The organism is Labrenzia sp. 5N (assembly GCF_012395805.1).
GTDB lineage: Bacteria > Pseudomonadota > Alphaproteobacteria > Rhizobiales > Stappiaceae > Roseibium > Roseibium algicola.
The window spans coordinates 1-56,402 of the sequence record NZ_JAAZTM010000003.1; the positions used below are offsets into that span (position 1 = coordinate 1).

The window sequence follows — 56,402 nt, forward strand, 5'->3', positions numbered from 1 at the left end:
CCGGAAAAGCCGCCGGAGGAACCCGACGATCCGGAGCTGGAGGATTTCGGAGCTGGCAGAGACGACTGGAAGGAGCCAGCCATGGAACTTGCCGTCCGGCCGAGGCTGTCGGACACGTGCCGGGCATCGAAGTGATTGCCGGAGTACCAGCCCGGATGGTAGCTGGCGGCCGCAGCCGCCCCGGCAGCGGTTGTCAGCCAGGCCTCGAAGGCCTTTGCCCAGGGCTTTTCGACGCCAAGCGCAACGGCGTAGGGCAAAAGCTCCTCGAAATGATCCGTGCTCATATCCGGAAGCTTTTCCATATTGAGCCGCTCCTTTTCCGCCACGCTCAGATACATCCGAAGACCCTCGATTTCATCGAGAGCCTGGCGGCCGATTGCCGTCGGTGCGCCGATCAGGAAAAAGAACAGGATGTTGAGGGCAACCAGCGCCACCGCGATGAACGGCAGAACAGGCAAGGAATCCACACCGCCATTCACATGGAAGGCACCGAAAGCTGCCCCTGATATTGCGAGACCAAAGACTATGAAGATCAGCGCCATACGCAGTTTCATGCTGGCGAAGCGGAAGATGGCCCTCCCCAGATTGACTGAAATGACGGTCGCAAAAACGGAAAAGACCAGAAAGACGATGACGAACCCTTCCTGACCCGGCTGCAGTCCACCGAAAGCCAGCAGCGCGACAATGGTAACCAGGCTTAGTATGAACCCGGGAATGAGATAGCCCCTGTTCGCCCTGAAAAAGACGTTTCGGCTCTCCCGCTCGATAGCCGCCCGGAATTTTTTCCCCAGCGCCTGGATAGAGGTGCCGTTGTCCTTGTTGAGGGTCAACGGACTCCCCCGTCCGCTTAGCCAGTCCTCAAGCGCAGCTTCGCCCCTGGGCAGCCCGAAGCCCGGGATCTGACCTTCCCGTCCTTTCCGGTTCAGAACCAGAGTTGTATCGCCATCCGTCTCTTCAAGTCGCAAGCGTTTCTTGACCGCGAGGTTGAGGCAGGCTGCAGACAGGGCCACCCAGCCACCATCCCCGAATCCTCGGTTGACAATGTATTTGGCAAGAGCCGGCGAGATGCCGGAAGGCGGTGAAAACCTCGGGAAAACAACACCTTCAGAAGGATCCCGGCCAACCATCCACCAGGCTGCGAAATAATAAAGCAGCACCAGCAGCACCCCGGCTCCTCCGATCAGCTCCGATCTGTAGTCCTCGACGAAATACTCCAGCTGTTCGGCTTCCGTAGGCGCTGCAATTGCGCCTTTCGGAAGGCTGACGTTGATCGACAAGCCTTCGTAGGCCCCCAGAACCTCGGTTGTCCGGAAGATAATCTCAGAACCACCCTGGGCGCTCTGTGCCTCAAAGGCATTTCCGGTTTCGCCATAGCCGCCCGTATAGGCCGTCCATGCGCTGGCTTTCACCCCTTCCGGCAAAACGACCCGCGCGATGGCCTCATCAACGGGGAAGATCCATTCGTTGCCGGTCGCGTTCCAATAGACCTCGTCATGGTCTTCAAAGAAACGGATTTGCCGATTGGTTTCATAGGTGAAGGTGTAGGTGTAGTTGCCCGGTGACAGGAAGGTGTTCTCGTCCCCCACATAGATCCGCGCACCCTGGCTGTTCTCGTTGGTGTGGTAGGAGGCCGGAGCGCCGTCCTGCAGCACCGAGAGCAACTTGAAGCCGGCCTTGTAGATGCGCCCGTTTGCACCTTCCACCGCAAGCGGGATATCGCGGAAAATGCCCCGCTTGATCTGATCGCCTTCCGCACTGACGGTAATCGTTTCGGTAACCGTCAGCGTGCCATTGCTCGCAACGTCAATATCGGAAACGAACTTCAAGATGCGTTCGTCTGCTTGCGCGCAAAGTCCGGCAGTCAGCAGGACGAAGACGGCCAGGATGCCGGCGGAGATCCGGTTCAGCATTGCGCGCACCTCAGAACTGAACCTTGGGAACCGCGCGGTCAGCCTCGTCTTCGATTTCGAAGTACTCGGCCTTTTCGAACTTGAACTGGTTGGCAATCAGATTGGATGGGAAGCTCTCGACCGCAACATTCAGGTTCCGGACCGCGCCATTGTAATAACGGCGCGCCATCTGGATGGCGTTTTCGATCTCGTCCAGCGAATTGTGAAGGTCGGAAAAGTTCTGACTTGCCTTCAGGTCTGGATAGGCTTCCGCAACTGCAAACAGGCGACCGAGAGCATGACTGAGTTCTCCTTCTGCCTTTGCACGGCCTGCAACGTCGTCCTTCGGCACTGCCGAAACTTGCGCGCGCATGCTGGTCACGGCCTCGAGCGCTTCCTTTTCGTGCGAGGCGTAGCCTTTCACGGTCTCGACAAGGTTGGGAATGAGATTTGCCCGCCGCTTGAGCTGGACATCGATGCCGCTCCAGCCCTCCTCGACCATCTGCCGTTTCTTGACAAGTCCGTTGTAAAGAACGATCGCAAAAACAGATAGCGCAACCAGCGCTGCAAGAAAGAACCAGGACAAGACAATCACCTCCAGAAAATGTGTTCTGGAAGCTAACCGGGAGGTGCTGACTTGTCATCTTCTTCAAGCGACCGACGCCTGAATTGAGTCATTCTGTAATCTTCGACACAGGATTGCAGATAAGCTTGGGCAAGCTTGCCTGAAACGCCTGAACGAAAGGTCGGCCACCAATGTGCGTCTTGCAACTTTGCAGAATGATCCCGGTACTTGCGGTGCTGCTGTTGGTGCTGGCAACGCAAGAGGCCCATGCCTCGCTTGCTGACCAATATCGCTGTTCGAATGGCGATCTGGTCTTTCACGTCATCTTCAACCCGCAGGAACCGGGGCCCGCGACGCTTTCCGGACCTGTTGGCGGAAAGGCACATACGCAAGTCCTGCTTGACCCGGTTCCGGGCGCTTCGGGAGAAAGTTTCGAGCGGGGAAACACCCGGTTTTCCGGCAATCGACAGGCAAGCCACCTGGACATCGGCGACATGCGCTTCGCCTGTGAACTGGAGCCCGAGCCGGGCTCGGAACCCGAGTGAGCCTTCACAGGTTGCTGGTAGCGGTAAAATGAACAACCTGGATATTGCCTGACGAAAACGGGGCCAACCTGGCCCCGCATTCGATTGATCAAAAAGATCCGCCTCAAGCCGGAATGCGTTATTCCGCAGCCTGGTTGTGATAGCCGACACCGCCGGCTTCCGTTTCAAGGAAGGCAGCGCCGCAGGCCTTGGCCAGTTCGCGGACACGCAGGATATAGCTCTGGCGCTCGGTCACGGAGATGACGCCGCGCGCGTCGAGCAGGTTGAAGGCATGGCTGGCTTTGATGCACTGGTCATAGGCTGGCAGCACCACCTGATGGACATTGGCACCGGCAGCTTCACGAGCTTTCGCACCGGCTTCCAGCAGTGAACGGCATTCGGCTTCGGCATCCTTGAAATGGCGGAACAGCATTTCGGTGTCCGCGTGCTCGAAATTGTGCCGCGAGTATTCCTGCTCGGCCTGCAGGAAAACATCGCCATAGGTGACCTTGGCATCGCCTTCCATGCCGTTGTAGTTGAGGTCATAGACGTTATCGACGCCCTGAATATACATCGCCAGGCGCTCAAGGCCGTAGGTCAGCTCGCCGGAGACGGGCGAGCATTCAAAGCCTGCCACCTGCTGGAAATAGGTGAACTGGGAGACTTCCATGCCATCGCACCAGCATTCCCAGCCGAGGCCCCAGGCCCCCAGGGTCGGGCTTTCCCAGTCGTCTTCCACAAAGCGGATATCGTGCAGCTTCGGGTCAAGGCCGATCGCGTAGAGCGAATTCAGATAGAGCTCCTGAAGGTTTGCCGGTGACGGCTTCAGGATCACCTGGAACTGGTAGTAGTGCTGCAGACGGTTCGGGTTCTCACCATAACGGCCGTCGGTCGGGCGGCGCGACGGCTGCACATAGGCAGCCCGCCACGGACGCGGGCCGAGTGAACGCAGCGTGGTCGCCGGGTGGAACGTACCGGCGCCGACTTCCATGTCGTAAGGCTGAAGCACAACACAGCCCTGGTCGGCCCAGTAGCGCTGCAGGGTCAGGATCAGGCCTTGAAAGGAGTTTTCCGGCCGCATGTGCGCCGGCAGGGTTTCAGTCGACATGAAGATGTTCCGCGAATATGGCTGTGCCCGGCGTGCACGTATCGCCGGTTTGGGCGACAGGTGCCACGATGTCGGGGCAAGGTCAAGGCGAAGCGGGCGTGGCGGTTTCAGATTGACGGAGCGCCGGCACCAAGGTATCCCTCGCACCGGCTTCAGAATGCCTGCCGCTCGCGGACGACAGTCACGGTGAAATTCTGGTCTTCAAGACTTTCTGTTCCCCACGCATTTCGCGCTGGTGGCAATGCGAGCCCCTCCTTCCCGATCGAAATGCCCATTGATGGAGAACGGAATGTCTTCCGACATATCCCGGCCCAACGCCTATACGCATGGGCCAATCCTTCCGACCCTGGCCAGAACCGCCTTGCCCATCATCCTGGTGATGAGCATGAACGGGTTGCTGACCGTGGTCGATGCCATATTCCTCGGCCTTTTCGTCGGGCCGGATGCCCTCAGCGCCGTCACGCTGATGTTTCCTGCCTATATGCTGCTTGCGGCGTTGGCGACACTTGTTGCCAGCGGCATGTCCAGCGTGCTCGCCCGCAAACTCGGAGCCGGCCTTCGTGCCGAAGCCGAAGCGGTTTTTGCCGGTGCCCACGGCCTGGCACTTGCCATCGCTGGCATCGTGATCGCCCTCTTCCTGGGTGTAGGTGACGGCCTCACCCGGGCCGCCGCTGACGGTTCAGTGGAGATTGCCGGTATGAGCCATACCTACATGGCCATCACGGTTGCCTTCACACCACTGATGTTCGTGCTGTCGGTAAATGCTGACGCGCTGCGCAACGAAGGCCTCGCGGTTGTAATGGCAGGCTTCAGCCTGCTTGTTTCGCTGGCCAACATCGCCTTCGATTATCTGCTGATCGCGGTCTACGATTACGGTGTTGCCGGTAGTGCGGCCGGAACCGTGCTGGCACAGGCGATGGCGCTTGCAATCATGCTGGGTCTAAGACTGAGCGGGAAAACGGAATTGTCACCGTCCGCGCTCCTGCGATATCCGCTGACATCTTTCTGGCGCGATATCCTGATGCTTGGTGCACCTCAGAGCCTCAGCTTCATCGGCATCGCGCTGGGCTCCGCCGCAACCATCGCCGCACTGCAGACGGCCGGTGCCAGCGGTTACGAGGCAACGGTCGCCGCTTTCGGGATCGTTACCCGGGTCATGACCTTCTGCTATCTGCCTCTCCTGGGACTTGCCCAGGCGCTACAGTCCATGATCGGAAACAATATCGGGGCAGGTCTGTGGCATCGCTCGGACAGCACCTTGCGGGCTGGCCTGGTTGTGGCCCTTGTCTACTGCGGCCTTGCGGAACTCGTGCTCACGCTGTTCTCACACCAGGTCGGTTTCGCATTTGTCGACGATCCAGGCGTGGCGGCGGAAGTCGGCCGGATCCTTCCGGTGATAATGGCGCTCTACTTTGTCGCGGGGCCGCTGTTCATGGTTGCGACCTACTTTCAGGCGCTCGGAGATGCGGCTCGGGCAGCTCTGCTGAGCCTCGCCAAACCCTATGCTTTCTTTCTGCCGCTGGTGTTCCTGATGCCGGTCTATTTCGGAGAGGGCGGCATCTGGCTGTCCAGTCCGCTGGCGGAACTGATGCTGCTGGTGGTGACGCTGGTCCTGCTCGGTATTACCGCGCGCACCGGGACAGCGCGCTGGGGACTTTTCCGGGCGGTACCGGCAAATTGAAACCGCTGAAACAAAGCACCTGACGGCGGGCGGGCAAACTGCCCGCCGTTGCGTCAGGCTTGCGGACGGTACTTGCCGCTGACCGGGTCAAGCACAAGCTTGGCACCGCGGCCATTGGGATCGGCTTTTGCAGCTGCCCTGGAAATCTGGTTTTCAACCTCGGCCATCTTGCGCTTCACGCGCTGCACGATCCAGTAACCTCCCACGGCCAATGCGGCGACGCCTATCAATTCGGTCATGTTTTTTCCCCTTGCTCACCCGATTTTCACACAGGCATTGTGCCTTTTTAAAGGCCGTAGCGCATCCACATTGCCCGTTCCTCGACAGAGGAGATCAACTCCTCGCCGACCCCGTCCAGCAGTCGGCCCTTTGCAAGGCCGACACCAAGCCCGGCCTTGCGGCCAAAAAGGCCACGCGGTGCAGAAATCAATTTTGGCTCGGCCTTGTCACCGTACCGGTCCTTGATCACTTCGCGCAGGTCGCCGATCGCGTCGACCAACCCAAGCTGAACACCGGTGCGCCCGGTCCAGAACTTGCCCGTGAAAAGATCCGGATCATCTGCGAGCACGTCACCGCGACGCGATTTCACCATGTCGATGAAGGTCTCGTGGATCTCGAGCTGCAGGCTCTTGATGTATTCGATGTCTTCCGGCACTTCCGGCTGGAAGGGATCGAGGGTCACCTTCTTTTCACCTGCGGTATAAACGCGCCGATCAACGCCGATTTTCTTGATCATCTCCGTGAAGCCGAACCCGGCTGCAACCACACCGATCGAGCCGACGATGGACGACGGATCGACAAAGATCTCGTCCCCTGCGAGCGCAATCATGTAACCGCCGCTGGCAGCCACATCCTCAACGAAAACCAGAACGTCCTTCTCGTTTTCCTTGGCCAGGTCCCGGATCCGCTTGAAGATGAGCCTCGATTGAACGGGCGAGCCACCCGGCGAATTGACCATCAGGGCCACCGCCGGTGCTTTCTTCATCGAGAAGGCTTTTTCCAGGGGGATGGACGCGGTCGCCAGGGACAATCCGGACTTCAGCGGCCCACCGCCACCGATTGCCCCATGCAGGCGCACGACCGGAATGACAGGCTTATCGTTTCGAAAGGGTTTGGGAAGAAACCGGCGAAGGGATGAAATCACGCGCAATAGGCCCTGAAAGAGTTCACAAACTCCATCCGATATATGTACGCAAAGCCCGCTTGCAAAGACTCCAGGCCGTCAAAACCTTGTCGCACGGTTTAACGCGCCCAAGCGCTGTTCAACCACCGAAAGCGCTGATCTTCTTTTTGCGCTTGCGTTTCGGCTTTTCGTCTTCTTCTTTCATGCGCTCCAGAACGTCTTCCGGTTTGGGCTTGGGCGACGCTTCGAACGGCCAGGTGAGCCTGACACCGGCCTGGTTGTTCTTGCGCCAGACAATTTCTGCACTGATTGGCAGATCGAGACCGGGAATGGAGACCTCGATGTCATCGGGAAGTCGATCCAGCTTGTCGCCTTCCAGCCGGCATCCGGACCTGCTGGCATCAACGATCCGACATCTCATTGTTGCCGAATTGGTCTTGCCGCAAACGATTGCCGTGATCCAGACTTGCCGCCGGATCTCGCGGCGTTTTTCGCCTGACGCCTCTCGTTTGGTCCTAAAAGAAATTTGCGCTTGCTGATCGCCAAAGGCAATCACGGTCCCGCGGACCAGTTTGTCGAACCCGGCAAGGCGCAAGCCCACCTCCTCCTTCAGGAGGTCAACCCTGTCGGACGCAATCCAACAGCCGTTCTCTGTCAGATCATAGGCCGTTGCTTCGAAACACGACATGTCCGCCAAGTCGACGACGAGCGCCGAAATGCATTTGTCTGCATCCATCGTCATGACCGGTTGTTAAAATCACCCAGAGCGTTACACACTCAATGTTACAACCTGTAGTCTGAAATCCAAGTTAACGCAAGGTCACTTTTGATCTGAAAAAGAAGAAACGTTTGGATGATTGCAGGAAACCATGCAGTCCGAAGGCTATTGCGCTGCTTTTTCTGCCAGCTTCTGCTTGATCGCCAGAAAGTCACGCCAGGACAATCGCTTCTCAAGTGGACTGCGTAAAAGATACGCTGGATGGTAAGTGGCGATAGCCGAGATTTCCCTGCCCTTGCAGGGATAGGTCATCCAGCGCCCGCGCATCTTGCGGATGCCGTCCTGTACCCCGAGCAGGGTCTTGGCGGATGCCGCACCGAGAAAGACGAGCACGTCCGGATTGACCAGTTCGATCTGGCGCAGAATGAACGGCTTGCAGATCTCGGTTTCCTGCGGTGTCGGTGTCCGGTTGCCAGGTGGCCGCCAGGGAACCACGTTGGCGATATAGGCCGACGAGCGATCCAGACCGATCGCACCCAGCATTCTGTCCAGCAATTGGCCGGACCGGCCAACAAAAGGCAAGCCTTGAAGATCCTCGTCGCGGCCCGGCGCCTCGCCGACAAACATCAGCTTCGCCTGTGGATTGCCGTCGGCAAACACAAGCTTCTTGGCGGTCAGCTTGAGGTTGCAGCCGTCGAAACCGCCCAGGCAATTGCGCAGTTCCTCGAGAGTCGGGGCAGATGCCGCCAGATCCCGGGCTGCGGCGATTATCTCCCTGTCGGGCAAGACCGGCGCTTGCCCCGCAACTGCGGGCGGCACGGAAATCGTCTGGGGAGCAACGGGAGCTGCCGGAACCGGAGAGCCTGTCTGCCCCTGGAAATTGCCTGCCGGGGCCTGTTGCCGGGGCTGCTGAGCATGCGTGGGGGCTGTTGCCTGCTGACCGGCCAGCGCACGCTGCGCTGCCTGCGCACGCGTCAGCGCTACCCAATCGACGGGTTCGTCCTGAAGAAAACAATCGACACCCGCACCGGCATAAAAATCCAGCAGGGCTTCAAGGTGTCTCGGGTCGTTCGGGATCTGTTGCAAGAGGCTGCCTCCGGCGCGGAGTTTAACCGCCCCGATCATTTCTACAAGCATGCAGCGCCAGACCACTATCAATCCGGCCGGTTTTCCAAAGCCTGTGCACATTTTCGAAACTGCCGGGAATACCCATTAGTTACGTTTACGTAAACGTTAACTAAGCACTTGACGCCCTGCGCCTGCTTTGGTCTATCTGATGCCCAACTGAAGGAATAGCGGCGAAATTTCGCAATTGCCGATGAAAAATGTCGTGTTTTGCGCTGCAAAATGGGGCAAATAGGCGGTAAGGGCTAATAGGCGCTGCTTCCGAACGGACGCAGGTAAGTTGCTCTAACAATTGGGCATCAGCCGTTATCCATACGCTGGTTCACTTGATTTGAGCACCTGGCGGCGCAGAAGTTGCCCTTTGGGCGGAGGGAGAAAAAGATGAGCGAACAAGAAGCGCTTGGCGAACGCGAAAGCATGGATGTGGATGTTGTGATCGTAGGCGCAGGGCCCGCCGGTCTTGCAGCTGCGATCCGGCTGAAACAGATCGCCAACGACAAGGGCGAAGAGCTGAGCGTTGTCGTACTGGAAAAGGGATCCGAGGTCGGCGCGCATATTCTCTCCGGCGCCGTGATTGATCCGATCGCTCTCGACAAGCTGCTTCCGGAATGGCGCGAAGAAGACACGCCGATCAAGACGGCAGTAACCGACGACCACTTCCTCGTGCTGGGGCCGGCAGGTTCCATGCGTTTGCCGAACATGTTCATGCCGAAACTCATGAACAACCACGGCAATTACATCGTCTCGCTTGGCAATGTCTGCCGCTGGCTGGCCGAAAAGGCTGAAGCGCTCGGCGTTGAAATCTACCCGGGCTTTGCAGCTGCCGAGATCCTCTATGACGATAATGGCAACGTGGTTGGTGTTGCGACGGGCGACATGGGCATTGGCCGGGATGGCAAACCCAATGCCATGTTTACACGCGGCATGGAGCTGCGCGGCAAATACACCCTGATCGGTGAAGGCGCACGTGGCTCTCTGGCCAAGCAGCTGATCGAGAAATTCGACCTCGACAAGGACAGCGACGTGCCGAAATTCGGCATCGGCATCAAGGAGCTGTGGCAGATCGACCCGGAGAAGCACCGGCTTGGCCTGGTGCAGCATTCCTTCGGCTGGCCGCTTGACGGCAAGACCGGTGGCGGCTCGTTCCTCTATCACCTGGAAGACAACCAGGTCGCTGTCGGCTTCGTGGTTCACCTCAACTACGAAAACCCCTGGCTGTCGCCCTTTGACGAGTTCCAGCGTTTCAAGACGCACCCGGCGATCCGTGACACCTTCGAAGGCGGCAAGCGTATTTCCTATGGTGCCCGTGCCATTACCGAAGGCGGTTTCCAGTCCGTGCCGAAACTCTCATTCCCCGGCGGTCTGCTGATGGGTTGTTCCGCAGGCTTCGTCAACGTGCCGCGGATCAAGGGCTCCCACAATGCCATGCTGTCCGGCATGCTGGCGGCAGAAGAAGTCATGGCCGCAATCGGCCGCGGCGAAGCACACAACGAGCTGGCCAATTACGACACAGCCTGGCGCGAAAGCCCGATCGGCAAGGATCTCTGGCGTGTGCGCAACGCAAAGCCGCTGTGGTCCAAATTCGGCACCGCTATCGGTGTTGCCCTCGGCGGTCTCGACATGTGGACCAACGAGCTGTTCGGCTTCTCCTTCTTCGGCACAATGAAACACGGCAAGAAGGACGCCGACACCCTGAAGCCGGCCAAGGACTGCAAGAAGATCGACTATCCGAAGCCGGATGGTGTCGTTTCCTTCGACAAGCTGTCTTCGGTGTTCCTCTCCAACACCAACCATGAAGAAGATCAGCCGATCCATCTGAAGGTGAAGGACGAGGCACTGCAGAAGCGCTCGGAACACGATGTCTTTGCCGGTCCGTCCAACCGCTATTGCCCGGCTGGCGTATACGAATGGATCGAGGAAGGCGAAGATGCGCCGCGGTTCCAGATCAATGCGCAGAACTGCGTCCACTGCAAGACCTGCGATATCAAGGACCCGAACGGCAACATCAACTGGACCGTTCCGGAAGGCTCCGGTGGACCGAACTATCCGAACATGTAAGGTTCGCTGCCAAACTGGAAAACATTGAAAGCCACGGGGAAACCCGTGGTTTTTTTGTGCCTTGAAAAACGAACAGCACCGGAAAGGAAGCCTTCCCGGTGCTGCAGTCTTGCGGCCGATGGGTCGTAATCAGGCTGGCGTATGTGGGGGTCCAGCCTGTTGCGGTTGTCAAACACACGGACAAGGCCGAGTGGACATGCCACTCCGCTTGCTGCCGCGTGGTTGCCCGCGCCACAAGTTCGTACCCGTATTAACAACGGGCAATTCTTATGAGGTCGTTGGTCCCGATGGAGCCAGCGTGCACATTTATCCCAGAGATGATCTGGATTTTTTTCGGGTTTCGATTTGTTTAATTCTGTTAACCAAAACCGTGATGGCGCCGGAATAAACTCCCCCTACGGCAAGGTCAAATAAATAATGAGACGAATAAAAACTTGTTATGACTCCAAAAGACAAAATTATACCAACTGGTCAAAAAATGTCTGGAATACGCCTTAACTGAAAACACGGAGCCTGGAAAATAAGAGTTGTTCGAAAATACCGATCAATACATCGCGATATTTGACAGTATAACTATTGCCGGGTTTTTCCGTTTATAAACAATGTGATAAGGAACTTATCGACCTTCAGAGGGTATATAAATTTTTTCTATATAACAATAAATTAAGAAAATGAATTAGCCAATTCTTTGAAATCTAAGCGTTTATTTCAACCACTCAACCATCAACTCCATCTGAGGTTGTTCGTCAAATCCATCGCTATTTCACCAAAAACAAACTAACTAGCTGAAATTACTGATAAATCTATTTATCCACATACCAAATAGCGACCAGCTGGTTGTGATTGCAGTCTCGCGTTGGTTAATTTACTTTTACTTTCACGGGGCAAATTTGTAGCAAATCACCAAGATCTTGGTGACTTTCTACAAGTTCTTCGCGGAGTTCCCGCGGTTTTCCCGAAAGCTTAACGAGATCGAGCCGCGCAAGCGGTTGGATACCTTGTGGACAGGAAGACAGCAGGGTCATAACCAGCCGGCGGCGGTTCTGGTTCGGATCAGGCGGTTCATCCTCCAAATTCATTCAGCACTGTTTCAACAGTTCTGAAACCCATCGACCACAAGGTTCGGCACCGGGAAGGCCACTTCCCGGTGCAATTTTTTTCACATCACAATGAACTGCGACGTAACCCGTCAGTCGTCAGGCTGCATCTCTGCGTGTGTTCTGACGACGGCGACGCGGAGGACGACGGTTTTCGGACGCGTTGTCGTTGGCGCCGGAGGACGACTGCTTGCGGAACGGCTTCTTGCCGCCCGGCTTGCTGTTGCCATTCCGGTTTCCGCCGCGCTTTGCGCGCCCGGCAGCCGCGGACATCGGCGGAATTTCACCACCGGCAACCGTGATATCGATACCGATCAGCTTCTCGATCTGGCGGAAGAGACCGATTTCCTCCGGAGCACACAGGGCAATCGCCTCACCTTCCGCACCGGCGCGGGCCGTACGGCCAATTCGGTGAACGTAGGCTTCCGCAACTTCCGGCAGCTCGAAGTTATAAACGTGGCTGACACCCGGGATATCAATGCCGCGAGCGGCAACATCGGTTGCCACGAGCACGTTGATGGTGCCTTCCCGCAGATCCTTGATCGCGCGGTCACGCTGGTTCTGGCTCTTGTTACCATGGATCGAGCCAGCGGAAATTCCGGAATGCGCCAGCTTGCGCATCAGCCGTTCCGCACCGTGCTTTGTGCGGCAGAACACCAGCGACAGCCCGTCCGGCTTGTCACGAAGCTGATCAACCAGGAAGTCGCCCTTGTCGTTCTTGTCCATGAAATGAACTGACTGGGTAACCTTGTCAGCGGTCTTGCCGGCCGGAGCAACTTCGACCCTCTCCGGGTTGCGCAGATAGGACTGTGCCAGCTCGTTGATCTGCTTCGGCATGGTTGCGGAGAACAGCAAGGTCTGGCGCTTGTCGGCCACCAGGCCCGCGATCCGGCGCAGGGCATGAATGAAGCCCAGATCGAGCATCTGGTCGGCTTCGTCGAGCACCAGGTAGGAAGCGGTGCGCAGGTCGATCGCTTCACGATCTACCAGGTCCAGCAGCCGGCCCGGTGTTGCCACCAGAATGTCGGTGCCCTTTGAGAGCCGCTTGATCTGGCCATTGATGGACACACCACCGACAACGGAGGAAACCCGCAGCGGCGTATGCTTCAGGAAGGAAATCAGGTTCTTTGCGATCTGGTTCACCAGTTCGCGGGTCGGAGCCAGAATCAGCGCCCGTGTGCCCTTGGGAACCGCTCTTTTCTTCTCCAGGAGAAGCCGGTCGATCAACGGCAGGCCGAAAGCAGCCGTCTTGCCCGTACCCGTCTGTGCCAGACCCATGAGGTCCCGGCCTTCCAGGATCAACGGGATGGCTTTTTGCTGGATCGGTGTCGGAGCGTCATAGCCGTTTTCGGTAACGGCAGTCACAAGGCCATTGGAGAGTCCCAGGCTTTGAAAGTCGGTCAATATAAAATCCTTGGTTCAAGCGAAACAAACGCTTGTTAAGCCGCACGTCATTGACGGTGCGACTTGAAGTTGGAATGCGGCACAGCCGGCAGCCATCGCTACCCGGTCTCTCTGCCGCCAGACCCTCGCGTGAAATGGGAACTGGTTGAACCCCTCATTGGGTTCTTGAAGTGGCAACCCTCTTGCGACTGCCCGCCAAGAAACTTCTCTTGTCCGGGGCGCACTCTCTGCTCACGCGGCAGCGGTTGCAGTGCGGTATATCGTCGGGAACGGCCCTAATGTCAAGCAGAGAAGCCGCAAAAGCGCTTACAGCTCAAAAAGTTCGGCCTGCCTCAAGGTTGCAGCCGCAGCAACCGGCCATCGTCGCTGTCTGTCAGAACATAGACGTAGCCATCGGGGCCCTGCCGGACATCGCGTATCCGCTCGCCCAGATCCGTCAGCAGCTTTTCCTCGCCGACAACCGCTCCGCCGTCGAGGTCAACACGGGCAAGGTGCTGTCCGGCCAGCGCACCAACCAGCATGTCGCCCTTCCAGTCGGGATATCGGTCGCTGGTTACAAAGGCCATGCCGGACGGCGCGATGGAGGGATCCCAATAGTGAACCGGCTGTTCCATGCCTTCCTTCGACGTGCCTTGACCGATGGTTGCCCCGGAGTAATGGCGTCCGTAGGAAATCACCGGCCAGCCATAGTTCTTTCCGGCTTCGGGAATATTGATTTCGTCGCCGCCACGTGCCCCGTGTTCAACTGTCCACAAAACGCCGGTTTCAGGATGGATCGCAGCCGACTGCGGATTGCGATGACCATAGGACCAGATTTCCGGCTTGTAGCCTTCCTGCCCGATAAAGGGATTGTCCGGAGCAGGTTGACCGTCCCTCGCCAGACGCAACACCGATCCGGCGTGGTCCGAGGTATCCTGAGCACGCTCGCCGTCTCCCCGCTCACCGACGGTCATGAACAAGGTGCCATCGGGCGCAAAAACGAGGCGTGATCCGAAGTGGCGGCCTCCGTAGGCCTTGTTGTTGCCGGAAAAGATCGTCTCGCCATCTTCCAGCGCGAAGCCTCCCTCAAAGGCACCGGTAAGCTTCGCCCGGAACAGGGATGTACCGGCGCCCTCTGCCGATCCTTGGGAATAGGACAGAAAGACCGTCCGGTCGGTGGCAAAGTCCGGGCTGAGCGCCACGTCCAGCAGACCACCCTGTCCTTGTGCAAAGACTTCCGGAACACCGGTAACTTCGCTCTGCCTGCCGGATGCATCAATGTGCTTCACGGTCCCGTCGCGTTCCGTCACCAGGTAGCCCTCCTCCGGAAGGAAAGCGACGCTCCATGGGTAGGACAATCCCGTGGCAACGGTTTCCAGCTGAACCGCGGACTGGGCCATAGCGGCAGGGACAATCGGCAGGACGAGCGCTGCGGCCATTGCGGCCACGCCTGGAAGAAGATGCGAATTCAGGGTCATTGGGGCTCCACGGACGATCCATACTCCCTGATAGGTAGGAGACCGAACGGTCTGGAAAACCCGGCACGGTGCTAAAAATCGGAGCCCGGTTTCGTCGGCTCGTCCTGCAGCGCCTCGAGTCGTGCGGCGATTGTTCGCTTCTCGAAGGCCACGTTCCAGTCGATCAGCGTTCGCCAGACCGCTTCCGCCTGGGCGCCTTCCAGCCCCAATTCTTCCGCCCGGTCTTTCAGAGCAGCCACCATTGTTTCAATCCTCTGATGATCAAAGGCCTCATCAGGGTGCTGTTTCAGGTCCGCCATCCGCCGGACATAGCCCTGGCGACGGGCAAAGAGCTGCAGGAGTTCTTCGTCAAGCGCATCAATTGCGGTGCGGATATCCGTTTTGCTGACGCAGTCGGCTGGCTGTTTCACAAGGGTCATGGCAGGCCGTTTGAAAAATGGAAAAGCGGACCGGTTGTACCGGTCCGCCTTGTTCAACAGAAGGCGCGATTTGAAGCAGGACTAGCCGGCGGACCGGGTCTGTGCCTCGACGCTGGCAAGCGCCGACATGTTCACCACGCCGCGCGAGGTGACAGACGGTGTCAGGATATGCGCGGGCTTGGCCGTGCCCAGAAGGATCGGTCCGACATGAAGCGCCTGGGTCGAAACCTTCAGAAGGTTATGAGCAATGTTGGCCGCATCCAGGTTCGGGAACAGAAGCAGGTTGGCCTCGCCCTTCAACTTGCTGCCCGGCATCACCCGCTCACGCAGCTCCACGCTGAGCGCGCTGTCGCCGTGCATTTCGCCATCGACTTCCAGTTCCGGATAGCGCTTCCAGATCATCTCCAGCGCTTCGCGCATCTTGCGCGAGGACGCCGTGTCGCGAGAACCGAAGTTGGAAAGCGACAGCAGGGCGATCTTCGGCTCGATACCGAAGCGCCGGATTTCCTCAGCCGCGAGGTTGGCCATTTCGGAGATCTCTTCGGCGGTCGGGTCTTCCGTCACGAAGGTATCCGACAGGAATATGGCCCCTTGCGAGTTGATCAGCAGCGACATGGCCGAAAGGTCCCTGGCCGTCTCGCAAACGCCGATCACCTGCTTGATGTCCCGCAGATGGCGGATAAACCGGCCTTCCAGACCGCAAATGACCGCATCGGCATCGCCGCGGCGCACCGCAAGGGCGGAAATTACCGTGGTGTTGGTGCGCACGACCGTCCGCGCTGCATTGGGCGGCATGCCCTTGCGGCCGACACACTCGAAATATTCGTCGACATACTCACGGTAGCGCGGATCGTCCTGCGGGTTGACGAACTCGAAATCGACATCGGGACGAATGCGCAGGCCAAAGCGTTCGCAGCGTTGCTGCAGAACGTCCGGACGGCCAACCAGGATCGGCTTGGCGATATTGTCTTCGATCAGCACCTGAGCGGCACGAAGAACACGTTCGTCCTCGCCCTCGGCATAAATGATCCGCTGCGGGTCCTTGCTGGCGTTCTGGATGATCGGCTTCATGATGAGGCCGGACCGGAAGACAAAACGGTTCAGCCGGTCCAGATAGGCCGTGAAATCCTCGATCGGGCGCGTGGCGACACCTGTTGCCATGGCCGCCTTGGCAACAGCCGGTGCAATGCGCAGGATCAGGCGCTGATCGAACGGCGAAGGGATCAGGTAGTTCGGCCCGAAGGTTTCGGTCTTGCCGCCGTAGGCACGGGCGGCAACGTCGGACGGTTCCTCGCGCGCAAGGCCAGCAATTGCCTCGACGGCGGCCCGCTTCATTTCCTCGTTGATGGTGGTCGCCCCGACGTCGAGCGCACCCCGGAAGATGTAGGGGAAGCACAGGACGTTGTTGACCTGGTTCGGGTAGTCGGACCGTCCGGTACACATGACCACGTCGTCACGGACAGCCTTGGCGTCCTCCGGCATGATTTCCGGATTGGGGTTGGCGAGCGCCAGGATCAGCGGGCCCTTGCCCATCTTTTCCACCATGCCCGGCTTCAGCACGCCGGCAGCGGACAGCCCCAGGAAGACATCGGCGCCGTCGATTACCTGATCGAGCGACCTCAAATCCGTCTTCTGGGCAAAGACCGCCTTCCATTCGTCCATCAGCGCCTCGCGGCCTTCATAGACGACGCCTTCAATGTCGGTAACCCAGATGTTCTCCCGCTTCGCCCCCAGCGAGACGAGCATGTTGAGGCAGGCAAGCGCAGCCGCGCCCGCACCGGACGCCACAATCTTGGCTTCCTCGATCTTCTTGCCGGCAAGGTCCAGACCGTTGCGAACCGCGGCACCGACGATGATCGCCGTGCCATGCTGATCGTCGTGAAAGACCGGGATCTTCATACGTTCCCGGAGCTTCGATTCAATCATGAAGCATTCGGGCGCCTTGATGTCTTCCAGGTTGATACCGCCAAAGGTCGGCTCCAGAACCGAAACCGCATCGACGAATTTTTCAACGTCGGTCTGGGCCACCTCGATATCGAAGACGTCGATGCCGGCGAACTTCTTGAAGAGAACCGCCTTGCCTTCCATCACCGGCTTGGATGCCAGCGGACCGATGTTGCCGAGGCCGAGCACTGCCGTGCCGTTTGAGATGACGGCGACCAGATTGCCGCGCGAGGTGTAATTGGCTGCCAGTGCCGGATTGTCGGCAATCGCAAGGCACGGCGCGGCCACGCCGGGTGAATAGGCCAGCGCCAGGTCGCGCTGGTTGCCCAGCGGCTTGATTGCCTGGATCTCCAGTTTTCCCGGGCGCGGATGCTCGTGATAGAACAGGGCCGCTTCGGTCAGATCACTTCCGGTCTTGCTGCTGTCGCTCATGACGGTCCCTGTCTCCTGCCTCTTCCCTAAGGTCATATTGTTGTTCTGCAAAGCTCTGCGGCCTGTCCGCAAGGATGATCTGCAATTTCGTGAATACTCTGTGTGATTTAACCGGCGCGCTGCCTGATGAGAACCCGTAATAGCAAAAACAGCACGACCCCGTTCAGGATATGCCACAGGAAATGCGTGCCAATGGCAAGTTGATCGCAAACCGGGCCGTCCAGCGTCCGGAATGTCAGTGAAACGGCAAAGACGACACCTGTCAGCAACACCTCACGCCCGAACCGCACATTCTTGCGAAGAAACAGTGCCCCCACCACGAAGATCGCCAACAGCGCAGGCACATAGCCTGCAGATGAGCCGACCAGTGGGGCAACCGCGCGCCCGGCAAAGGGCGTGACTGCGAAAAACACGATAACGATGCCTAGCGCCGCCCACCAGGACAGACCCAGAAACCGGTTCAGCGCCGCAAAGAGATAGACATGGATAAACAGCGCGATCGGGATGACATCGGCAAGGCTCGCCCAACGTGTCGCGAAGGTGTGAAACAGGAACGACCCCAGGCCGGTCACGAAGACGATGCCGATCAGGACAAGGGCAAAGAGATCGTCCGGTGTCTTGCGGCGCCAGAGCATGTATCCGGCAATGGCCGCAATCAGGAAAGCCGCATTGGTGAGCGCATTGAGCGGCTCGGACCAGAACTCCGGCCCGATCCGCTCACAATAATTGTCCAGCTTGTCGGTCAGCGCCATCGGCTCCAACACCCGCCCCTGCTTCTTCCCTCGAAGGACTTACAACTTGGACGTGACAGTTTCGGTAATCAAGCGGCCAAGCCTTGAAATACCTTCTTCGATTTTCTGATAGTCGTTGCAGGAGAAGCTGAGCCGGAGGGTGTTCGCCCCGGTGCCATCCGGATGGAACGCACGGCCGGGAACGAAGGCGACACGCGCCGTTTCGATGGAGGTTTCCAGCAGAGTTGCCGCGTCCATACCTTCGGGCAGGGTCATCCAAATGAACATGCCCCCTTCCGGGCGGGTCCAGCTGACGCCAGCCGGCATGTGTCGCTCAAGCGCGGCCAGCATTGCATCGCGTCGGGACTTGTAGACCGCATTCGTCTTTGCCGTATGCGCTTCAAAGACATTTTCGGCAACCCGGGCCATGGCTTCCTGGTTGAGCACCGGCGAGTTCAGGTCACTCGCCTGCTTGATCAGAACCAGCCTGGAGATGACTTCAGCCGACGCACAGATCCAGCCGAGGCGCAATCCCGGTGAGAGCGACTTGGAAAAGCTGCCGCAGTAAAGTGTGCGGGCGTTGTTGATGCCTCCCGAGGCTTCGCAATCAAGCGCCAGCATCGGTGGCAACGGTTCGCCGTCATAGCGCAGCGCCTCGTAGGGCGAATCCTCAATGACTGCACAGGAGAGTTCCCCGGCCAGTGCCAGCAGGCGTTGTCGCTCGGCCAGATCCACCGTCAGGCCCGTGGGGTTGGCGAAATCGGGAGAAAGGTAAGCGAACTTGATCCGTCCCCCCTTTTCGCGCGCGGTTGCCGCATAATCTTCCGCAGGGCGGTTGGCTCCAGGGTCAAGCCGGTCGTAACCGGGCTCATAGGCATTGAAAGCCTGCAATGCGCCCAGGTAGGTCGGCCACTGCACCAATGCGGTATCGCCTTCCGTCAGGAACAGTTTGCCGATGTAATCGAGCCCCTGCTGAGACCCGGAGGTGACAAGAATATTTTCTGGTCCGCACTCGACGCCAAGGCGGCGCATGTGGCTGACGATCCAGTTGCGCAGACGGGCGCTGCCTTCGCTCATGCCGTATTGCAGTGCGCGGCCCGCGTCCGGACCTGCCAGAATTTCCTGATAGGCTGCCTTGAACGCTTCGGCGGGGAACAGAGCCTGGTCGGGAATGCCGCCGGCGAAGTTGATCACATCCGGCTGGTCCAGCAGTTTCAGGAGTTCACGGATTTCCGAGGCGCGCATGCGGCTGGCGCGTCGGGCGTATAGGCTTTCCCAGGTTGTCATTGTTGGCTCGTTGCATTTTTGGATTGGTTATTTAAGTCAATAATACTGACCTAACTTTTTTGCAAGTGTCTCAATCTTGTTATTTTTTGTAATTTTATTTCAATATCAAAATGCCGCGACAGTTTGCTTGCTGCCTCTGGAAGCCATTGCGGCTATTGCCTATGTCTGGAGAGCAAAGGAGTTCGCCATGTCCCGTCTCGATGAAACCCGTCCGTTCATTCCGCTCAACATTGCTGTGCTGACGGTATCGGATACGCGCAAGCTGGAAGAAGACCGCTCCGGCAACACGCTGGTGGACCGGATCGAAAAGGCAGGACATACGCTTGCGGACAGGCAGATCGTCACCGACGACGTTCCGGCCATTCAGGCGGTCGTCAAAAGCTGGATCAATGACAAGGGCGTGGATGTGATCGTCTCGACCGGCGGCACCGGCTTTACCGGCCGTGACGTGACACCGGAGGCTATGGAGCCTCTGTTCGAAAAACGCATGGACGGCTTTTCAGAGGTCTTTCACCGGATCTCCTACGACAAGATCGGCACCTCCACGATCCAGTCCCGTGCGACCGGCGGCGTCGCCGGGGCGACTTATATTTTCGTGCTGCCCGGTTCCCCAGGCGCCTGCAAGGACGCCTGGGACGGTATCCTGAAATGGCAGCTGGACTATCGTCACATGCCCTGCAATTTCGTGGAGATCATGCCCAGGCTGGACGAGCACCTGAAGCGCGGCAAGCTGCGGGAGGCGTGAGCGCCACCACACCGAAGAAGAGCGTCTCCGCCCAGAACCGTGCAGTGCCTTGTTCAGCCGTGCAACTTGACGGCAACACTTGCTGGAATGCGCAGGGTACCGACGCAAAAGCGTGCGAAGGCCTGGCGGAACCTGGAAAACATCCCTTCCCGCTCGGGTTCACCCGAAGAGACGGCGGCAGCCCGCAGGAACACCATCCGCCCGCGTCCGATACGCTTGGCGATATCGAGATCTTCCAGCTCCGGCAGCGGCCGATGGCCGCCGAGCTTCTGATAAAACTGTCTGGAGATCAGCAGGCCCTGGTTACCGTAAGGCATGCCAAGCAGTTGAGACCGCAAGGCTGCAAAAGACTCGCTTACCCGCGCACTGAGCCCGAAAGCCTCATAGCGAAGGCGGAAGCTTGCGGCGGTCCGTGGACCGTTGGAGGCACGGGCTGCCCGCTCGATGAAGGCCTGGGCCTCATGATGCCAGCCGCTTTCCAGAAGCGTTTCCGGCCGCAGGAACAATAGCCAGTCGCCCCGGCTCGCCATGGAGGCGCCATAGGCAAGGCGTTCGCTGCGGGAAGCATTGCCCCGGCTGATCCAAACACACCCGGCCGCGTCGGCAACCTTCTCGGTATTGTCCGACGAACCACCATCGACCACGATAACTTCGCGGATAACGCCCTCTGCAGCTGCCGGCACCAGGGCCGAAAGCGCGTGAACGAGCTCGGTTTCGGAATTTCTTGTCGCAATGATGACGCTGATCATGATCTCAAGTTTTACATGATTTTTTTCAAAGTGCGAGTGTCGGTGACGAAGCGGGAGCTGTTTTTTGTTGGGGCTCTTAACAAACTCCAATAATCGGTCACCAACCTTCGCGATATATATCGCCAGGTAATGTCTACTTTGGTTGCATGAAAAGAAAAGACCGGGCGAAAGCTGTAGCAGTACCTCTTTCACATTTGTCATAGGGCCGTGAAAAGTTGCTCCAGTGTGAAACCGATCGGTATCCATTTGACGGTTTTCAGGAAAATAGCCCCTCTCTGGCAAATGGAAGTGCCGGATTTCATGTTATCTTAAGAGTGCATACCAAAGCTGAAAGCTCTTACTTCGACCAGAACCCAAGCGATCGCGCCATGACGACACCCGATCAACAGCCAACTTCAGGCGCAGGATACCTGACGCAGACGCTCAGTCGGATTTTCACGGGGCTCGCCGGGTTTGTTCTGTCCATGGCTTTGCTGGCCGGGACAGCATCGGCCCGAGACCTCGTGGTGCTGGCAACCCCGGAAGAGCCATACAAGTTTCTTGAAGATGGGGTGTACAAGGGTATCGACGTCGAAGTTCTCGATGAAGTCATGCGCCGTCTCGGCCTTTCCTATTCGCTGGAACTGGTCGAATCCGGAACCCGCATCCAACAGGAAGCGCGCGCCGGACGGGCGGACATGCTGCTATTGTTTTCCAAGAAGCCGGACCGGATGGAGTACCTGAACTATCCGGACGAAAGCTACATCGACATCAGCTGGAGCTTCTTCATCCGCGCCGAAGATGCCGGGACAATCCGTTTCGAAGGTTACGACGACCTGAAGGGGCTGCAGATCGGTATCACGCAGGATTTCGCCTATACGCCGGAGTTCCTCAACGCCGGCCTCGACTTTCAGACGGTCGCCAGCAACAATCTCCAGATCGGCATGCTGCTGGCAAAGCGTGTGGATGCCGTTCCCATGAACACCATCAGCACGCTCTACGAGGAAAAGAAGGCCGGGAGGCTGGACCAGTTGGCGACGTTACCGCTGCCGCTGATAACGAAGCCCTACTACAACGTCTTTGCCAAAGCTTCGACCTACCCGGACATCGAAAGCCTTCCCGGACGCTACGACGAAACCATTCGCGAGATGCAGTCCGACGGGACGCTGGATGCGATCCTGATCAAATACCTTGGTCGCCGGCCAGGTCACGATGATCGTGGCGGTTCCTGAATTCCGGCCTGGTCTGCAGTCCACCATCTTTTGAAGGTCAAATCCCACAAGGTGTAAACAGCATCTTGCGTCGCGTTGGCGTCGTGATAATGTTCTTGTTATGTTCCATTTCGTAACCTGGACGTTCTCGCGTGCCCTTCAGTCCCCCCGATGAAATTTCACTACCAGCCGACGCAGCCGGCCTTGTACCCGATGTCCGCTCCGTTGCCGAGCACAGGCGGCGGGGACGCGCGGCTGCGCTCAATGCCTCCGGCCGCTTCGAGAAATTAACTCGTGAATGTTTCGACGATGGCTGGGAAACGCTTGAAGACCTGCCGCCGCTGAAAACCCAGGTGCAGGAAGAGCGTGCGCGCACAATCATCACCCGAAACGAGTCGCCGGATATTTCCTTCGACCGCTCGATCAATCCGTACCGGGGCTGCGAACATGGATGCATCTACTGTTTCGCCAGACCGAGCCACGCGTTCATGGGGCTGTCTCCAGGCCTGGATTTCGAAACCAGGCTGTTTGCCAAACCCAATGCCGCACAGTTGCTTGAACGTGAACTTTCCCGCCCCGGTTATCAGCCGCGCGTGATCGCCATCGGCACCAATACTGATCCCTACCAGCCGATGGAACGCGGCTACAAGCTTATGCGTGAGATCCTGGAAGTGCTGGACAATTGCTCCCACCCGGTTGCGATCGTAACCAAGTCAGCCCTGGTCACGCGAGATATCGACATTCTGTCGAGGCTGGCAGAACGAAATCTGGTGAAGGTTGCCTTGTCGGTCACGACGCTCGACAAGAAGCTCTGCCGGGCCATGGAGCCGCGTGCGTCTGCACCCCACAAAAGGCTTGAGGCCGTCCGGGCTCTCTCCGACGCGGGCATTCCCACGTCCGTAATGATGGCGCCTGTGATCCCAGCCCTGACAGACAGCGAAATTGAAAACGTTCTGGAAGCGGCAGCCGAGCATTGCGCGACGGAGGTCGCCTACATCCTTTTACGGCTTCCCCTGGAAGTGTCGGAACTCTTTCGGGACTGGCTGCTGCGAGAGCGTCCGGACCGTTACCGCCATGTGATGAACCTGATCCGCGCCATGCGCGGCGGCAAGGACTATGACGCCAAATGGGGCGAGCGCATGCGCGGGAGAGGTCCGTATGCCGACCAGATTGCCAAACGGTTCTCGCTGGGAGCGAAACGCCTTGGCCTCAATCTGCGTCGCCGAAAGCTCAACACCGAGGCCTTCGTCCAGCCGCAAAAAGGCGGTGTGCAATTGGACCTGTTTTGACGCAAGATCTTGAGAAACTTGCTGCCGGACGGCAGGGTGCAGTTCATGACGTTCAGCCCTTCCCTCTTTGACCTTGCCTTTCCCGATAGCCCGGACCTTGTGATCGAGCGTAAGCACGCGAAATCCTTTGACGGTCGGCTCTGCGGCGTAGACGAAGCCGGTCGCGGCCCCTGGGCCGGGCCCGTGGTCACGGCCGCGGTTATCCTGGATTACGACCGGGTACCGCTTGGCCTCAATGATTCCAAGAAACTGACCGAAGCCCGGCGCGAAGAGCTTTTCGAGCAGATTGTTGCTACAGCCCATGTCTCGCTCGCCAGCGCTTCACCGGCAACGATCGATGCTGTCAATATTCGCACCGCAACCCTTTCGGCCATGATGCGAGCCGTCAATCACCTGCCTCTGGTTCCCGACTACGTTCTTGTCGACGGCCGCGATGTGCCGCATGGGCTGCGTCAGGCCGGGCAGGCATTGATCAAGGGAGATGGCCGCTGCCTGTGCGTTGCGGCTGCCTCTATCGTTGCGAAGGTGACAAGGGACCGGATGATGGTTCACCTCGACGCCAGTTTTCCGGACTACGGGTTTGCCCAGCACAAGGGGTATGGCGTGCCGCAGCATCAGGCAGCCCTGGAACGCCATGGGCCGACAGTTCATCATCGCCTCAGCTTCAAGCCGGTCAGGCTGGCTGCAGGTACTTGAGGTTCCAGACATAACGGGGTCGGTTTAGACGGCAGGAAATACGTTGCAAGTCAGCGACACTCCTCTCCTTTCGGGCACGTCAACACCAACCGGCAATAGAGACCGCTGCCGATTAGTGCCAAGTAGCGTGCGAATTGCCTGCCGCAACAAAAAAGCGGCCCCGAAAGGCCGCTTCTTCAATTCGTCAGCAGAGTGGACCGAACTTAGTTCAGCCGCTCCTTCACCTGCTCAATGCTCTTGGCGAGGATGTCGTCGGCGACTTTATCCTTCACCTTCGCTGCAAGGATTTCCTCGGCAGCGGCAACGGCAATGTCAGCGGCCTTGGCACGGACTTCAGCGACTGCCTGGCTTTCAGCCTGTGCAATCTTGTCTTCCGCAGCCTTGGTACGGCGAGCAATCATTTCTTCCAGAGCCTGGCTGGTTTCGAGCGTCAGGCGCTCGGCTTCCGAGTTGGCTTCTGCGATGATGGCTTCCGCTTCGCTTTCGGCTTCATGACGCTTGCGCTGATACTCGGACAAGAGAGCCTGGGCTTCTTCACGCATCTTGCGTGCGTCTTCCAGTTCCTTGCGGATGGTTTCTGCGCGTTCGTCCAGTGAACCGTTGATCTTGGCCGGAACCTTGACGTAGAAAATCACGACGAAGAACAGGATAAGACCGATCAGGGCCCAAAATGTAGCATCCATGACGGTCTCCTCAGTTCATCGCCGACTTGAGCGCCTTGGTCAGGTCGGTCTTGGTCGGAGCTTTGCCCATCAGCTGCTCAACGAGCGCTGAAGCGGTTTCTCCGGCAATATCCCCGATCTGAGAAAGGGCATCGGTCTTGGTTGCAGCGATCTGTGCTTCAGCCGCTTTCAGCTTCCCGTTCAGCTCGGCTTCCGCCTTTTCGCGGCGAGCTTCGTGATCTGCCTTGAGCTTGGTCCGCGTCTCGTGGGCAATGCCATGAGCCTTGTTGCGGGCCTCGGCCAGCGCCTGCTCGTAAGCTGCGATCGCAGCGTCGGTTTCTTCCTGCAGCCGGTTGGCTTCGGAAATGTCACCGGCGATACGGTCCCTGCGGTCTTCCAGAATGCCTGCGATCCGCGGAACGGCCACATTCTTCATGATCCAGTAGAACACGCCGAACGTGATCGCGAGCCACAAGAGCTGGGAGGCGAATGTGGTGCTGTCAAAAGGCGGGAAACCCGCGCCATGCTCTGCGGCCGGCACTTCTATGGCTTCGTGCATGCCTTCTGTGGTCGAGTGAGTTTGGCCTGCCATTTCCAGTCTCCTAAATCCGGCTGGGCGGCGCTAGAGAGCGCCGCCACCGGAGTCGCATCGATAGTCGCTAAGGTTTAGCGATTAAGCGAACAGGAGGATCAGAGCCACCAGCAGGGAGAAGATGCCCAGAGCTTCCGTCACGGCGAAGCCGAAGATCAGACGGCCGAACTGGCCATCAGCAGCGGACGGGTTGCGCAGAGCGCCTGCGAGGTAGTTACCGAAAATGTTGCCAAGGCCGATGCCTGCGCCGCCCATGCCCAGGCATGCGATACCGGCACCGATGTATTTTGCTGCTTCTGCTTCCATGACACGTGCTCCTAAATGGTGTTTGCAGATTGCTCACTCGCGGCGCAATGGCCGTGTGATTGGGTTACCCTCAGTGTGAAGGATGAATGGCGTCGTTCAGGTACATGCAGGTCAGAACGGTGAAGACGTATGCCTGCAGGAACGCGACCAGGAATTCCAGAGCCGTCAGGGCAACCGTCATTCCGAGAGGGAGAATGGATCCGAAGATACCGACCGCACCCATCGCGCTAAGGCTGACGATGAATCCGGAGAACACTTTCAGCGTGATGTGACCGGCGAGCATGTTCGCGAAAAGACGAACGGACAGGCTGATCGGGCGCGAAAGGAACGAGATCACCTCGATCAGCGTCACGAGCGGGATCAGTGCACCGGGCACGCCGCTGGGGACGAAGAGCTTGAGGAACTTCATGCCGTTTTTCATGAAGCCGTAAATGATCACGGTAAGGATCACCAGCATCGCCAGGGCGAAGGTCACGATGATGTGGCTGGTGATGGTAAAGAAGTACGGGAACATCCCGAACAGATTGGCAACCAGAACGAACATGAAGAGCGAGAACACGAGAGGGAAGAAGCGCATCCCTTCCGTTCCTGCTGAACTTCGCAATGTTCCGGCAACAAACTCATACGCCATTTCCGAAATCGACTGCAGGCGGGTCGGAACGAGTCCGCGGCCACTGGTCGAGAAAATCAGGAATGCAGACGTCGCCGCCACGGTCAAAACCATGAACAACGAAGAGTTGGTAAAAGAGAAATCCATGCCCCCGACTTCAATCGGGAATAGCGTCTGGATATGGAACTGATGGATCGGATCGTTCGCCACCGGCCAGCCTTCTTCGTTCGTTCATATCAATGCGCCAGAAGGCGCGACAAATTCTATTTCGATCTGTCGTTCTGAACGTCTTTTTCGCGCTGGACCTTGGCATCCGGCTGCTCGACTACACCGGCCGCGCGCAGAACGTTCAAGACCCCGGCTACGAAACCCAGCAACAGAAAGACAATCAGCCCGAAAGGCGACGTCCCAAGCCACTGGTCGGCAACCCAACCAATCCCGGCCCCCACCAGCACGCCGGCGATAAACTCCGAAGAGAGTTTCATTGCCTGCGCGTATCCGGATGAGCTGCTTTGCGACTTCCGAGCGGTCTTTTCTTCAACCACCCTTATGTCATCAAGCTTCCGGTTCAATTGAGCCCGCCGTTCCGACAGACCTGCTTCCGGGGAACCAACCGCCCGATCCTTGTTATCGCCGTTTTGCGAAGACATGTTCTTAAGTCCTCAGCTCGCGCCGACATGCTTGATCCGACAACTGGGGAGCCCCCTAAGCCGCGCGCACCATAGTCGGCACCTCATGCCGTGTCAAGAAGCCTGCACTAAACTCTATCCACTTGAAAAATATAGATCTTTTCTGTTTTAACAGAATCAGCCAGACCTAAGTTGCATAAGGTTTTCGCGGCAGTGCCGCACCAGACGCAATCTTAGCCAGTTTCGCGGAATCGCTCTGCCGTCTCCAGATCGACCGAAACAAGCTGGGAAACCCCGCGCTCGGCCATCGTCACGCCGAAGAGACGGTTCATGCGCGCCATGGTGATCGGATTGTGCGTGATCACCACAAATCTGGTTTCCGTGCTCTTGGCCATCTCGTCCAGGAGATCGCAGTAACGCTCCACGTTCGCGTCATCCAGCGGTGCATCGACCTCGTCGAGCACGCAGATCGGCGCAGGGTTGGTCAGGAAGACCGCGAAAATCAGGGACATGGCCGTGAGTGCCTGCTCACCACCCGACAGCAGCGTCATGGTCTGTGGCTTCTTGCCGGGAGGGCGCGCAATGATTTCCAGCCCCGCATCCAGCGGATCATCGGAATCGACCAGCTGGAGTTCGGCCGTGCCCCCGCCGAAAAGATGAGTGAACAAGCGCTGGAAATGACCGTTGACGATCTCGAAGGAGGCGAGCAGACGTTCGCGCGCCTCGCGGTTGAGATTCGAAATCCCTGTTCGCAGACGGCGAATCGCCTCGATCAGGTCGTCGCGCTCCGAGGTCAGCGTGGTCTTCTGATCGTCGATTTCGCGCAGCTCCTCCTCCGCGCGCAGGTTAACGCCGCCAAGCCGTTCGCGCTCCGCCTTCAGCCGTTCCAGCTTGCGCTCCATGGAATCGGGATCCGGCAGCGGTGCGCCTTCCTTCAGACCAGCGATTTCCGGCAATGCCGTTACCGCAACCTCCAGGTCCTCGTCGATCCGCCGTTCCAGGTTCTGCTTGCGGTCGCGGGCGGCTTCCAGCCGTTCCTCGGCGCGAATCTTCTCTTCTCGTGCGCCCGCCATCGCTTCCATCGCGGCCTTGGCTGCACGGTCGACGTCGGCAAGATCCAGTTCCGCCTGCTGAAGCTGATCGTCCCGCGCCTTCTTTTCCTCTTCTGCCTTGGCAATGGCGGAAAACACGTCGCGGCGCTTGATTTCGATGTCTTCTGGCGCCTCGATCAGCTCGGCCCGCTCTTCTTCCGCTTCTTCACGCCGTTCCTGCAAAATGGAAATCTGCTGGGCGGCATTGGCAGCACGGGTCTTCCAGCCGTCATATTCCCGGGCGATGGCTTCAAGCCGCCGGTCACGCATCTGCTGTTCGCGGGCAAGCCCCTCTGCAACGGCCCTAGCCTCGGCCAGGGCGCCGCGTGCGGCCGCGACCTGCCCCTGCAGTTCTTCAATACGATCGCGATAGCTGGTTCCGTCTGGCGCTTCTTCCAGGCGTTCTTCGGCCTCTGCCAGTTGTTCACGTGCCAGCTCGGCCTCTTCACCAAGACGCTGTGCCCGGTCCTGCGCAGCTTCCAGCTTGGCGGCGAACTGGGAAACGGCCCTTTCCGCCGCAGCCAGGGCTTCGCGCGCCGCGGCCGCCTGACGCTGGCCGTCACGAACCTTGCCCCTGGCCATCTGTTCAAGTTCGACGGCCTGCCGAACCCTCGTTGCGGCACCTTCCAGTGCCTGCTGACGATCCTCAAGCTCGCGCCGGGCCTGCTCGATTTCATCTCCGAGTTCAGCAAGGCGGTTCTTCTGCGCCAGGCGCTGTGCCGCCGGTGTCGGCGCATTGGCCGCGATTACGAATCCATCCCAGCGCCACAGGTCGCCTTCCACGGAAACCAGACATTGCCCCGGTTTCAGGGTCGTGCGCAGGCCTGGCCCGTCGGTCTGGTCGACAAGGCCGATCTGGCGCAGGCGGCGGCTCAGCTCGACAGGGGCTTCAACCACCTCGGCCAGACTGCGGGTTCCTGCCGGCAAGGCTGGATCGCCATCATGAGAGAGGACACCACCCCAGCGAACAGCAGCAGCTTCTTCAAGTGAGGCATCAAGGTCTTCACCAAGTGCCGCCCCCAGAGCCGTTTCAAAGCCCTGCTCCACCTGGATCTGCTCGACAACCGGCGTGTGATCCTGTTCGGAGTGAACATTCAGCACCTGCTCCAGCGTCCTTGCCTCTGTCTCGAGGCCCTGCAGCATCTGGCGGGCATCACCAACGGGTCCACGTGCGGACTGTTCCTGTTCGCGCGCTTCACGGGTCGCGGTTTCGGCTTCTTCCGCGGCAGCTTCCGCCTCCAGAAGAGATTCCTCGGCCATCTCCAGCGCTTCCCGGTTCTCGGAAACGCCGTCCTGTTCGGCCATGCGTTCGTTGATTTCCTGAAGAGCCTTCTGAGCGTCCTGAGCCTGAGCTAACAACCGGTCCGAGCGCTGGCGGCTTTCCGCGACTGCCCGCTCCAACTGGCGGCGTTCGGCGGTTGCACGCGCTTCGGCCGCGGTCAGGTCGGACAACTGGTTCTCCAGCGTTCCCACGGTCTCTTCGGCCTCGGCCACCTTTTCACGAGCGCTTTCGGTGCGCTCCTGCACCATCTCGTTTTCTTCCAGTAGCTCTGCGCGTTCTTCCGACAAGCGCTCCAGAACCTCGTCGTTCTCGGACACCATGGACTGTTCGCGCCGGATATCTTCCGCCAGCTGCACCAGGCGGCGCTCCAGATCCTGAAGCTTTTCCTTTACCCGCCGTTCTTCCGCGTCCAGTTCGTTGCGGGCGATCACCAGCCGCTGCAAGGCGGCGCCCGCCCTTGCCGCATCCTCGCGCAGTTCCGGCAGCTTGTGGGCGGCGATAGCCTGGATGCGGGCGCTTTCCACCTGCAGACCGGTGGCTTCGTTCACCTGCTTCTGGGCTTCGGCAAAATGGCTTTCGGCTGTTCCCAGCGCATCGCGCGCCTCGGTCCAGCGAATGTAAAGGATCGAGGCTTCAGCCCCGCGGATTTCAGACGACAGGTTACGATAGCGCGAAGCCTGGCGCGACTGGCGGCGCAGATTGTCGAGCTGGCTGTCGATCTGAACGAGGACATCTTCCAGTCGTTCCAGGTTCTGCTCTGCGGCGCGAAGGCGAATTTCCGCCTCATGCCGGCGCGAATGCAGACCGGAGATACCGGCGGCTTCTTCCAGGATCTGCCTGCGGGAGGTCGGTTTGGCGGCAATCAGCTCGCCAATCTGCCCCTGGCGCACCATGGCAGGTGACCTGGCGCCTGTGGATGCGTCGGCAAAAAGAAGCTGCACGTCACGCGCACGCACATCCTTGGCGTTGATCTTGTAGTTGGAACCCTGCTCGCGTTCGATACGGCGGCTGACTTCAAGCGCATCGGCATCATTGAAAGCGGCAGGCGCCGTACGGTCCTGGTTTTCCAGGTAGAGCGTCACTTCCGCGGTGTTGCGCGCCGGGCGGTTCAGGCTGCCGGAAAAGATGACGTCGTCCATGCCGGACGCACGCATGTTCTTGTAGGAGTTTTCGCCCATCACCCAGCGAAGGGCCTCGACAAGATTGGACTTGCCGCAGCCATTCGGCCCGACCACACCGGTCAGGCCGTTGCCGATGATGAACTCCATCGGTTCGACGAAGGATTTGAAACCGACAATGCGGAGCTTGGAAAATTTCATTGGCGCCCGTGCCTCCTGGACACGGACACCTGAAGATCACGAGCTTGATCGGCGCATACCGAAAAGACCGGCGGACAGACCGCCAGTCTAGAGGTTTGCGTCAATAAGTTTGCCCATCTCTTCAATCGAAAGCGCCCCCGAGTGCTTTTCGCCATTGATGAAGAACGTCGGGGTGGAGTTCACGCCAAACTCGTTTGCACCGCGGTTTTTCACCGCATCGATGGCGTCGAGCAGACCCTGGTTCCCCAAGCATTCCTCAAAGGACTCTTTTGTAAAACCTATCTGCTTGGAAAAGTCGAGCATGGATTGGTACGGATTGTCGGTAAACGCCCAGGTCCGCTGCTGTTCGAACATGATGTCCACAATCTCGAAATATTTGTCCGCAGGAGCGCAGCGGGCGAGCATGAACGCGCCGGCCGCAACCGGATCCAGCGGGAATTCGCGGAAAATGAAGCGAACCTTGCCGGTATCGATGTAGTCGGCCTTCAGGGCCGGATAGGTACGCTCATGGAAATTGGCGCAATGTCCGCAGGTCATGGATGCGTATTCCACAATCGTGACCGGCGCGTTTTCGTCGCCAAGAATCTTGTCGCCCAGCGGGCCGGGTTTGACCAGCTCGTCCTGGTCGACGGCCTGCGCAAGAGCCAAGCTCGAACCGGCAAGGCAGAATGCGGCCGTCGCCAGGGCAGTGGTTTTGAGAAACTGTCTACGGGTCTGGGTCACGAAGATCGTCCTGTCACATTAATCAAGCGCTGCACCGGCCGGTGCGTGGATCGAAGCACATCCTGTCGGATATCCTGGCCGATCGGGTTAATTGATACCGGGCCACCCTATTTGCGTTCAGCTGAATGCAGGATGAACCAGCTTGCCGCTTTCTGTGCCCTCTCGGGCAGGCGGCGTCAACAAAGCTTATCAAATGTGGCAGGAGCGAGGACGGTCAAAGGCTATTAAATACTGGCATCCTCCCTTGACCCGCCGACACCAACACAAGGGAAATCCTGAGTTCTTCGATATCATGCCAAAGTCGGCGGCACGTTTGCCAATGCCGGTTTCACAGAGTTGTTATTGGAAGAAGTAATGTGGACCGTCAGGCCGCATCTTCTGCGCTGCGGGCGATAACCTGGGCGCCAAGCTTCCTGAGCGCCTGCCGCAGGCGGTCGTTCTCCACCCCCTCCAGCCGCGCTTCGAGCTGCTGTTCCTCGGTTTGCGTCAAGTCGCGCAAGGGCTTCTTGCGCACGGGCTGCTTCACCAGAACCGGCTTCTGCAGGATCTTGATGCGGCCGATGGCCCGCCAGCCATAGAAAGTATTGATACGCTCGATCACCTGGGCACTGTCATGAGACAGGATCAAGGCTGTCGCCCCGTCGGTGTGCACCACCAGCGTCGCCGGTTCCGGCGGGTTTTCCGGGTCGCCGCGTTCAGGCTGCCGCGGCCAAATCAGCCTGTCCGGCTGCACGCGCGTGCCGTAACGCTCGCCGACAATATCGGCCCAGGAGGCAATGATATCGACGGACGCAAATCCACGCTTCCGGCAAACAGGCGTCATCGCCTTGCCGACAAGATCGGCCAGCGATTTCACCCCCTTCGAGGCGTGCACGGGATTTGCCTTTGTAGCGCTAATAGCCTACCTCCTCATCCAGATGTAAGGTGCGGCGATTTGCCGGCCGTTTTCCGGATTGGGGTGTTGTGTCTCAATAGAATACGACAAAATGACGACGAATACTTTCCCCAACCTCACCGCACTGCCTTTATCAGCCAAGTTGTCCCCAGGCTATCCAAGGCTTGCTGCTTCATATCAACACCACTTGTTCTGCTGATCTCATGGCGTCTGCTTCCCCTTCCCGACTGCTTCTCGACTGGTACGACCGTCATGCCCGGCGCTTGCCCTGGCGGGTTTCCCCGGAAGACCGCCTACTGGGCGAAGTCCCCGATCCCTACCGGATCTGGCTGTCCGAAGTCATGCTTCAGCAAACGACCGTTGCCGCCGTCAAAGACTATTTCACGAAGTTTACGCGAAGCTGGCCAACCGTAACCGATCTTGCCGCCGCGGCTGAAGAAGACGTCATGAAAGCCTGGGCGGGCCTAGGCTATTACTCGCGGGCGCGCAATTTGAAAAAATGCGCAGAAACCGTTGCCCGTGATCACGACGGCCGCTTTCCGGAAGACGAAGACGCATTGCTGAAGCTGCCGGGCATCGGCCCCTATACGGCTGCCGCCATCGCAACCATCGCGTTTGACCGGCACGCGGCAGTGGTCGACGGCAACGTGGAGCGGGTGCTGACACGACTTTTCCAGATCGAAACACCGCTTCCGGACGCCAAACCAGAAATAAAGGCGAAAATGGCTGGCCTGACACCGGACCAACGGCCCGGTGACTTTGCACAGGCGGTCATGGACCTTGGCGCAACCATCTGTACGCCCAGACGTCCGGCCTGCGCGCTCTGCCCGTGGCGCTCTATCTGCAAGGTGCAATCCTCAAGCCTTGCCGAAACACTGCCGCGCAAAGCACCCAAGAAGGAAAAACCCACCCGTTTTGGAGCTGCATTCGTGGCTGTCGATACGGCGACGGGGGCCGTGCTGTTGCGCCGCCGCCCACCAAGAGGCCTTCTTGGCGGGATGAGCGAAGTGCCGGGGACCGAATGGGCAGAGGATTTCTCCCCAGAAGCAGCTCCAGACTTCGCACCGTTTCCAGCGGATTGGCGGCAGCGCCCGGTGGAAGTGAAACACACCTTCACCCATTTCCATTTGCGGCTCACCGTCTATCGGGCCGACCTTACGGCAGACACCACTCCACTGCTTGACGGTGGCTGGTGGTCGACCCCGGAAGTCATTGAAACCGAAGCACTTCCAACGGTTATGAAGAAGGCTCTTGCCGCTGCGTTCGAAAGCCCCCGGAAATAGTTCTTTCCCGGCTCAAGAAAACAGTTGCAGTTTGTCCGGTTTGGATGTTGAACAGCGCACCCAATCCTTGGATCTGAGCCTCGATGTTCACCTATTCCTATGACGCACTCTTCTCTCAAAAGGACTGCGATGAAATCATCCGCCTGAGCCGGGCCGAAGCTCAGGATACGGGCGGCCTCGTCGGTGGCAAGCAGCAGGGTGACATCCGCCGGGCCAGAATCAGCTGGCTTGATGACGAAGGCGATGCGGGATGGGTTTTGAACCGCGTGATGACCGCCGTTGCAAAGGCCAACCGCGAGGCTTTCGATTTCGACATCACCGAGTTTCGGGAGAAACTGCAGGTCGCCATCTACGACGAAAGTGAAGAAGGCCATTACGACTGGCATTCCGATGTCGGCGAAGGCCCGATCGCGCAATTCCGAAAGGCAACCATCGTCACCCAGCTTTCCCCTTCACAGGACTATGAAGGTGGCGCGCTGGAAATCAGCCTTGGACACAAGGTGATGGCCGCATCGCGTGAACAGGGCTGTGCAACGCTGTTTGCCAGTTTCATGCTGCACAGGGTCGTACCCGTGACCAAGGGCACCCGCTACTCCCTGACCTGCTGGAGCCACGGCCCCCGCTTTCGGTGAGATCTGAGCGGGGACAGGTGTCTACGGCTCCGAAGCTTGCTCTTCGCACCCGGAAAAACGTCAAAGTGCACGTGATCGGTTTCAATTCGCTGTTTCGGGGTGTAACCAGTGGAAGTTACACTTCCGTGCGCAATGGACCCTTGCGCCTGCCGTGAATTACTCTAGAATAATTCTAAACAAAGATCGGTTTGCAATAAGGAGGCTCTGCCGTGAAAGGGAATGAAAAAGTCATTGAGTGCCTGAACGAAGCTCTGTTTCTGGAGCTCGGCGCCATCAACCAGTACTGGCTTCACTACCGCCTCCTGAGCGACTGGGGCTTTGCGCGCCTTGCCAAGAAGGAACGTGAAGAATCCATCGAGGAAATGCAGCACGCCGACAAGCTGGTCGACCGCATCATCTTCCTGGAAGGCCATCCGAACATGCAGAAGGTCGCACCGCTGCGCATCGGCCAGAACATCAAGGAAGTGCTGGAATCAGACCTTGCCGGCGAATATGACGCCCGCACGGCCTATGCCAAGTCCCGCGATGTTTGCCGCGAAGAAGGCGACTATGTTTCCATGCAGCTTTTCGAAGAGCTGCTGTCCGACGAGGAAGGCCATATCGACTTCCTGGAAACCCAGATCGACCTTCTGGAAAAGATCGGTGTCGAGCGCTACGGCATGTTGAATGCCGCACCAGCCGACGAAGCCGAGTAGTCGCAAGCGGCCATTTCATTGGTTATGTTGAAGCCGGTGCAGGTCTGCACCGGCTTTTTCATTGCAATTGGAGGTGCGAAACCATGACGGAAATCCGGATCGGGCTGATCGGAACAGGCTATATGGGCAAGGCCCATGCTGTTGCCCTGAAATCAGTGGCGTCGGTTTTCGACACAGGCCTGCGCCCGATTTGCGAGACGATCTGTGCAACGACGCTGGAAGGCGCCCGTGAAAAGGCCCGTGCTTTCGGGTTCAACCGGGCGACGGACGACTGGCGCACTGTCGTTGCCGACCCGGCGATCGATGCGGTTGTGATTGCCTCGCCCCAGTCGACCCACATGGATATCGCAATCGCCGCCTTTGAAAACGGCAAGGCTGTCTTTTGCGAAAAGCCGCTTGCCAGCCACGCCGAAGATTGCCGCAGGATGATGGCGGCGGCAGAAGCCTCCGGCCTGCCGAACATGACCGGCTTCAATTACATTCGCACTCCTGCAAGCCAATTTGCCCATGACCTTGTCCAGTCAGGCCGGATTGGTCAGATCCACTATATTCGCGCTGAACACACCGAGGATTTTCTGTCAGATCCGCAAACGCCGTCGCACTGGCGTACCAAGGACATAAGCAATGGATGCATGGGCGATCTCGCCCCTCACATCATCAACGCCGCCCTGCGTCTTGCCGGGCCGATCTCCAGCGTTAGTGCGGATATCCAGACCGTCCACTCCGAACGTCCCGGCGCAAACGGGCCGGAGGCGGTCACCAATGACGACCAGGCCCATCTGATGTGCCGCTTTCAAAACGGTGCGATGGGTCATCTCTTCATCAGCCGTGTCGCCACCGGCCGGAAGATGGGTTACGCCTACGAGATATACGGTGACAAAGGTTCGATCCGCTTCGACCAGGAAGACCAGAACGCGCTCTGGCTTTACCTTGCCGAAGGGCCGGAGGCGGAACGCGGCTTCCGCAAGATCCTGACCGGACCGGCACATCCCGATTACCTGCCCTTCTGTCAGGGCCCCGGTCACGGAACCGGTTATCAGGACCAGATCATTATCGAGATGCGGGACTTCCTGAAGGCCATCGAAACCGGAACACCTGTCTGGCCGACCTTCCGGGACGGGCTGGAGGTGCAACTGGTCACGGAAGCTGCCTGGAAATCGTCGAAGACCGGTACGTGGGCAACGGTTTGACCGACGGGGCGGCTGGGGGCGAGCGTTGTTCTCCAGGCTGTTTCCCCGGGCAAGCGCAGCCCAGATCCGGGGCCTACTCGCAAGTCAGCTTGCCAAAGCAGGAGGTTCTGCCAACCTCTTGCCGCGCCAGGTCATTTCTCTGGAAATGACTTGGCCCCGGGTCTCGCTTTGCTCGCCCGGGGCGACAGTCATAAATCGGGAAACTTCCTGCCAGCTCTGCACGCCCTACTGGAACGCCGTCTCGGCAAAGCTGCGGAGCTTGCGGGAATGCAAGCGTTCTGCCGTCATGTCTCGCATCTTCTCCATTGCCCTGATGCCGATCTGGAGATGCTGGGCGACCTGGCGTTTGTAGAAGTCGGTCGCCATGCCCGGCAGTTTCAATTCGCCATGGAGCGGCTTGTCCGAGATGCACAGCAGCGTGCCATAAGGCACCCGGAAGCGGAAGCCGTTGGCCGCGATGGTTGCCGATTCCATATCGAGCGCGATGGCACGGGACTGGGAGAACCGCTTGACCAGTTCCGGCTGGTCCCAGAGTTCCCAGTTTCGGTTGTCGAGCGATACGACGGTTCCCGTGCGCATGACACGTTTCAATTCATACCCATCGATGCCGGTGATTTCGGCAACCGCGTCTTCCAGTGCAACCTGCACTTCGGCGAGCGGCGGGATCGGCACCCAGATCGGCAGGTCCTGGTCGAGCACATTGTCCTCTCGCACATACCCATGGGCCAGCACATAGTCACCGAGTGTCTGGCTGTTCCTGAGGCCTGCGCAGTGACCGAGCATCAGCCAGACATGCGGGCGCAGCACCGCGATATGGTCGGTAATGGTTTTGGCGTTGGACGGCCCGACACCGATGTTGACCATGGTGATGCCGCTGCCGTCAGCCCGCTTCAGGTGATACGCCGGCATCTGGGGCAGTTTTGTCAGCTCTTCGCCATCCGGCTGTGTCTGCCCTGCCTCCAGCACCACGTTGCCGGGGGAAACAAACGCCTCGTAACCACTGTCCGGCTGCAACAGCAACGCCTTGGACATGCGGCAGAACTCGTCGATGTAGAACTGGTAGTTCGTGAAAAGCACGTAGTTCTGGAAATGCTCGGCTTTTGTCGCGGTGTAGTGCTGCAGGCGGTGCAGGGAATAGTCGACGCGCGGCGCCGTGAAGGATGCCAGCGGCATCACACCGTCGGCCGGATCGTAGGTGCCGTTGGCAATGGAATCGTCCATCACCGTCAGGTCGGGAAGATCGAACATGTCAGCGAGGGGACGGTCGAGATTTGCAGCTGCTGCGCCGCCTTCCACATGCGTTCCGTCATAGAAAGCGAAGTGCAGCGGGATCGGCATGTCGCTGTCGCCGACCTGGATCGGCACGTCATGGTTCTTCATCAGCAGCGAAAGCTGCGACACCAGATAGTTACGGAACAGATCCGGGCGGGTAATCGTGGAGGCGTGGGTGCCAGGGCGGGAGACGAACCCATAAGACAGGCGGCTGTCGAGGCGGACGTGGCTGTCGGTCACGATACGGACCTGCGGATAGAACGCGCGCACGCGGCCGTCGATTTCCTTGCCATCCAGAAGGTCCTGAAAATGCTGGCGCAGAAAGGCGGTGTTGGATTCAAAAATTTCGATCAAACGGTCGACCGCCTTGTTGGCGTCGGTAAAGACCTCAAGCGGATGCGATGGCGCATGCCGAACCCTGCGGGCGGCTTGATGAAAAACGTTTTTGGTTGAGTTGGACATAAACCGTCTCCTTATTGTTGTTATGGGCTCACAGTCCCGCTAACGCTTGCCTTGGTCAATAGATCTAGCATCGGATTTTGAATTTTTTTTCGCAGAGAGAAAATTTCTGCACAAGCGCCTCAACGATGCATTTGAGCAGGCTTTCCCAAACCGTGGCAAGCGGCTAAAGTCCGGCTAACTTTTGACCAGGAGTTTCCCATGAAAAAAACCGTTCTGACCCTCGCGGTCGCCGTTTCCTCCCTGATTGGCGCAGGCGTCTCCGCCCTTGCCGACAATCTGCCGGATCTCGGTGGCCGGGACATTGTCATTGCTTCGGAAAACACCTACCCACCGCTGCAGTTCGTCGACCCCAAGTCTGGCGAGGCAATCGGCTGGGAATATGATGCGGTTGCAGAAATCGCCAAGCGGCTGAACCTGAACGTCACCTTTCAGAACACCAGCTGGGATGCGATGATCCCTGCCATCTCCGCCGGCGAATACGACATGGCGATGAACGGCATCACCATTCGCGCAGACAGGGCCGAGCAGGTCGACTTTTCGGAGCCCTACATGCGGTCCGAAATGTTCATGCTGGTGCGCGCCGATGAAGACCGGTTTACCGATGCAAAGGGCTTTGCTTCCAACACGGACTTCCTGGCCGGTGCTCAACCGGGCACCACCCCCTTCTACGTCACTGTTTATGAAGTGCTGGATGGCGATGAAGCCAACCCGCGCATCAAGCTGTTCGAAACCTTTGGTGCCGCTGTCCAGGCGCTCAAGGCCGGCGACGTCGATCTGGTCCTGACAGACAGCACCGGCGGCCAGGGCTATGTCGCGACCAATCCGGACACCTTCAAGCTGATCGGCGATCCGATGGGCTCGGAAGACTTCGGCTTCATTTTCCCGAAAGGCTCCGACCTGATCGAACCGATCAATGCGGCTGTCGCCAGCATGCGCACAGACGGCACGCTGGATGCACTGAACAAGAAGTGGTTCTTCGACTATAAAGTCGCCCAGTAAGGCCATCCTCTGCCCCTGCGCGGCTGGACTTTCCACTCCATGGCCGGTATCCGGGCTTTTGGCCCCGATGCCGGCCATTTTCGTTTGAACTGCCGTTAACAAAGCTGGAGCCGAGACCAACCCATGTTCCGCAACAAGACACCGTCCGGCGCCCCCAAGGAAGACTTTCCCTATTGGCTTGTTGCTGCCGCCGGCATTGCGGTTTTCCTGTTGTTCCAGATCGCCACCGACGACATCTATTCGCAGGTCATGTCGACGGTCTCGCGTGGTATCGGACTGACGGTCTTCGTCACGCTTGTCGCCTTCTTCTGCGCCTCCCTGATCGGGCTCCTGCTGGCGCTTGCCTCCCTGTCCGGATCAATCGTCTTGCGGCAGATGGCCCGGTTCTACGTCGAGATCGTGCGCGGCATGCCGATCATCGTGCTTCTGCTCTATATCGCCTTCGTCGCAACACCGCTGTTCATTGCCGGGGTCAACGCCATTGTGGAACCTCTGGGTCTGGATCCGCTGCGCACGCGGGATTTCCCCCTGCTCTGGCGCGCTGTTCTCGCGCTGACCATCGGCTATTCGGCCTTCATTGCCGAGGTGTTTCGGGCAGGCATCCAGGCGGTCGACAAGGGACAGATCGAGGCCGCCGAAGCACTCGGCATGAACGGTTGGCTTCGCTTCCGCCTGATCATCTTCCCGCAGGCCCTGAAGACCATCCTGCCGCCCCTCGGCAATGATTTCGTCGCCCTGATCAAGGACAGCTCGCTGGTCTCGGTTCTGGGTGTCGCGGATATCACTCAGCTGGGCAAGGTCTACGCTGCCGGCTCCTTCCGGTACTTCGAGACCTACAATGTCGTCGCGCTGATCTACCTGATGATGACGATCACGCTTTCGCTGGCCCTGCGCAAATTTGAACGGGCAAAGCAGATCCAGGAGCGCTAAGGTTTTCGCCTGACCACGCCTTTCTTCCTCCCTCATCCTGAGGAGGGGGGCAGGGGGAACGGCGTCTGCAGCGAGACGGAGACCCGCATGCGTTCCTTTGAAGAAATAGAAGCACTGGCCGCGGAGAAGAAAGGCGGACCGGCAGCACTCAACGCTCTTTTGGCAGAGCATAATGCGCCCAGGACTGCGGAAGAGCTGGAGAAGGTCGGAGACGATCGCTGGCTGGCCATGTTCACCAAGTGCGTGTTCCAGGCCGGTTTCAGCTGGAAGGTGATCGACCAGAAGTGGCCGGGTTTCGAGGAAGCCTTCGAGGGGTTCGACGTTCCCCGCCTCGCCTTTCTCCCTGACGAGGCCTTTGAAGCGCTGCTCGGCGACAAACGCATCGTCCGTAATGGTGCCAAGATCCGATCTGTTCAGGAAAACGCGATTTTCCTCAAGGACCTAGCGACCGAACACGGCAGCGCAGCCGGTTTTTTCGCGCATTATCCCGTCGACGACCAGATCGGCCTGATGGAGCTGCTCAAGAAGCGCGGCAGCCGGCTTGGTGGCAACACAGGGCAAATCGCCTTGCGCTTCATGGGCAAGGAAAGTTTCGTCCTCTCCGGCGATGTGGTTAACGCCCTGATCCGCGAAAATGTCATCGAGAAGGACGCGATGTCGAAAAAAAATCTCACCGCGATTCAAGCCGCCTTTAACGAATGGAAAGCAACTTCCGGTCGTCCCCTGAACGAAATCAGCAGAATTCTGGCCTTTTCGGTCGGGACAAGTCATTAACTTCTCATTCAGCTTTTACGATTGTAAACAAAGCCTTGATTCAAAGGGAATTTTTGTTCCATCAGCTTAACTGCTGATTTACCAAACCCGGTAACCATGACACTCGAAATTGCGTGAGGTATTGCGTCGCAATGAGTGTACTGCGTACCGGGGTGTCCTTCGCGGCACCCCGCCTATCAAATGAACCGGAAGCTGGTGCTTCCTGGCTGAACACGATCCTGAAGGGCGACTGCGTTGCCGCCCTTGAGAAACTGCCGTCCCGGTCTGTTGACCTGGTCTTCGCGGACCCGCCCTACAACCTTCAGTTGGGTGGCGATCTGCACAGGCCGGATCAGTCAAAGGTGGATGCCTGTGACGACCATTGGGACCAGTTCGAAAGTTTCGAAGCCTATGACGCTTTCACCCGGGCCTGGCTTCTGGCCGTCCGGCGGGTGATGAAGGCGGATGGCTCGCTGTATGTGATCGGTTCGTATCACAACATCTTCCGCGTCGGCGCGATCCTGCAGGATCTCGGCTTCTGGATCATGAATGACATCGTCTGGCTGAAGTCCAACCCGATGCCGAACTTCCGCGGCAAACGGTTCACCAATGCCCACGAGACCATGATCTGGGCGGTGAAGTCGAAAGATGCGAAGCCGACCTTCAACTACGATGCGCTGAAGACCTTCAACGAGGATCTTCAGATGCGCTCCGACTGGCACCTGCCGCTGTGTACCGGCACCGAGAGGCTGAAGGGCAAGGACGGGCAGAAGGTGCATCCGACCCAGAAACCGGAAGCTCTGCTCTACCGGGTTCTGACGGCCTCCTCCAAACCGGGTGATGTCGTGCTCGACCCGTTCTTCGGGACCGGCACCACCGGGGCTGTCGCCAAGAAACTTGGCCGCCACTATGTCGGCGTGGAGCGTGAGCAGGACTATATCGACGCGGCCACGGCTCGTATCGAGGCCATCGAGCCTGGCGACGCCGCATCGCTGGAAATGCAGCAGGGCAAGCGGGCGCTGAAGCGCATCCCGTTCGGCACGCTTCTGGAAAGCGGTCTGCTGCAGCCGGGGACGGAACTCAGCTGCCCGAAAGGCAAGCATCTTGCCATCGTGCGCGCCGACGGCTCGCTCAAGTCCGGTGATCATACCGGCTCGATCCACAAGGTCGGTGCTCTGGTACAGGGTCAGGAGGCCTGCAACGGCTGGACCTTCTGGCACATCAACGAGGGCGGCAAGACGTCGCCAATCGACGATCTCCGCAAGGAAATCAGATCCCGCCTGCAGGCATAAGCAGGCACTCCAAAGAGAGACTTCGCGTTCCCCGCGAGATCGACTTAGCCCCGTTTCCCAGAAAAGGAGACGGGGTTTTCTTTATGGAGCACGGAGAGCGGTATCTCCATCAGGCGCTCTTGTATTTCACGTCCGGCGCCCAGACATCCAGCCATCGCAGGATCTCGTCGGCACCGATTGGCGGCGAAAAGTAGAAACCCTGGAATAGACGGCAGCCACAGTTTTTCAGGAACTCCAGTTCCTCGCGGGTTTCAACGCCTTCCGCCAGAACGTCCAACCCCATGTTCTTGGCCATTGCCAGCATGGCGCCGGCAATTCTCTGCATCTTCGGGTTCCTGTCGAGCCCGGAAACGAACGAGCGGTCGATCTTAAGCGTCGCGACCGGTGTTTCGATCAAGGTTGCGATGGAGGAATGTCCGGTGCCGAAGTCATCGAGGGCCAGGGCGAAACCTGCCTGTTCCAGGTTACGGCACTGGGCAATCAGCTCCTGATCCGACTGATCGAAAAGGATCGATTCCAGCAGTTCCAGCTGAATGTCCCCGGGCTTCAAACCCGCGGCGGCAAGTTCGGCATGCAAGATCGCGACAAACTCCACCGACCTGAGGTTCGATGCCGTCACGTTCAACGAGAGCTTGCCTATGTCCCTGCCGGCGGATTTCCAGGCAGCAAAATGGGTGAACGCCTTGCACCGCACCTGCCGGTCGATTTCGGACATGATGTTTGCCCTGGTCGCCGTTTCCAGGAAACGGGCCGGTGGCAACACCCCTTGTTCTGCCGTCTCCCAGCGCGCGACCACCTCCAGGCCGCACACCCGACCCGTGACGATATCGATCTGCGGCTGAAAATAGGGAACGAACTGGCTGCGTTTCAGACCTTCTTCGATCTGTGAGACCAACCTGCTCGTCTCCTCGTGCCGCCGGATCATCTCCTTTGACAGCAATTTGACGGACGACCGGGTGACCTTGGCATCGTAAAGCGCGATATCGGAATTCGCGATCAGCCTGTCGGCGTTCTGCACTTCGCCCGGATGAAACAGGACCACGCCTATACTCGCGCTGACCTGGCAGCTGTGCCCGTTGTAGCGGATCGGCATGGCGATCGCATTCAAGAGGCGCAGCGCCATGGCATAGAGGCTTTCCTTGTCCGGAGGCTCAGCCAGAAACAGGGCAAACTCATCACCGCCAAGCCGTGCAGGAAGATCGTTCGGACCGCATATTGCCGACAACGCCTCGGCCGTCTGCATCAGGATCATGTCGCCCGCGGTATGACCGAAGTTGTCGTTGACCGACTTGAATTCGTCGAGGTCGATGTGAAGGAGCGCAAACACGTGCCCGGTGTCGGGCAGCTGCAACGCCTTTTCCAGACGCCGGTGCAGTGCCCCTCTGTTGGCAATCTCCGTCAGCGGATCCTGTGAGGCCTTCTTTTCCGCTTCGATCTTCGCCGCCTTCAATGCGGTTGCCATCTTCTGGCTGTCCTCCAGAAGCGTGCGCTGCGCTTCGAAGGAGTAGAAGAGATCGATGGAGAAGTCGTTCGGTTTGAAGTCGGTTTCCGTCAACCCGAAACGCTCGACGACCTGTGACAGGTGAAGACCGAAGGACAGGTCCAGAAACACCGTGTCCTCGTCCGCAGCAGCAAGGGCGAAACCGCGAAACTGTATAGGCTCACCATCCTGCGGACATGCGGAAAGGACCAGTTTCGTGCCGAGCCTTTCGCGAACACAAGCCATGGATCTGACGTTACGCGGCCGCTCAACCGTGAAGACGTCGAACAAGTTTGCTCCCGACGCTTCCGGCCCGAGGATCCGTTCAAGGGTCGGGCCCAGTCCACTGATCCGGCCGCAATTGTCCAGAACAACATGCATGGGAAAAAGCATGTCGATGGCCTTGCAGGTCAGATCGAGTTTGGATGCTGTCAAATTCCGGCCTCGGTTCTCATGGGCTTGCGTGCAGTGTCGAGGATCCGGATTTCAAAGATGTCGTGATCCGCCTGTTCCGATTTCACCGCGACCTGGTTGACCTCGATGCTCTCACCGGTCTCCTTGGCGAGACCATGCAGAAGTCCGACGACCATCGGCGCCAGTCCGTCACGATCGGAATAGTAGTGCAGAATGCAGGATCCATCGTCCTTCTGGTCGACCTCGAAGGACGGCGGCTTCAGATGTGGCATCGACAGCAGGATCCGGTCGTGCATGTCATCGAGCCCCTTCAACTGCTCGATGAAGGAATTGCCGGCAAGGCGCATCAGATTGCCGAAATGCGAGGCGCCTGCGTATTCGACCCAGTATTTTCCGAAGATGCTCAGGACGTCCGATGCAGGCAGGCCGGTAAAGCTGCAGATGGCACCGACGAGCTTGTTGGTGATGGCATCATCATAACTCGACATTCTTTCAAATTCGAGTTCCTCCAGGCCCGCGGTTTCGCAAATGCTTTGCCAGGCCTCGGGTCCGTGGTTGTCCAGAATGAAGGTGCGAATGCCTTCGTTCACCATTCCATACATGCAGACTCCTCCAGAGTTAGCATTGTGAGTATACGACTTTGCTTACGTCAGCATTAATCAGTTCCAGAAATATGTCTGTTTTTAACTGCCGTTACTGACAAACAACCACCACTTCCGCGCGAATTTTCCGACTTAATTACCCAACGTTTCTTTTTTTTCCAAATAACCCATTGAGAAAAACAACAATGAATACCTGAAACTCTTGCCGGAAGAAGGCGCATCGTTTGAGGTACCGGAAAGGCAATGCAAACCTTCGTGTCCGGCTCGGCCGCGCCTTCGGTTCGGCCCCTTGCCGGACAGACGGCTTGCAATCGCCATGCAATCCCTCCATCCTCCGCGATCAATCGAGCGTTCATGGGAGGAACGATCCGACGGTTTGAAACCGGCGCAAACGGCCGGAAGACCCGAGGCCGGCGGTCGCATCAATGAAGGACCATGTCGAGACAGTTCTGCGAACCGTGCAATCGGGATCGGCGCCTGCGCTGTCCCGGATTGCAGCCTCGTGGCGCAGATCGATCGACAAGCACGGCCTAGACCCTGCCGCCCACAAGGCGCCCCAGCGCATGGGGGACGACCAGCTTTACCGGCGGCGGGAAGAGACAGGTGCCTTCCTGAAAATCGCCACGCCGAAACTGGACCAGTTATTCGGCCTGGTCGGTCAGTCCGGCTGCACGGTTCTTCTGACCGACGCGGAGGGGGTTGTGCTTGACCAGCGTTGCATGAGCGCCGATGCGGACATCTTTCAGGACTGGGGTCTCAGCCAGGGCACCGACTGGAGCGAAGCCGCCGTCGGAACAAACGGCATCGGCACCTGCCTTGCCGAGGAACGCAATCTGATCGTCCATCGGCAGGAACATTTCCTGGCTCGCAATGTCGGCATGAGCTGCATGGACGCGCCTATCTATGGTCCGGACGGCAGGCTGGCCGGTGCACTCGATGTGTCTTCTGCCCGTTCCGACCAGACGGAAACCTTCAACCGGCTGATCGCAGCAATGGTCTCGCAGACTGCAAGACAGATCGAGATCGAAACCTTCCGCGCCGCTTTTCCTGCCGCCCGTATCATCGTCGCCGACGGGGAAACCACCGATACCGCAATGCTGCTTGCCGTCGACGCCGACGACATCGTTCTCGGGGCAACGCGCGCTGCCAGGAAGGCCTTTGGGCTTGGTGCAAGCGGCCCTCTGAAACCCCTGCCCGCTTCCGATCTGCTTGGCCGCGAGGATGGCCCCAGCGGCTTTGAGAAGGCCGAAAGGGCTGCCGTCATTCGTGCACTGGCGCGGGCCGGCGGCAACGTTTCCGAAGCCGCGCGCGCGCTCGGCATCGGCCGGGCAACCCTTTACCGGCGAATGAAACGGCTGAACATAGACTGATATCCCGGCTGACCTGTCTCAGAACTGAGACACATGCCGGACACAGGCATCTGCCCCCTCCTACCACTGCGCAAGTTCCTCCGGCACAGTCCACCCATTCCCGGTGGAGGACCGGGACCTTCGGCCCGTCGCAGCTTCGGTTGCCTGACCGCCGATCTTGTGGAGGAACCCAGATGAATCAGATGCCCAGTTTTTCCGTCGACACGACGTCTCCGTTCAAGTCCCGCTACGACAACTATATCGGCGGCAAATTCGTTGCGCCTGTGAACGGACGGTATTTCAACAACATCACGCCGATTTCCGGCGCCACCGTTTGCGAAGTCGCCCGTTCCGATGCCGCAGACGTTGACCTGGCGCTTGATGCGGCCCATGCGGCCAAGGAAGCCTGGGGCCGGACCCCGGCAGCAGAGCGTGCCAATATTCTGCTGAAAATCGCCGATGTGATGGAGCAGAATCTCGACATTCTGGCCAAGGCAGAAACCTGGGACAACGGCAAGCCGATCCGCGAAACCACGGCAGCCGATATTCCGCTTTCCGTCGATCACTTCCGCTATTTCGCAGGCGTTCTGCGCGGCCAGGAAGGCTCCATGTCGGAGATCGATGCCGACACCATTGCTTACCACTTCCATGAGCCGCTCGGCGTTGTCGGGCAGATCATTCCCTGGAACTTCTCCATTCTGATGGCTGCCTGGAAACTGGCTCCGGCGCTTGCCGCCGGCAACTGCGTCGTTTTGAAACCGGCCGAGCAGACCCCGGCGGCAATCATGGTGCTGGCGGAGCTCATCGGCGGTCTGTTGCCGGATGGCGTTCTCAACATCGTCAATGGCTTTGGTGCAGAGGTTGGCGCCCCGCTCGCCAAGTCAAATCGCATCGCCAAGATCGCCTTTACCGGGTCGACCGAAACCGGCCGGATGATCATGCAGTACGCAACCGAGAACCTCATTCCGGTGACGCTGGAACTGGGCGGCAAGTCGCCGAACATCTTCTTTTCCGACGTCATGAGCGAAGACGATGCGTTCCTCGACAAGGCCATCGAGGGCTTTGTTCTGTTCGCCTTCAACCAGGGTGAAGTCTGCACCTGTCCGAGCCGGGCCCTGATCCAGGAAGACATCTACGAAGCCTTCATTGAACGGGCGATCGCACGTGTGAAAGCCATCAAGCAGGGTGACCCGCGCGCCATCGAGACCATGGTCGGTGCCCAGGCCAGCCGCGAGCAGCAGGACAAGATCCTGTCCTATCTGACCATCGGGGTCGAGGAAGGTGCACAAGTGCTGTGCGGCGGCGCGGAAGCGAAGTTCGACGGCGACCTTTCCGGCGGCTTCTACGTTCAGCCGACCATCCTGAAAGGCCACAACAAGATGCGGGTCTTCCAGGAGGAAATCTTCGGCCCGGTGGTGTCCGTCACCACGTTCAAGACCGAAGAAGAAGCCCTGGCGATTGCAAACGACACCATGTACGGCCTCGGCGCCGGCGTGTGGTCGCGTGATGCCAACCGCTGCTACCGGTTCGGCCGCGCCATCGAGGCAGGCCGCGTATGGGTGAACAACTATCACGCCTACCCGGCCCATGCGGCCTTTGGTGGCTACAAGCAGTCCGGCATCGGCCGTGAGACCCACAAGATGATGCTGGATCACTATCAGCAGACCAAGAACATGCTGGTCAGCTACAACCCGAACAAACTCGGGTTCTTCTAAAGACTGCCGGCGTTACCCGATCTTGTCCTGGCAGTGATGCGGGGCAGTCTTCGAAAGAAGGCTGCCCCGTTTTCCGTTGAAGCTCCGGGAACGGCAGCCTGTTCATCGTCAAAGTTCTTCTGCAATCTCTTCCAGCAGATCTGCAAGCGCCTCAGGCTCGCTCACCATGGCATCGTGGCCTGTCGCGATCCGAGAGACCGGCCATCCCTTGGCCTGTGCCCGGGCCAGCGCGACTTTTGCCGGCGGATACGGCGGGTCAGTACATTCGATGTAATGGGCTGGAAGACCGTTTCCGACCGGGTGCTTCAGGTCCAGTGCCGTGGTGAAGGTTCGGAACGGGTGCGGTGTCAGGCGCGGTTTCAAAAAGGCAACGTCGTCCGGCTTCGTGATGCCAAAACTTTCCGGCGGGGCTGGCGGCAGTGACAGGCCGCCGCTGCTGGTTTCCGCCAGCTTCCTGCGGTCTTCGGCAAGATCTTGCGGCAGAAGATCGAACCAGGTCTCTCCGCTTTCCAGCATGATCGCGTCGAGATAGATCAGACCGGCAATCCGCTCAGGCACGAGGTCTGCAACCCCGGTGATCGGAATGCCGCCAAAGCTGTGGCCGACTAGAATGACGTCCGCCAGGTCCTCGAACTGTAAATGCCGGACGATATCTTCCACGAAGGTCCGGATCGTGATGTCCGGCGAAAGCAGATGCGAGCGCTCGCCGAGGCCCGTCTGCGTTGGTGCGGTCACCCGATGCCCACGTGCCCGCAGGATGTTTGCCAGACGCGACCAGCACCAGCCGCCATGCCAGACACCATGGACGCAAACGAAAGTCTGCTGTTTCATGAGCCCCTCCCCGCTTCACCGCCTATTCGGCGGCTTCGGCCGCCATCTGGAAATCGCGCCGTACCTTCAGTTTGTGCCCGACTTCGACAATGGCTTCCAGTGCCGGAATCAGATCCTGGCCAAGATCCGTCAGCTCATATTCAACGGAAGGTGGCGATGTCGGGCGGACATGGCGCAACAGCACGCCGCGGCCTTCCAACTCTGAAAGGCGCTGTGACAGTACCTTGCCGGACACAGGGGGAATATCCGCCTTCAGCTCGTTAAAGCGGCGGGGACCTGCCCGCAGGCTCCAGATGACGTTGGGTGCCCAGGCTCCGGAAATCACCTGCATGCACTGGGTCAGACTGCAAGGGGTCGGCGGTTTCGGGCTCAGATTCTTGCGCATTTTCAAGGCCATGGGCACCACACGATCTTCAAGGGTCCAAGGTCACGCGGGAACCATCAGGTTTCTGCCCGGTAACTCGATAATGCAAGTTACCAATAGAAACCTACTTGTCAATGGTGACTTCAAAAGACACCTTCCGGGCATCGATACAAACCAAGGAGCCAATCGATGAAACTGTTCTACAAACCCGGTGCCTGTTCCATGGCTGCTCATCTCCTGCTCAACGAAGCCGGAGCCACCTACAGTCTCGAAAAAGTCGATACGACCGAGGGTTTGACGGAGACCGGCGCAACATACGCGCAGACCAATCCGCGCGGCTACGTGCCGGCGCTTCGGTTTGAGAACGGTGACGTTCTGACGGAAAACGTTGCCATCCTGCATTGGCTTGGCGAGCAGTACCCGAACTTTGCGACGGATACAGCAGGCAAGCCGCTCGACCGGTTCCGCGTGCTGGAATTGCTCAGCTTCCTGTCCTCAGAGCTTCACAAAGGGTTCAGCCCGTTCTTTTCCGGCAAGGAATTTTCTGAAGCAGAAGCAGCTGAAAACCAAGCAAAGCTGAATACCAAGCTCGGCCAGTTCGACGCCTTGCTGGCCAAGGGCGGCGACTATCTTTTGGGAGATACCTTCTCCGTTGCCGACGCCTATGCCTTTGTCATCTTGAACTGGACGAACTTCATCGGCGTATCCCTTGGCGACTGGCCGAAGATGGCAGCCTATGTTGAGCGCATCCGTGCTCGCCCGGCCACCCTGAAGACCCTACAGGAAGAAGGCCTGGCGGCATGAGCAGTGCCTTGGCTGCGCTGGAAAAGGTCATATCCAACTATTTCGACGCGCTTTATCACTGCGATACCGACCTGCTGCAGCAGGTGTTTCACGAGAAGGCAATCTACGCCACGGCGGACGAGACACCCCTGCTCTATCGCACGATGGCCGAATATGTACCGGTCGTCGCCGCCCGCCAGTCGCCGGCGTCCCGGGGTGAGGAGCGCCGCGATGTCATCGACGAGATCCAGTTCGCCGGTGAGAACACGGCCTTTGCCAGAGTTCGCTGTTCGATCGGCAACAACGATTTCACCGATTTCCTGACCTTCGTGCGGGACGAAGGCCGCTGGCAAATCATGGCGAAAATCTTCGAAATTCGACCACGCAACGAAGGAGTGGCCTGACATGCCTTACGTGAATATCCAGGTGACCCGTGAAGGGGTGACGGCGGAGCAGAAAGCCAGGCTTATCAAAGGCGCGACGGACCTACTGGTTGACGTTCTCGACAAGAACCCGGCAACCACCTTCGTGGTGATCGAGGAAGTGGACCTTGAGAACTGGGGCGTCGGCGGCCTGCCGGTGGAAGAATACCGGGCAAGGCAGCTGGAAAAACAGAGCTGAACGGTCAAATGGAAGCCGGGGCAATCCCGGCTTCTTTCTTTGTGGCCGAGTTGCACTTTCCTCTTTCAAGTCCTCTCCACTGTCCGGCAAGCCCTGGATTCGTTCGTCCCAAACACTCGTCATTGCAGGGCTCGACCCTGCAATCCATGCCGTGACCTTGCCTCAACCAGAAGCCTCAATTGGCGGATGGGGAACGGAATGAATGCCATGGTCGGGCCATGGCATGACGGAGGAAGTGGAGGATTGGGCGGTTTGGACAGCGTGTTGTGGGCAAGTCCTCCGGGCGCAGCGGGGCGTCCGCACATAGGGCAACACCCCCCAAAGAACTAGACCTCTTACTGCCTCCTCAACCTCCCCCGTCATTGCAGGGCTCGACCCTGCAATCCATGCCATGACCGTGCCTCAGCCAGACGCCTCGATTGGCGGATGGGGAACGGCATGGATGCCATGGTCGAGCCATGGCATGACGGAGGAAGTGGAGAGGGATGATGAGGAGGCTGAATGGTGCTCATCTGGACGTCACCAAACAAGTGCAAAGAGTTTTTGCTGTTGTCCAATCGACGCGAGAATGGTCTGTCTGAGAAGACACATCGACATCAAAACAGTTCTCACATGCCCCGCACGCTTTATCAAACCATCCTCGGCCCCGAGTTCGACAAGGTTCCGGCAGAAATCCGGCGGATGCACAGCTTCGCGCGGGTGGCGCGGGGAACCGCGGATGTCACCCGGGGAAGCTCGTGGGGCGCAAGACTGATCTGCCGGCTGGCGAAGTTGCCGAAAGCACAGATGGGCGTTCCGGTCGAGACCAGCTTTGAACCTATCGAGGGTGGAGAGCGCTGGACCCGGCGGTTTGACGGGCAGCCGTTCCAGACCGACATGATGGCAGGTACTGGCGAAGCGTATCCCTGCATGCTCGAGCGCCTTGGACCGTTCCTGTTCAAGATGCGGGTAACGGCAAGTGACAAGGGCATCGACATCACCCCGGCAGACGTTTCGCTTGGACCGCTTCCGCTGCCGCTGCGCCTTGCTCCGAGAGCGGTCGGCCGCGAGCGTGTTGTCGATGGAAGGTACAGTTTCACCGTAGAGGTGACCTTCCCGCTGATCGGGAAGGTCTTCGGCTACAACGGCCGGCTGGAGCCGACCGTTCTGATCGATGATGCAAAAGCCGTCTGACCGGCCTCACTCGAAGCCGACCAGGGCCTTGCGGCGTTTGCCGACAGAAATCGACAAACGGTCGTTGGCCTGAAGATCGCCGGTGGCAATGCGGCGGCGCGCGTCGTCGACGATCTGGTTGTTGAGGCGAACGCCTCCACCTTCCACGAGCCGCCGTGCTTCGCCGTTGGATGCTGCGAAGCCAACCGCGACCACAAGCTCCAGAAGGCCGAGACCGTCTGCCAGAATTTTCAGCGGCAGACTGTGGGTCGGTTCCAGGATCTCGCCTTCGCCCGAAAACAGGGCATCGCCTTGCTGCAAGGCGCCGCGCGCTTCTTCCGGGCCATGAACGATTGCCGTCACCTGGGTTGCCAGGATCTTCTTGGCTTCGTTCAGCTCCGCCCCTTCCAGCGCCGCAAGTCGTTCGATTTCGCTCATCGGCAGCTCGGTAAAAAGGCGCAGGCACTTGGCGACGTCGGCATCGGCGGTGTTGCGCCAGAACTGCCAGAAGCCGAAGGGCGACAGGTGTTCGGGGTGCAGCCACACGGCACCCGCGGCCGTCTTGCCCATCTTCGCACCGCTGGCGGTGGTCAGCAGGGGAACAGTGAGGCCGTGCAACTTGCGGCCATCACGGCGGCCGAGTTCCACACCATTGACGATGTTGCCCCATTGATCGGATCCACCGACCTGTAGCGCACAGTCATGACGCTTTGCCAACTCCAGAAAATCAACGGCCTGCAGCATCATGTAGCAGAACTCCAGAACCGTCAGCGGCATCTGAGCATCGAGGCGCGACTTGACGCTGTCGAAGGTCATCATGCGGTTGACGGTGAACTGGGAGCCATAGTCGCGGAGGAATTCCAGGAAGCGGAATTCATTGAGCCATTCCGCATTGTCGACCAGCAAAGCCCCATCTTCGCCGTTCATATCCACGAGACGCTCAACGGATCGTCGTATGCTCGCGATGTTGGCTGCGATCTGACGTTCTTCCAGCATCGGCCGGGCATCCTTGCGGAAACTCGGATCGCCGATCTGACTTGTGCCACCGCCAAGCACGACGATGGGACGATGGCCGAGCTTCTGCAGCCAACGCATGGTCATCAACGGCATCAGATGGCCGACATGAAGACTTGCCGCCGTGGCATCGAACCCGGCGTATGCGGTGATCGGCCCTTGTGACAGCGTCTGGTCGAGCGCCTCGATATCCGTGCATTGGTGCACAAGACCACGTTCCAGAAGCACGGCAAGTGCTTCCGATTTGAGTTTTGTCGCCGGTTTGCCGGCTTCGATCATATGTCTAGTCATTTTTCGCTTCCTGGTTCCCCCGCCAGGAAGCTCGGGTCTCTAGAAACCAAAAAGCCGCCTGACGCGGCGGCTTTTGAGGTGTCTATGGGGTGAACAAGATCCTACGCAGCCGCCGGTATGTCGGTGACGTAATAAAAATACACGAAGGATGCGCTCATCTTGGTCATGCCAGCTTAAATGCGTTAGGGCGGGAAAAGAGTCAAGCCTGTTGTGTTCGTGACGTTCCAGACCCCGGCAAGTGTAACCGGCATGCCTCAAGGCTGCGCGCGGTCAAGAAATCCCACCTTCCCCTGTGCGACAGGCGAGCGCTTCTGCACGACTGGCCGCGTTACGACAACCCGAGTTTCCGTTCGCCGCGATCCAGGATAACCGGAACGATCAGGTCTTCCTCGTCATCCAGATGGCGCATCAGGCCGGAGATCAGGGTGTCGCTGACACCGGCGAAACTGTCGGCCGCGCGGCGGATGGCATCGCGGTCTTTCGTCTGCAATTGCCCGAACAGCTTGTTGGCGCTCTTGATCACCGCCTCAATGCGATGATGAATCAGTTCGTGGTCGCCCTCCAGCAGCTCGAAGCCATCCACCAGGCGCTTTTCGGCTTCCATGAACACCGGGAAATAGTGCTCATCCTCGATCATGTGGTGGTGATGCAGCTCACTGAGAAACTGTTGCAGACGCGGTGCAAAGAGGTTGCCGAAACGGTTTACCGGGAGCCGTTGTTCGCGGAAGTCGGTCAGGATCGTATCCAGGTCAGCACCGAGCTGACGGAAGCCATTATGCCGTGCGAGCCAGAATTCGGTCAGTGGGCCGAGGTTCCGGTGACCCGGCCAGTCTTCGCGCGGATGGTCTTTCAGAAGGAACAGCCACTCCTGCGGAAGTCCGGTCCGTTCATCCAGATTGGTGGTGTTGGTCATGGGTTTCAGGTCCGGTCAGAGAGAAGGTTTGCCGACCTTATACGCATGTTTTGGCCTGTCATGCGGAAACAGTGTGTTCACTCCCCGGGAACAGACGTCACCGCACCAGTTTGCCCAGCACCTTCCAGAGCGCTTCGGTGTCCCCCGGCTCCAGATGCCTTGTGAATTCGGTTTCCACCGCTGCCCGGTAACACGGCCACATGGCCTTCAAGAGTGTCTCCCCTTCCTGGGTCAGACGCACCGAGACACCTCTGCCGTCTTCCGGGCTCTTCAGCTTTTCGATGTAGCCCGCAGCCGCCAGCCGGTCGAGCAGGCGCGAAACATTGTACTGAGCCAGCAGCATCCGCTTTTCGATTTCGACCGGACGCAGAGTTTTGTCCTCTGCCCGGCTTAATTCCAGCAGCACATCGTACCAGCCGAGAGGTGGGAATCCGGCCGCCTTCAGGCGTGCCTCGACCCGTGCCAGCACGTTGCCGCTTGCACGCTGCAGACGGGCCCAGGCGTCGATGGCCTGGGGGACGGTTTCGGCGGAATTGCTCATGGCCAAGAAATAGAAAATTTATGCAATTGCATCAATCTTGATTTTTCATGCATATGCATCCATCTTGATGCAGATGCATGAAAAGGAGTTTCCGGATGCCCGACACACTTACCCTGATCAGCCATGCGCTTTGCCCTTACGTGCAGCGCGCGGCGATCGTCCTTCTTGAAAAGAATGTTGCGTTTGACCGGGTTACCATCGACCTTGCCGACAAACCGGACTGGTTCCGCGCGGCCTCACCACTCGGCAAGGTGCCGCTGCTGAAACTGGGTGGTGATCGCTATCTCTTCGAATCCGCCCCGATCGTCGAATTCCTGGACGAGACAGAAGGGAGCCGGCTGCACCCGGAGGACCCTTCCGAACGCGCGCGGCACCGGGCATATATCGAATTCGCCTCGCAGATCCTGAACGGCATCGGCACGCTCTACAACGCCAGGGACGACACCGGATTTTATGTTACGGGTGAAGCACTTCGTGCAAAGTTCCGTCATCTGGAAGGTGAACTTGATCCGGACGGTCCCTTCTTCGCCGGAAGAGCCTTTTCGCTCGTCGATGCGGCTTTCGCCCCGGTGTTCCGCTATTTCGATGTCTTTGAGACGTTCTTGACGCTTGAAATGTTTGACGACCTCGACCGGGTTCTTGCGTGGCGTAGCAAGCTTGCGGCCCGTACATCGGTTCAAGAAGCAGTTACTGCGGACTATCCAGCGCTTTTGACCGCCTTTCTGCAAAACCGAAATAGCTGGATCTCCCAACTTCTCGACTTGCGCAGCCGGGAGCGATCACTCCTGGTCGCACTCTGAGGCCTTCAAGCGCAGCCGGACATGGCTCCGACTGCGCCCGCTTCAGGCGAAGGCTGCGCCGAGTTTGCCCAACTCGCCTTTGAGGTCCGTCCATCTGTCCGGCGTCGTGGTTAGTGTCGCCGGATCCCTGATTTCGACGTCATAGCCCCGGTTCAACGCACCTTTTGCGGTCAGCTGAACGCAGTGACAGGCATCAAGCCCAACCAGGACCAGCCGCCCGATCCGCTTTTCCTCAAGCCAGGCTTCAAATTGCGGACTGGAGAAACTGTCACCGATCGACTTCTCAAAGACCGGAGCATTGCCGACAGCAAGTGTTCGGTCGAGCTTCAAACCGGCTCGCCCCGGTGTGCCGATACCGCCCGCCGACATCTTCATGGCCGCGATCACCGGCCAGTCGCGGAAGACATTCTTGACGAAAGCGACCTGGTGGCCTGCCATCCGGTGCGCTTCCACCTGGCGTCCTATTTCGGCAAGCGAGGCGTCTCTCTGGCCTGGGTCAAAAGCGTGTTTGCCGGTGTTCCTGGTGAAGTCCTCCTGCACGTCGATCACCACCAGAGCTGTGCCCGGCCGCATTGACCTGTCGATACTTGCGCCCTTTGTCGGTGTTCCCAGCCGCCGCAGGCAATAAACGATATAGGCGACTACGCCTGCGGCACAGAGCCCGGCCGCAATCCAGATACCGGTCATGTGACCTCTCCTGTTCGTGAAATTATTCCAGTGCCTTGGGCCGATCCGGGTCGTCCTCGAACGCGGCAAAATGATCAAGCATGGTGCAGAGCACCCGCTGCGTGGAACGCAGATCGTCGTCCGAGAAGAGCTCGCAGACTGTCTCGATTTCGTCAGTCTCCCGTGCCCGGATTTCGCCGAACCGGTCGTGCCCCGCTTCATTCAAGGCAAACAGTGGTGATCGCTTGTGCGCCGGATTGGCCCGGCGCTCGACCAGTCCCTGCTCTTCCAGAGCGTTCATCAGCAGCTGGATCTGCTGGCGGGCAAGAAACAGCGCCCGGCCGATCTCGGGTACCGCCATCGGCCCGGCCTCCTCCAGCACTTCCATGACCGCTCGCATACCGACGGTCACGCCGGTTCCCTCCAGCTTGGCCTCCACCGCCCGCGCAAGCCGGCGGTGCACGGGGCGTATCAGGCGGATGATTTCATAAAGCTCGACGGATTTCTTCATGGGCACCTCATTTGACAATTTATATGTCATTTTGACATTTATATTGTCAATAAGATTTTTGAACGTCCCTGTGTGTCATCACCCTGGAACCGAAGGCTCCAAGCCAGACGTTTCGATCCCGGTGAAAACCAGGTTCCGTGCCTTGGCGAGGGTTTGGAGCTATACTGCCGGTCCCGTTCGTAGTCTGGAGCGAACCATGAGCAATCAGGAAGGCGTCCCCCGAAACGGAACATTTGCCGAGCGATACGACAGTGTCATGGTGCCGGTGATCTTTCAGCCTTGGGCACAAGAGCTGCTCCAACGGCAACCACCCCAAAACGGAGACCGGATCCTGGACCTTGCGTGCGGCACCGGTGCGGTAATCCGTGAAGTCGCGAGCCTTGGGAACGGATTTGCGAGGCTGGCCGGCGTGGACATGAGTGCGGGAATGCTGGCCGTTGCGGCCGAAAAGGCCAGCGTAAACGGGATAGACGCAGAATGGTTCGAGGCAACCGCAGGCGATCTGCC

General features: G+C 58.8%; 56 protein-coding genes (1 of these 56 running past the window's edge). 23 read left to right on the forward strand and 33 right to left on the reverse strand.

The annotated features are described in order from the left end of the window. Together HEP89_RS02580 and HEP89_RS02585 are read right to left on the reverse strand one after the other, a co-directional pair. Positions 1 to 1,910: DUF2207 domain-containing protein (locus HEP89_RS02580; protein ID WP_168691285.1), on the reverse strand; the 1,910-nt coding region annotated here is incomplete at its 3' end. A gap of 10 nt (positions 1,911 to 1,920) precedes the next feature. Further along, positions 1,921 to 2,481 (reverse strand): LemA family protein, encoded by a 561-nt coding sequence (locus tag HEP89_RS02585; RefSeq protein WP_077293155.1) that lies wholly within the window; start codon positions 2,479 to 2,481, stop codon positions 1,921 to 1,923. A 188-nt stretch (positions 2,482 to 2,669) separates the two neighbouring features. Between HEP89_RS02585 and HEP89_RS02590 the strand changes: the two genes are divergently transcribed. Next, positions 2,670 to 2,999, forward strand: a complete 330-nt coding sequence (locus HEP89_RS02590) for a hypothetical protein (RefSeq protein ID WP_077290703.1) — start codon at positions 2,670 to 2,672, stop codon at positions 2,997 to 2,999. A 118-nt stretch (positions 3,000 to 3,117) separates the two neighbouring features. On the opposite strand, the gene HEP89_RS02595 is transcribed toward HEP89_RS02590, so the two are convergent. Then, entirely contained in the window at positions 3,118 to 4,086 is a 969-nt protein-coding gene (locus HEP89_RS02595; protein WP_055657898.1) for a glycine--tRNA ligase subunit alpha, read from the reverse strand. 289 nt (positions 4,087 to 4,375) lie between these two features. Here HEP89_RS02595 and HEP89_RS02600 point away from each other — a divergent pair, with 289 nt between their 5' ends. Continuing rightward, complete coding sequence (locus tag HEP89_RS02600; RefSeq protein ID WP_168691286.1) at positions 4,376 to 5,767, forward strand: MATE family efflux transporter; 1,392 nt, start codon at positions 4,376 to 4,378, stop codon at positions 5,765 to 5,767. 53 nt (positions 5,768 to 5,820) lie between these two features. Here HEP89_RS02600 and HEP89_RS02605 read toward each other — a convergent pair whose 3' ends face one another. The 4 genes from HEP89_RS02605 to HEP89_RS02620 form a co-directional block, all read right to left on the reverse strand. Continuing rightward, on the reverse strand, positions 5,821 to 6,006 hold the full coding sequence (locus HEP89_RS02605; RefSeq protein ID WP_023001949.1) for a hypothetical protein: 186 nt from the start codon (positions 6,004 to 6,006) through the stop codon (positions 5,821 to 5,823). 47 nt (positions 6,007 to 6,053) lie between these two features. Beyond that, positions 6,054 to 6,911, reverse strand: coding sequence for a S49 family peptidase (locus HEP89_RS02610; RefSeq protein ID WP_077293156.1), 858 nt, complete (start codon positions 6,909 to 6,911; stop codon positions 6,054 to 6,056). Between the two features lie 118 nt (positions 6,912 to 7,029). Next, positions 7,030 to 7,626, reverse strand: a complete 597-nt coding sequence (locus HEP89_RS02615) for a PilZ domain-containing protein (RefSeq protein ID WP_167579495.1) — start codon at positions 7,624 to 7,626, stop codon at positions 7,030 to 7,032. A 147-nt stretch (positions 7,627 to 7,773) separates the two neighbouring features. Next, positions 7,774 to 8,733 (reverse strand): uracil-DNA glycosylase, encoded by a 960-nt coding sequence (locus tag HEP89_RS02620; RefSeq protein WP_077293157.1) that lies wholly within the window; start codon positions 8,731 to 8,733, stop codon positions 7,774 to 7,776. 381 nt (positions 8,734 to 9,114) lie between these two features. On the opposite strand from HEP89_RS02620, the gene HEP89_RS02625 reads away from it, so the two are divergent. After that, on the forward strand, positions 9,115 to 10,791 hold the full coding sequence (locus tag HEP89_RS02625; protein WP_023001953.1) for an electron transfer flavoprotein-ubiquinone oxidoreductase: 1,677 nt from the start codon (positions 9,115 to 9,117) through the stop codon (positions 10,789 to 10,791). Positions 10,792 to 11,987: 1,196 nt separating this feature from the next. Here HEP89_RS02625 and HEP89_RS02630 read toward each other — a convergent pair. The 6 genes from HEP89_RS02630 to HEP89_RS02655 all read right to left on the reverse strand — a co-directional run bounded on the left by HEP89_RS02630 (position 11,988) and on the right by HEP89_RS02655 (position 19,562). Continuing rightward, positions 11,988 to 13,292: a DEAD/DEAH box helicase gene (locus HEP89_RS02630; protein WP_023001956.1), complete on the reverse strand. Its 1,305-nt coding sequence runs from the start codon at positions 13,290 to 13,292 to the stop codon at positions 11,988 to 11,990. Positions 13,293 to 13,624: 332 nt separating this feature from the next. Beyond that, entirely contained in the window at positions 13,625 to 14,749 is a 1,125-nt protein-coding gene (locus tag HEP89_RS02635) for a PQQ-dependent sugar dehydrogenase (protein WP_209014420.1), read from the reverse strand. Positions 14,750 to 14,820: 71 nt separating this feature from the next. Continuing rightward, a complete protein-coding gene (locus HEP89_RS02640) occupies positions 14,821 to 15,168 on the reverse strand; it encodes a chorismate mutase (protein WP_077293159.1) in 348 nt (115 codons plus the stop codon). Between the two features lie 81 nt (positions 15,169 to 15,249). Next, positions 15,250 to 17,544 carry an NADP-dependent malic enzyme gene (locus tag HEP89_RS02645; protein ID WP_023001959.1) on the reverse strand — a complete coding sequence of 765 codons (2,295 nt, stop codon included), beginning with the start codon at positions 17,542 to 17,544 and terminating at the stop codon, positions 15,250 to 15,252. 107 nt (positions 17,545 to 17,651) lie between these two features. After that, positions 17,652 to 18,296 carry a ceramidase domain-containing protein gene (locus HEP89_RS02650; RefSeq protein WP_075282315.1) on the reverse strand — a complete coding sequence of 215 codons (645 nt, stop codon included), beginning with the start codon at positions 18,294 to 18,296 and terminating at the stop codon, positions 17,652 to 17,654. A gap of 39 nt (positions 18,297 to 18,335) precedes the next feature. Next, positions 18,336 to 19,562 (reverse strand): PLP-dependent aminotransferase family protein, encoded by a 1,227-nt coding sequence (locus HEP89_RS02655; RefSeq protein ID WP_023001961.1) that lies wholly within the window; start codon positions 19,560 to 19,562, stop codon positions 18,336 to 18,338. Positions 19,563 to 19,749: 187 nt separating this feature from the next. On the opposite strand from HEP89_RS02655, the gene moaB reads away from it, so the two are divergent. Continuing rightward, positions 19,750 to 20,307, forward strand: a complete 558-nt coding sequence (gene moaB / locus HEP89_RS02660; protein ID WP_031269714.1) for a molybdenum cofactor biosynthesis protein B — start codon at positions 19,750 to 19,752, stop codon at positions 20,305 to 20,307. Between the two features lie 53 nt (positions 20,308 to 20,360). Here the strand turns inward: moaB and HEP89_RS02665 are convergent, their stop codons facing one another. Next, positions 20,361 to 21,056: a glycosyltransferase gene (locus tag HEP89_RS02665; protein ID WP_168691287.1), complete on the reverse strand. Its 696-nt coding sequence runs from the start codon at positions 21,054 to 21,056 to the stop codon at positions 20,361 to 20,363. A 368-nt stretch (positions 21,057 to 21,424) separates the two neighbouring features. On the opposite strand from HEP89_RS02665, the gene HEP89_RS02670 reads away from it, so the two are divergent. The 3 genes from HEP89_RS02670 (at position 21,425) to HEP89_RS02680 (ending at position 24,231) form a co-directional block, all read left to right on the forward strand. Continuing rightward, entirely contained in the window at positions 21,425 to 22,267 is an 843-nt protein-coding gene (locus HEP89_RS02670) for a transporter substrate-binding domain-containing protein (RefSeq protein WP_077290707.1), read from the forward strand. A 155-nt stretch (positions 22,268 to 22,422) separates the two neighbouring features. Then, entirely contained in the window at positions 22,423 to 23,535 is a 1,113-nt protein-coding gene (locus HEP89_RS02675) for a PA0069 family radical SAM protein (RefSeq protein ID WP_228148111.1), read from the forward strand. A gap of 45 nt (positions 23,536 to 23,580) precedes the next feature. After that, entirely contained in the window at positions 23,581 to 24,231 is a 651-nt protein-coding gene (locus HEP89_RS02680) for a ribonuclease HII (RefSeq protein WP_077293160.1), read from the forward strand. 203 nt (positions 24,232 to 24,434) lie between these two features. On the opposite strand, the gene HEP89_RS02685 is transcribed toward HEP89_RS02680, so the two are convergent. From HEP89_RS02685 to HEP89_RS02720, 8 genes are all read right to left on the reverse strand, one after another. After that, the gene (locus HEP89_RS02685; RefSeq protein ID WP_023001967.1) at positions 24,435 to 24,914 is read right to left on the reverse strand and encodes a F0F1 ATP synthase subunit B; all 480 of its coding nucleotides are present in this window, start codon (positions 24,912 to 24,914) and stop codon (positions 24,435 to 24,437) included. Positions 24,915 to 24,924: 10 nt separating this feature from the next. Continuing rightward, on the reverse strand, positions 24,925 to 25,485 hold the full coding sequence (locus HEP89_RS02690) for a F0F1 ATP synthase subunit B (RefSeq protein ID WP_023001968.1): 561 nt from the start codon (positions 25,483 to 25,485) through the stop codon (positions 24,925 to 24,927). Positions 25,486 to 25,566: 81 nt separating this feature from the next. Further along, entirely contained in the window at positions 25,567 to 25,791 is a 225-nt protein-coding gene (locus HEP89_RS02695) for a F0F1 ATP synthase subunit C (protein WP_006935776.1), read from the reverse strand. Between the two features lie 70 nt (positions 25,792 to 25,861). Then, positions 25,862 to 26,611 carry a F0F1 ATP synthase subunit A gene (locus HEP89_RS02700; RefSeq protein ID WP_023001969.1) on the reverse strand — a complete coding sequence of 250 codons (750 nt, stop codon included), beginning with the start codon at positions 26,609 to 26,611 and terminating at the stop codon, positions 25,862 to 25,864. Between the two features lie 53 nt (positions 26,612 to 26,664). After that, entirely contained in the window at positions 26,665 to 27,051 is a 387-nt protein-coding gene (locus HEP89_RS02705; protein WP_023001970.1) for an AtpZ/AtpI family protein, read from the reverse strand. Positions 27,052 to 27,263: 212 nt separating this feature from the next. After that, positions 27,264 to 30,722 carry a chromosome segregation protein SMC gene (smc, locus tag HEP89_RS02710; RefSeq protein ID WP_168691288.1) on the reverse strand — a complete coding sequence of 1,153 codons (3,459 nt, stop codon included), beginning with the start codon at positions 30,720 to 30,722 and terminating at the stop codon, positions 27,264 to 27,266. A gap of 87 nt (positions 30,723 to 30,809) precedes the next feature. After that, the gene (locus HEP89_RS02715; protein ID WP_023001972.1) at positions 30,810 to 31,445 is read right to left on the reverse strand and encodes a thioredoxin domain-containing protein; all 636 of its coding nucleotides are present in this window, start codon (positions 31,443 to 31,445) and stop codon (positions 30,810 to 30,812) included. Positions 31,446 to 31,809: 364 nt separating this feature from the next. After that, the gene (locus HEP89_RS02720) at positions 31,810 to 32,319 is read right to left on the reverse strand and encodes a DciA family protein (RefSeq protein ID WP_031269719.1); all 510 of its coding nucleotides are present in this window, start codon (positions 32,317 to 32,319) and stop codon (positions 31,810 to 31,812) included. 224 nt (positions 32,320 to 32,543) lie between these two features. On the opposite strand from HEP89_RS02720, the gene mutY reads away from it, so the two are divergent. From mutY to HEP89_RS02740, 4 genes are all read left to right on the forward strand, one after another. Further along, entirely contained in the window at positions 32,544 to 33,623 is a 1,080-nt protein-coding gene (gene mutY / locus HEP89_RS02725; RefSeq protein WP_168691289.1) for an A/G-specific adenine glycosylase, read from the forward strand. A gap of 83 nt (positions 33,624 to 33,706) precedes the next feature. Beyond that, positions 33,707 to 34,255 (forward strand): 2OG-Fe(II) oxygenase, encoded by a 549-nt coding sequence (locus HEP89_RS02730; protein ID WP_023001975.1) that lies wholly within the window; start codon positions 33,707 to 33,709, stop codon positions 34,253 to 34,255. Between the two features lie 209 nt (positions 34,256 to 34,464). Further along, the gene (bfr, locus tag HEP89_RS02735; protein ID WP_023001976.1) at positions 34,465 to 34,950 is read left to right on the forward strand and encodes a bacterioferritin; all 486 of its coding nucleotides are present in this window, start codon (positions 34,465 to 34,467) and stop codon (positions 34,948 to 34,950) included. 83 nt (positions 34,951 to 35,033) lie between these two features. Continuing rightward, the gene (locus HEP89_RS02740; RefSeq protein ID WP_075282289.1) at positions 35,034 to 36,140 is read left to right on the forward strand and encodes a Gfo/Idh/MocA family oxidoreductase; all 1,107 of its coding nucleotides are present in this window, start codon (positions 35,034 to 35,036) and stop codon (positions 36,138 to 36,140) included. Between the two features lie 225 nt (positions 36,141 to 36,365). Here HEP89_RS02740 and HEP89_RS02745 read toward each other — a convergent pair whose 3' ends face one another. Further along, positions 36,366 to 37,874 (reverse strand): AMP nucleosidase, encoded by a 1,509-nt coding sequence (locus HEP89_RS02745; RefSeq protein ID WP_062490216.1) that lies wholly within the window; start codon positions 37,872 to 37,874, stop codon positions 36,366 to 36,368. Positions 37,875 to 38,072: 198 nt separating this feature from the next. Between HEP89_RS02745 and HEP89_RS02750 the strand changes: the two genes are divergently transcribed. From HEP89_RS02750 to HEP89_RS02765, 4 genes are all read left to right on the forward strand, one after another. Next, positions 38,073 to 38,873 (forward strand): transporter substrate-binding domain-containing protein, encoded by an 801-nt coding sequence (locus tag HEP89_RS02750; protein WP_023001979.1) that lies wholly within the window; start codon positions 38,073 to 38,075, stop codon positions 38,871 to 38,873. Positions 38,874 to 38,996: 123 nt separating this feature from the next. Further along, a complete protein-coding gene (locus HEP89_RS02755; RefSeq protein WP_077290712.1) occupies positions 38,997 to 39,803 on the forward strand; it encodes an amino acid ABC transporter permease in 807 nt (268 codons plus the stop codon). An 87-nt stretch (positions 39,804 to 39,890) separates the two neighbouring features. After that, a complete protein-coding gene (locus tag HEP89_RS02760; protein ID WP_168686173.1) occupies positions 39,891 to 40,577 on the forward strand; it encodes a DNA-3-methyladenine glycosylase I in 687 nt (228 codons plus the stop codon). A 131-nt stretch (positions 40,578 to 40,708) separates the two neighbouring features. Beyond that, positions 40,709 to 41,848, forward strand: a complete 1,140-nt coding sequence (locus tag HEP89_RS02765; RefSeq protein ID WP_023001982.1) for a site-specific DNA-methyltransferase — start codon at positions 40,709 to 40,711, stop codon at positions 41,846 to 41,848. A gap of 109 nt (positions 41,849 to 41,957) precedes the next feature. Here the strand turns inward: HEP89_RS02765 and HEP89_RS02770 are convergent, their stop codons facing one another. The 3 genes from HEP89_RS02770 to HEP89_RS02780 form a co-directional block, all read right to left on the reverse strand. Next, on the reverse strand, positions 41,958 to 43,763 hold the full coding sequence (locus HEP89_RS02770) for an EAL domain-containing protein (protein WP_168691290.1): 1,806 nt from the start codon (positions 43,761 to 43,763) through the stop codon (positions 41,958 to 41,960). Then, on the reverse strand, positions 43,760 to 44,344 hold the full coding sequence (locus tag HEP89_RS02775; RefSeq protein ID WP_168691291.1) for a heme NO-binding domain-containing protein: 585 nt from the start codon (positions 44,342 to 44,344) through the stop codon (positions 43,760 to 43,762). The genes HEP89_RS02770 and HEP89_RS02775 overlap by 4 nt, the downstream gene beginning before the upstream one ends. 132 nt (positions 44,345 to 44,476) lie before the next feature. Then, positions 44,477 to 44,662, reverse strand: coding sequence for a hypothetical protein (locus HEP89_RS02780; protein WP_168691292.1), 186 nt, complete (start codon positions 44,660 to 44,662; stop codon positions 44,477 to 44,479). A gap of 107 nt (positions 44,663 to 44,769) precedes the next feature. Between HEP89_RS02780 and HEP89_RS02785 the strand changes: the two genes are divergently transcribed. Both HEP89_RS02785 and adh read left to right on the forward strand, forming a co-directional pair. Further along, on the forward strand, positions 44,770 to 45,714 hold the full coding sequence (locus tag HEP89_RS02785) for a helix-turn-helix domain-containing protein (RefSeq protein ID WP_023001985.1): 945 nt from the start codon (positions 44,770 to 44,772) through the stop codon (positions 45,712 to 45,714). 173 nt (positions 45,715 to 45,887) lie between these two features. Next, positions 45,888 to 47,408 carry an aldehyde dehydrogenase gene (gene adh, locus HEP89_RS02790; protein ID WP_023001986.1) on the forward strand — a complete coding sequence of 507 codons (1,521 nt, stop codon included), beginning with the start codon at positions 45,888 to 45,890 and terminating at the stop codon, positions 47,406 to 47,408. A gap of 108 nt (positions 47,409 to 47,516) precedes the next feature. Here the strand turns inward: adh and HEP89_RS02795 are convergent, their stop codons facing one another. Together HEP89_RS02795 and HEP89_RS02800 are read right to left on the reverse strand one after the other, a co-directional pair. Further along, positions 47,517 to 48,239, reverse strand: coding sequence for an alpha/beta fold hydrolase (locus HEP89_RS02795; protein WP_077290717.1), 723 nt, complete (start codon positions 48,237 to 48,239; stop codon positions 47,517 to 47,519). 22 nt (positions 48,240 to 48,261) lie between these two features. Then, the gene (locus HEP89_RS02800; protein ID WP_228148064.1) at positions 48,262 to 48,624 is read right to left on the reverse strand and encodes a helix-turn-helix domain-containing protein; all 363 of its coding nucleotides are present in this window, start codon (positions 48,622 to 48,624) and stop codon (positions 48,262 to 48,264) included. Positions 48,625 to 48,792: 168 nt separating this feature from the next. Here HEP89_RS02800 and HEP89_RS02805 point away from each other — a divergent pair, with 168 nt between their 5' ends. From HEP89_RS02805 to HEP89_RS02820, 4 genes are all read left to right on the forward strand, one after another. After that, positions 48,793 to 49,407 (forward strand): glutathione binding-like protein, encoded by a 615-nt coding sequence (locus tag HEP89_RS02805; protein WP_077290718.1) that lies wholly within the window; start codon positions 48,793 to 48,795, stop codon positions 49,405 to 49,407. After that, a complete protein-coding gene (locus tag HEP89_RS02810) occupies positions 49,404 to 49,790 on the forward strand; it encodes a nuclear transport factor 2 family protein (RefSeq protein WP_077290719.1) in 387 nt (128 codons plus the stop codon). The genes HEP89_RS02805 and HEP89_RS02810 overlap by 4 nt, the downstream gene beginning before the upstream one ends. Before the next feature lies 1 nt (position 49,791). Next, a complete protein-coding gene (locus HEP89_RS02815) occupies positions 49,792 to 50,007 on the forward strand; it encodes a 4-oxalocrotonate tautomerase family protein (RefSeq protein WP_075282280.1) in 216 nt (71 codons plus the stop codon). A 612-nt stretch (positions 50,008 to 50,619) separates the two neighbouring features. After that, a complete protein-coding gene (locus HEP89_RS02820; RefSeq protein ID WP_168691293.1) occupies positions 50,620 to 51,180 on the forward strand; it encodes a DUF4166 domain-containing protein in 561 nt (186 codons plus the stop codon). Positions 51,181 to 51,186: 6 nt separating this feature from the next. Here the strand turns inward: HEP89_RS02820 and tyrS are convergent, their stop codons facing one another. The 3 genes from tyrS to HEP89_RS02835 all read right to left on the reverse strand — a co-directional run bounded on the left by tyrS (position 51,187) and on the right by HEP89_RS02835 (position 53,918). Next, entirely contained in the window at positions 51,187 to 52,464 is a 1,278-nt protein-coding gene (tyrS, locus tag HEP89_RS02825) for a tyrosine--tRNA ligase (RefSeq protein WP_023001993.1), read from the reverse strand. A 328-nt stretch (positions 52,465 to 52,792) separates the two neighbouring features. Further along, on the reverse strand, positions 52,793 to 53,377 hold the full coding sequence (locus HEP89_RS02830; RefSeq protein WP_168691294.1) for a hemerythrin domain-containing protein: 585 nt from the start codon (positions 53,375 to 53,377) through the stop codon (positions 52,793 to 52,795). Between the two features lie 97 nt (positions 53,378 to 53,474). Continuing rightward, the gene (locus tag HEP89_RS02835; RefSeq protein WP_168691295.1) at positions 53,475 to 53,918 is read right to left on the reverse strand and encodes a MarR family winged helix-turn-helix transcriptional regulator; all 444 of its coding nucleotides are present in this window, start codon (positions 53,916 to 53,918) and stop codon (positions 53,475 to 53,477) included. Positions 53,919 to 54,013: 95 nt separating this feature from the next. Here HEP89_RS02835 and HEP89_RS02840 point away from each other — a divergent pair, with 95 nt between their 5' ends. Next, entirely contained in the window at positions 54,014 to 54,718 is a 705-nt protein-coding gene (locus HEP89_RS02840; RefSeq protein WP_168691296.1) for a glutathione S-transferase family protein, read from the forward strand. Between the two features lie 42 nt (positions 54,719 to 54,760). Here the strand turns inward: HEP89_RS02840 and HEP89_RS02845 are convergent, their stop codons facing one another. Continuing rightward, the gene (locus HEP89_RS02845) at positions 54,761 to 55,405 is read right to left on the reverse strand and encodes a cysteine hydrolase (protein WP_168691297.1); all 645 of its coding nucleotides are present in this window, start codon (positions 55,403 to 55,405) and stop codon (positions 54,761 to 54,763) included. A gap of 22 nt (positions 55,406 to 55,427) precedes the next feature. Continuing rightward, positions 55,428 to 55,895 carry a MarR family winged helix-turn-helix transcriptional regulator gene (locus HEP89_RS02850; RefSeq protein ID WP_152508322.1) on the reverse strand — a complete coding sequence of 156 codons (468 nt, stop codon included), beginning with the start codon at positions 55,893 to 55,895 and terminating at the stop codon, positions 55,428 to 55,430. Positions 55,896 to 56,091: 196 nt separating this feature from the next. Here HEP89_RS02850 and HEP89_RS02855 point away from each other — a divergent pair, with 196 nt between their 5' ends. Beyond that, positions 56,092 to 56,402, forward strand: partial view of a methyltransferase domain-containing protein gene (locus HEP89_RS02855; RefSeq protein ID WP_168691298.1) — the start only. Its footprint extends 505 nt past the window's final position; 311 of the gene's 816 nt are visible here — the first part of the coding sequence; the start codon lies at positions 56,092 to 56,094; the stop codon falls past the right edge of the window.

Coding starts and splice junctions, on each gene's coding strand:
- HEP89_RS02590 (WP_077290703.1), top strand. CDS start 2,670: ATGATCCCGGTACTTGCGGTGCTGCTGTTGGTGCTGGCAACGCAAGAG.
- HEP89_RS02745 (WP_062490216.1), bottom strand. CDS start 37,874: ATGTCCAACTCAACCAAAAACGTTTTTCATCAAGCCGCCCGCAGGGTT.
- HEP89_RS02845 (WP_168691297.1), bottom strand. CDS start 55,405: ATGACCGGTATCTGGATTGCGGCCGGGCTCTGTGCCGCAGGCGTAGTC.
- smc (WP_168691288.1), bottom strand. CDS start 30,722: ATGAAATTTTCCAAGCTCCGCATTGTCGGTTTCAAATCCTTCGTCGAA.
- HEP89_RS02805 (WP_077290718.1), top strand. CDS start 48,793: ATGAAACTGTTCTACAAACCCGGTGCCTGTTCCATGGCTGCTCATCTC.
- HEP89_RS02680 (WP_077293160.1), top strand. CDS start 23,581: ATGACGTTCAGCCCTTCCCTCTTTGACCTTGCCTTTCCCGATAGCCCG.
- HEP89_RS02665 (WP_168691287.1), bottom strand. CDS start 21,056: ATGATCAGCGTCATCATTGCGACAAGAAATTCCGAAACCGAGCTCGTT.
- HEP89_RS02695 (WP_006935776.1), bottom strand. CDS start 25,791: ATGGAAGCAGAAGCAGCAAAATACATCGGTGCCGGTATCGCATGCCTG.
- tyrS (WP_023001993.1), bottom strand. CDS start 52,464: ATGACTAGACATATGATCGAAGCCGGCAAACCGGCGACAAAACTCAAA.
- HEP89_RS02775 (WP_168691291.1), bottom strand. CDS start 44,344: ATGTATGGAATGGTGAACGAAGGCATTCGCACCTTCATTCTGGACAAC.
- HEP89_RS02765 (WP_023001982.1), top strand. CDS start 40,709: ATGAGTGTACTGCGTACCGGGGTGTCCTTCGCGGCACCCCGCCTATCA.
- HEP89_RS02840 (WP_168691296.1), top strand. CDS start 54,014: ATGCCCGACACACTTACCCTGATCAGCCATGCGCTTTGCCCTTACGTG.
- HEP89_RS02850 (WP_152508322.1), bottom strand. CDS start 55,895: ATGAAGAAATCCGTCGAGCTTTATGAAATCATCCGCCTGATACGCCCC.
- HEP89_RS02615 (WP_167579495.1), bottom strand. CDS start 7,626: ATGGATGCAGACAAATGCATTTCGGCGCTCGTCGTCGACTTGGCGGAC.
- HEP89_RS02670 (WP_077290707.1), top strand. CDS start 21,425: ATGACGACACCCGATCAACAGCCAACTTCAGGCGCAGGATACCTGACG.
- HEP89_RS02705 (WP_023001970.1), bottom strand. CDS start 27,051: ATGTCTTCGCAAAACGGCGATAACAAGGATCGGGCGGTTGGTTCCCCG.
- HEP89_RS02755 (WP_077290712.1), top strand. CDS start 38,997: ATGTTCCGCAACAAGACACCGTCCGGCGCCCCCAAGGAAGACTTTCCC.
- HEP89_RS02830 (WP_168691294.1), bottom strand. CDS start 53,377: ATGACCAACACCACCAATCTGGATGAACGGACCGGACTTCCGCAGGAG.
- HEP89_RS02815 (WP_075282280.1), top strand. CDS start 49,792: ATGCCTTACGTGAATATCCAGGTGACCCGTGAAGGGGTGACGGCGGAG.
- HEP89_RS02750 (WP_023001979.1), top strand. CDS start 38,073: ATGAAAAAAACCGTTCTGACCCTCGCGGTCGCCGTTTCCTCCCTGATT.
- HEP89_RS02795 (WP_077290717.1), bottom strand. CDS start 48,239: ATGAAACAGCAGACTTTCGTTTGCGTCCATGGTGTCTGGCATGGCGGC.
- HEP89_RS02740 (WP_075282289.1), top strand. CDS start 35,034: ATGACGGAAATCCGGATCGGGCTGATCGGAACAGGCTATATGGGCAAG.
- HEP89_RS02605 (WP_023001949.1), bottom strand. CDS start 6,006: ATGACCGAATTGATAGGCGTCGCCGCATTGGCCGTGGGAGGTTACTGG.
- HEP89_RS02635 (WP_209014420.1), bottom strand. CDS start 14,749: ATGACCCTGAATTCGCATCTTCTTCCAGGCGTGGCCGCAATGGCCGCA.
- HEP89_RS02800 (WP_228148064.1), bottom strand. CDS start 48,624: ATGCGCAAGAATCTGAGCCCGAAACCGCCGACCCCTTGCAGTCTGACC.
- mutY (WP_168691289.1), top strand. CDS start 32,544: ATGGCGTCTGCTTCCCCTTCCCGACTGCTTCTCGACTGGTACGACCGT.
- HEP89_RS02600 (WP_168691286.1), top strand. CDS start 4,376: ATGTCTTCCGACATATCCCGGCCCAACGCCTATACGCATGGGCCAATC.
- HEP89_RS02835 (WP_168691295.1), bottom strand. CDS start 53,918: ATGAGCAATTCCGCCGAAACCGTCCCCCAGGCCATCGACGCCTGGGCC.
- adh (WP_023001986.1), top strand. CDS start 45,888: ATGAATCAGATGCCCAGTTTTTCCGTCGACACGACGTCTCCGTTCAAG.
- HEP89_RS02760 (WP_168686173.1), top strand. CDS start 39,891: ATGCGTTCCTTTGAAGAAATAGAAGCACTGGCCGCGGAGAAGAAAGGC.
- HEP89_RS02595 (WP_055657898.1), bottom strand. CDS start 4,086: ATGTCGACTGAAACCCTGCCGGCGCACATGCGGCCGGAAAACTCCTTT.
- HEP89_RS02640 (WP_077293159.1), bottom strand. CDS start 15,168: ATGACCCTTGTGAAACAGCCAGCCGACTGCGTCAGCAAAACGGATATC.
- HEP89_RS02690 (WP_023001968.1), bottom strand. CDS start 25,485: ATGGCAGGCCAAACTCACTCGACCACAGAAGGCATGCACGAAGCCATA.
- HEP89_RS02645 (WP_023001959.1), bottom strand. CDS start 17,544: ATGAGCGACAGCAGCAAGACCGGAAGTGATCTGACCGAAGCGGCCCTG.
- HEP89_RS02820 (WP_168691293.1), top strand. CDS start 50,620: ATGCCCCGCACGCTTTATCAAACCATCCTCGGCCCCGAGTTCGACAAG.
- HEP89_RS02780 (WP_168691292.1), bottom strand. CDS start 44,662: ATGGCGATTGCAAGCCGTCTGTCCGGCAAGGGGCCGAACCGAAGGCGC.
- HEP89_RS02650 (WP_075282315.1), bottom strand. CDS start 18,296: ATGGCGCTGACCGACAAGCTGGACAATTATTGTGAGCGGATCGGGCCG.
- HEP89_RS02620 (WP_077293157.1), bottom strand. CDS start 8,733: ATGATCGGGGCGGTTAAACTCCGCGCCGGAGGCAGCCTCTTGCAACAG.
- HEP89_RS02655 (WP_023001961.1), bottom strand. CDS start 19,562: ATGACAACCTGGGAAAGCCTATACGCCCGACGCGCCAGCCGCATGCGC.
- HEP89_RS02785 (WP_023001985.1), top strand. CDS start 44,770: ATGAAGGACCATGTCGAGACAGTTCTGCGAACCGTGCAATCGGGATCG.
- HEP89_RS02730 (WP_023001975.1), top strand. CDS start 33,707: ATGTTCACCTATTCCTATGACGCACTCTTCTCTCAAAAGGACTGCGAT.
- moaB (WP_031269714.1), top strand. CDS start 19,750: ATGTCCCGTCTCGATGAAACCCGTCCGTTCATTCCGCTCAACATTGCT.
- HEP89_RS02685 (WP_023001967.1), bottom strand. CDS start 24,914: ATGGATGCTACATTTTGGGCCCTGATCGGTCTTATCCTGTTCTTCGTC.
- HEP89_RS02625 (WP_023001953.1), top strand. CDS start 9,115: ATGAGCGAACAAGAAGCGCTTGGCGAACGCGAAAGCATGGATGTGGAT.
- HEP89_RS02810 (WP_077290719.1), top strand. CDS start 49,404: ATGAGCAGTGCCTTGGCTGCGCTGGAAAAGGTCATATCCAACTATTTC.